Source organism: Allobosea vaviloviae, assembly GCF_001298265.1.
GTDB lineage: Bacteria > Pseudomonadota > Alphaproteobacteria > Rhizobiales > Beijerinckiaceae > Allobosea > Allobosea vaviloviae_B.
The window spans coordinates 54,415-109,357 of the sequence record NZ_LGSZ01000032.1 but is presented as its reverse complement, the minus strand read 5'-3'; the positions used below and the strand labels follow the sequence as shown (position 1 = coordinate 109,357).

The following is a 54,943-nucleotide window of genomic DNA, read 5'->3' as shown; positions in this document are numbered from 1 at the left end:
GGGATCTGGTCGAAGGACGCGCTGACCGCGCCGACGGCACTGTCGGGCCTGTCGATCCGCACCTATGACGCGACCTCGACGGCCGTGATGAACGCGGCCGGGGCGAAAGCTGCCAATCTCTCCTTCGCTGACGCCATGCCGAAGGTGAAGGACGGCAGCGTGACCGCCGTGCTGTCATCGGGCGATGGCGGGGCCGGGCGCAATCTCTGGGATTTCCTGCCGAACTTCGCCGAAGTGAATTATGCGCTGCCGATCTCGATCGCGACGGTCAACCTCGCGGCCTATGAGGCCCTGCCTCCCGATCTGCGCAAGGTCGTGGACGATGCGGCCGCCGCCACCGAACAGCGGCAATGGACCGCGATCGTGACCCGGCTCGACGAGAACTACGCCCGCATGCGCGCCAACAAGGTCGCGATCCTGACGGATGTGCCCGCCGGCGTATCGCAGGCGCTGGCCGCGGCCGGCAAAAGCGTGGTCGACGAGTGGCGGGCCAAGGCCGGGGCCGAGGGTGCCGCCGTGCTGGACGCCTATCGCAAGCCTTGATCCGTGAGCGCATATCGCCTTGGTTCGAACCATGCGTCATCCTGGACAAGCCGCGCAGCGGCGCAGCTCCGGGATCCATCATAGGGCGCCGACGCGCTCTATGATGGATCCCGGGACGGCCTGCGGCCGCCCAGGATGACGGTTGAGTTTCCGAGCGAGGACAGGATGCGCTAGGCTGCCGCGTCGGCCCGTTTCCGCGCGCCGTTCTCGAGCCCCCTGTCAGGATGAACGATTGAGCGCCATGATCCTCCGCCTTGCCTGTGCCTGGGCGACCGTCGCCGCATTCCTGCTGTTCGGAACGAGCCTGCTCGGCCAGCTCGGCGCGCCGCTGATCTCGGCTGCGATCTTCGTCTGGCTGCTGGGGGTGATCATCTGGGCGGCGTTCGGCGTGGTCCATGAGGCGGAAATCCTGGCCGAGCGGCTCGGCGAGCCCTATGGCACGCTGATCCTGACGCTCTCCATCGTCATCATCGAGGTGGCGCTGATCTCGGCCGTCATGCTCGGCGCTAAGGGCGCGCCGACGCTCGGCCGTGACACGATGTTCGCGGTGCTGATGATCGTGCTCAACGGTGTCGTCGGCATCGGCCTCATCGTTGGCGGGCGGCAGCACTTCGCCCAGAGCTATAATCTCAAGGGCGCCTCGTCCTATCTCGCCGTGATCATTCCGCTGACGGTGATCCCGCTGGTGCTGCCGAACTTCACGACCTCGACCGGCGCAGGCACGCTGACGACGCTGCAATCGGTCTCGTTCTCGGTGTTCACCATCGCGCTCTACGGCGCCTTCCTGGTGCTCCAGACCGGCCGGCACCGGTCGTTCTTCCAGGAGCCGACCCGCGAGCAGGCGCCGCTGCCGCGGACCCCGGCCCGGACCGAGAAGGCGGTCGATCTCGGCCCCCTCGAAGGCGAAGGCCACGCCGGCGGCGCGATCTGGACGCATGTCGCCCTCCTGCTCGCCAACATCCTGCCGATTGTCATCCTCTCGAAGAGCCTGGCGACCGTGCTCGATTTCGGCATCATCCAGCTCGGCGCCCCGGTCGCGCTTGGCGGCATCCTGATCGCGATGGTGGTGTTCACGCCGGAATGCATCGCGGCGCTGCGGGCGATCAGCGCCAACCAGCTCCAGCGCGCGATCAATCTCTGCCTGGGGGCCGCCGCCTCGACGCTGGGGCTGACCGTGCCGGCGGTGCTGGCGATCGGCCTGTTCACTGGCCAGGAGGTCGTGCTCGGGCTCTCGGGCGTCAACATGGTCATCCTGGCGATGACGCTGCTGCTCTCGACGCTGACCTTCACCGGCACGCGCACGACGATGCTGGAGGGCGCCGTGCATCTGAGCGTGTTCTTCGTGTTCGTTGTGCTGGTGTTTAGTCCGTAGCCTGGACGGGAGAGATCTAGTTCCTACCTATTGCCCACATGTCCGCAGCGTCCGAGACTGAGGACATGAACTATCCGAACGGACAGAAGGTGTTGATTGGGGACGAGGTTGCGCTGGCCGGCTCAAATGGTCTGGTGGTGGCCGCGATTGAGGAGGCTGCCTACTCGCATCGATCGAGTTCCGAGACTTCGGTTTGATCCACTACGCCGAGGCCGAGGTTGATTTAATCTTGCTGAAGCGAGCACCCAGCATCTAGGCCCGTCGCTACCATCCGATGAGTGACCATCGTGTTCACCGCCTCATCAACGGCGTCGTGCGAAAAACCGTGTCTCGGGGCCGATGTTTCCAGTTCGCGGTGAAAAGCCTTGGAGAAGTGTGACCAACGCCTGCCAGGCTTCGCCTTTGCGTACGGCACCGTGTTTCTTGACGGCCTGCGCGACGTTGAGAGCGGCCGTTTTTCGCGCTAAGTCACCAACCGTAACGATATCCTCCCATATCCATCGGCCGTACCGGGAGACCATTTTGCTGATCAGCCAACCGAGAAGACAGACAGCGAAAAAGCTGGCGAAGCCGTAACCCACGAATTGGATCAGGCACCAAGCCATGGTCGCAAAGCCGAGGACATAGACGAAGAAGCCACGGAGCACAGGTTGAGGAATGCTCAGGCCTGTCTCGCTGGCAAGATAGGTCCGCCACTCTCGGTGATCGTGCCCCTTGATGAAGCTGACGAGGCGGGTATCGGGTCGAACATCGAGGTCGGGACATCGCGCCAGCAGCGCTCGACGAATAGGTCTGAAGGTAGCTGCGGTGAGGCACGGCAGATGATCGCTGCGGTCTACGGTCGGCAGTTTCGCGCAGACGAGCGCAAACAAGCCTCCGACTGTCTCGCAGGTTTCCGCCTCTAAATCGCTGATCGTGACGCCGAACACCTGCTCAACGGCTTCCACGATGGGAACAGCATCCTCATCGTCGATGTCGAGTGCTCCAAGGAGTGCGACAGTCTCTTGCATGCTCGGAGCTTAACCCACAGAGTTGGACGGCTCAACGCGATCAGCAGCCTGTTGGATATCAGCGTTAAGCTTCGCGTCTCATGCGAAGTGGCTGCTCACGACCGCCCGAGCGTCCCTTGGCCCGAGAACGCCAAACGTCAGCGGGCCTGCCCGTTGGTCGCCAATTCGGCCTCGACAAACGCCGTGACCTCCTCGGCCGCCACACCATGCGCGATGAAGCTCTGGCCGATGCCCCGCGCCAGGATGAAGGTCAGCACGCCGCGTCGGACCTTCTTGTCCTGACCCATCGCCGCGACGATCTCCTGCGCCGTCCCGGCCCCGCCTGGCACCTGCTGGAGCGTACTGGGAAGGCCGACGGCGTCGAGATGGCGCGAGACGCGGGTGGCGTCCTGGCCCGAGCAGAGCCCCAGCCGCTGCGAGAAGCGGAAGGCGAGCGCAAGCCCGATCGCCACCGCCTCGCCATGGACGAGCCGGGCCGAGTCGTAGTGCGTCAGCCGCTCCAGTGCATGGGCGAAGGTGTGGCCGAGATTGAGCAAGGCGCGGTCGCCCTCCTCGCGCTCGTCGCGGGCGACGATGGCAGCCTTCGCCTTGCAGGCGACGGCGACCGCATGGTCGCGCTCGGGGCCGCCTGCGATGATGCGGCTCCAGTTGACCTCGCACCAGTCGAAGAAGGCGGGATCGTCGATCAGCCCGTATTTGACCACCTCGGCATAGCCGGCCTTGAACTCGCGCTCGCTCAGCGTGTCCAGCAGCGCGGTGTCGGCGATGACCAGCGCCGGCTGGTGGAAGGCGCCGATCAGGTTCTTGCCATGGCTCGAATTGATGCCGGTCTTGCCGCCAACGGAGGAATCGACCTGCGCCAGCAGCGTCGTCGGAATCTGGATGAAGCGCACGCCACGCCGCAGCACGGCGGCCGCGAAGCCCGTGAGATCGCCGACGACGCCGCCGCCGAGCGCGATGACGATGTCGTCGCGCTCGATCTTCGCCGCAAGCAGCGCGTCGCAGAGCGCGATGAACTGGGCATAGGACTTCGTCGCCTCGCCCGGTGGCACGGTGATGCGGGTGAAGCCGATGCCCTCCTGCTGCAGGCACGCCTCGAAGGCAGGCGCATGCAGGGCCGCGACGCGCTCGTCGGTGACGACGGCGACCTTGGCACCGGGCGCCATCGCCGCGATCAGCCTCGCCGCCTCGCAGAGCTGGTGGCGGCCGATCTGGATGTCGTAGGCGCGGCCCTCCAGCGCGACCGGGACCACGATCCGGGCGCCGGGCGCGGTGTCGGCGGGAATGGTCATGGCGCAGGCTTTCGGTCGCGGTCGGGAGTGTCGCGCAGATGCCGGTCGAGCGCCGCGATCGCAGCGGTGACGACGACTTCATGGGGCTCGTCGCGGGAGACCAGCGTCAGGTCGGACAGGGCGTAGACCGGCTCGCGCTCGGTCAGCATCGCGCGCAGCGTCGCTTCGGGATCGGCGGTTTGCAGCAGGGGCCGGTTCGAGCGCTTGCGGACGCGGCGCATCAGCACGTCGGGCTCGGCCTTGAGCCAGATGGATATGCCGAGATCGGCGATGCGGGCGCGCGTCTCGGCATTCATGTAGGCGCCGCCGCCGGTCGCCAGGACCAAAGGCGCGCGCGTGACCAGGATGCGGCTGATGACGCGGCGCTCGCCATTGCGGAACTCGGTCTCGCCGCGCTGGGCGAAGATCTCGGGGATGGTCATGCCGGCCGCGGTCTCGATCTCGGTGTCGGCATCGACGAAGGGCAGGCCGAGCCGCGCCGCCAGCCTCTTGCCGACCGAGCTCTTGCCGGACCCCATCATGCCCACGAGCACGATGGCGCGGTTCCCGATCGCGGCGCGCAATGCATCGCGATCCACGCGGGTTTCCTCACTGTTCTGCGGGTCGAGTGTTTCGACGATCGTCATTGCGGCGTTGTCCTCGCCGTCGGTCTAGCATGAGCGATTATGCGCCGTCATGCCCCGCACGGGCAGGATTTGGATGGTGTCCATACCGCCGCCCTTGCATCGGAGGGCTGGCATCGGGAATAAGCGATGGGGCTCCCCCTTCGGGGATGCGAAGCGATTCGAGGGCCGCCGCACCGTGCCGACGCTGTTCAGATTCGTCGCGATCCTCGCTCTGCTGGGCGGACTCGTCTTCGGCGGCATGGTTGCGCTGGTCGTCTTCGTCCAGCCGGTGCCGCGCGAGATCGTCGAGACGGTGCCGCCGTCCAAGCTGCAGCCGAAATGAGCCGGATCGCGCGAGCGCGGCTGAACGGCTTCCTCGACATGCTCGCCGCCGAGCGCGGCGCCGCCCGCAACACGCTCGACGCCTATCAGCGCGACATCGACGACTACATCGAATTCCTCGGGGGTCGCGCGCTCGATGCGGTCGCGGCCGACGACATCCGCGCCTGGCTCGCCGACATCTCGGTGCGGGGCTTGAAAGCCTCGTCGGCGGCGCGCCGCCTTTCGGCCGTGCGCCAGTTCCACCGCTTCCTCTACACCGAGGGCTTCTCCTCGGGCGATCCGTCGGCGGCGATCGAGGGGCCGCGCCAGGGCCGCCCGCTGCCGAAGGTGATCTCGGTTGCCGATGTCGACCGGCTGATCGAGACGGCGCGGCAGGCCTGCGAGCGCGATGGGCTGACGCCGGCAGCGCGGCTGCGGGCGTTGCGGATGCGCGCGCTGATCGAGCTGCTCTATGCCACGGGCCTGCGCGTCTCCGAGCTGATCGCGCTGCCGCTGTCGGCCGCGACGACCCGCGAGCGCTTCCTGGTGGTGCGCGGCAAGGGCGACAAGGACCGGCTCGTGCCGCTCAACGAACCGGCGCGCGAGGCCGCCCGCGCCTGGCTCGCAAGCTTGCGCGAGAGCGGTGCGAGTGACAGCCGCTGGCTGTTTCCGGCCGAGGGCGAGAGCGGCCATCTCACCCGCCAGGCCTTCGGCCGCGATCTCAAGATGCTGGCCGGCGCCGCCGGGTTGTCGGCTGCGAGCCTGAGCCCGCATGTGCTGCGCCATGCCTTCGCCAGCCACCTGCTCCAGAACGGCGCCGATCTGCGCGTCGTGCAAGAGCTTCTGGGGCATGCCGACATCGCCACGACTCAGATCTACACCCATGTCCTCGACGACCGCCTGAAAAGCATGGTGCGCGACCTGCATCCGCTGGCGGACGAGGCCTGAAGAGAGCCGATCCGATGCAGCCTGTCCTCACGCCGCTCCCGCCCGAGAGCTTCCGCAGCAAGCCGTGGAAGAATGGCGGCGGCGTCACGCTCGACATCGCCGATGCCAGCCGCCCCGGCGCCGATCCGGCCGGCTGGGAGGGCATGATCTGGCGGCTCGGGCGCACGGGAATCGTGGCGCCCGGCCCTTTCTCCGATCTCACCGGCTATGAGCGGCTGCAGGCGGTGATCGTCGGCTCCGGTCTCGTGCTGGACGGGCCGGGCGGCGAGATCGACCTGCGCCTGCCTTTCCGGCCGGTCCGCTACGACGGCGGCATTCCCCTGGTCAGCCGGCTGGAGAACGGCCCGGTCGAGGTGGTGAACCTGATCGCGGACCGGGCGCTGTGCGCAATCGATCTGGTGGTTCCCGTCGCAGGCGAGGGCATCGCGCTGGGTGCCGGGACGCATATCCTCTACGCGCCGGGCGAGGCCGTCCGCGGTCGCTGCGGCGAGACGGCTTTCGCGATTCCCGGCGGTCATGCCCTGCGCATCGATGCACAGGCGGAAGGGATGCTGACGGTCGAAGCTGGCCAGGCCCTGCTGGCGATCATCCGGCTGCGTTAGAACAGATCGGCTTCGAACACGCCGTCATCCCGGGCGCAGCGCAGCGGAGACCCGGGAGCCATTCCGGAACCCCACCGATCAGCGTTCCGGAATGGATACCGGATCGGCGCGGCTACGCCGCTTGTCCGGGATGACGGTGGCGATGTCCGAGGCAGGACTGTTCGCCCTAGTCGCAGCGGAGCGGCATCGCCTTGCGCGGCAATTCGCCGATCGCCGGGACGAACTGCCCGCTCTCCGGGTCGAGCAGCATCAGCACTCCGGTCGCGACCGCGAAATAGGCGCCGTGAAGATGCAGCCGGCCTTTACCCTCCAGGATCTGGACGCAAGGGAAGGTGCGCAGATTGGCGAGCGATTGCTGGATCGATGACAGGGCCAGGCGCTCTACATAACCATCCAGCGTCTCGTGGCGGCCGCGCCCGCCGGTGCGCTCGGCGGCAGGGCCGATCAGGGTGATCCATTTGCCGATGAAGTCGCCCGAGGAGAGCGGCCCCTGGGCATCGTCGGCAAAGGCGCGGATGCCGCCGCAGCGGCCATGGCCGAGCACGACGATATGCTCGACGCGAAGCGCCTGCACGGCGTATTCGAGCGCGGCCGACGTGCCGTGGAGCTGGTCGTCGGGCGAGAAGGGCGGCACCAGATTGGCGACGTTGCGCACGACGAACATCTCGCCCGGGCGCGCATCGAAGATCACCTCCGGCGAGACGCGCGAATCGCAGCAGCCGATCAGCATGATCTTAGGCGTCTGGCCGGTTTCGGCGAGCTGCTCGTAGCGGTCCTTCTCGCGGTCGAAGCGATCGTCGAGGAAGGCGCGGTAGCCTTCCGTCAGCCGGTCGGGGAAGGGCGCTGCTGGCGAGGTGGCTGCTGGCGTGTCCATGCTGTCTTCGAACAGGAGCCGCACGGTTTCGTCAAGCACATGCTGCATCGCAGCAGGCCTGATCTCGGATCAACAGGCTGCGAGCCGGGTGCGCAGGCGCGCGGCCAATGCCAGCGGTTCGCCCGTCAACGCCACCGTCTTGAGGCGGGCGGTCGCGCCCGTCGCGAGCGTCACGGTCGAGCGTGGCAGGTCCAGTTCACGCGCCAGCAGCGCCAGCAGGGCGGCATTGGCCTCGCCGTCGCTCGGCGCCACCCGGACCCTGAGCTTCAGCACGGGGCGGCCGTCGGCCAGGGTCTCGACGCCGTCGATCGCGTCGCGGCCGCCGCGCGGCGTGAGCCGCACCGTCAGCCGTAAGCCGTCGCCGGTGGCGGTCCAGGGCTCGGCCATGCCGGCAGACGCCGCTGCTCAGAAAACGGCGGGGTAGAGGTAGAGCACGATCACGCGCTCGATGAAGAAGATGATCAGCAACAGAATGATCGGCGAGATGTCGATGCCGCCCATATTGGGCAGCATGTTGCGGATCGGGCGCAGAACCGGCTCGGTGACCCGGTAGAGCATGTCCCAGACGGTCGAGACGAACTGGTTGCGGGTGTTGAGGACGTTGAAGGCGATGAGCCAACTCAGGACGGCCGAGATGATCAGCAGCCATGTGTAGATCTGCAGGGCAAGCAGCACCACATCGAGAACGGCACGCATCGGCATTCCTCTTGATCGTCGTTGACAGCAGCGCCTCGTCCCCAGGCGCCCGGCGAAACTGATGGCGCAGGCGATTGACAGACACGCGACGCAAGGCCTAGAAGGCCAGCGCCTCGGGGCTGTAGCTCAGATGGGAGAGCGCTGCAATCGCACTGCAGAGGTCAGGGGTTCGATTCCCCTCAGCTCCACCAAGGCCCTTTGCGAGCCGCTGAATTTGGCGGATATGCGGGCCTTGGTGGGATCTTCCCCGACGCGTCGCCATTCGTGATCAGCATGCTGGCTTCCGGTCGCTTCGGCTTGGCCGATGTTCGACCGGATGCCTCCGGCGCCTCTCAGACCTCTTCAAGTTCCGCCAGATAGGCGGCCTCGAGCATCTGGCGGCAGGCGGCGGCCTGCTCGCGCACGGCTTCGAGGGTGACGTGGTTGCCGATGTCGGTCAGGTCGCGCAGCGCGAAATCCACGGCCGAGAGCAGATCAAGGGCGTCCCCGATCGGAGCCTCGGCGCGCGCTGGCGGTAGCCGAAACTGAAGAACCTGTCCCATGTCACTCTCACTGTTAGCGAATCGCTTGGCAGTGTGACGCGAACGGGGTCAGCAATCCGTTAATGGTGGCGAGGCTGGGGCGGGTCAGTTCTGGACGAAATTCGTCGGCAGCGCCCTGACGGCAGGGCCGCTGAACGAGCCAGTCCTGGCGTCGCTCGGCTCGGCATGGCTGAAGCCGAGTGCGGCGGCCGGGCTTGGTCCTGCGATCGGCGCGGCGGCCGGCGCCGTTGCCCTGGCGCGGGCGGTCGCGACCGTCACTGTGCGGCCGGCGGGGGGCAGGCTGCGCGAGACGGCGGCGAACAGGGAATCCAGGCCAGAGCGATCGGCGTCGTATTGCTGCTCGATCGGCGTGGCGACCGGGCGGGCGGGCGCTGCCGATGCGACCACGGTCACGCCGCCGCCATGGGGGCGGCTCGGCGGCAGCGGATGGGTCACGGTGACGAGCTTGCCTTCGGGAGCGGGGGGCGTCGCGGCCGCCACGGTGTCCGTGCCGCGCAGGCCCGCCGCGGGCGCGCTTCCGATCTGGGGCAACAGCAGGCTGGCGAAAGCGGTGGGACGCGCCGGAGGCAGCGGCGCGGTGGTCGGCTTGCCGGCGATGACGGTCTCGCCGATGGCTGCGATCTCGCCGGGTCGACGCGGCGGGAGCGCCGCCAGGATCAGCTTCTGATCGCCAAGGCCCGGCTGCGGCGCGAAGGCCGGCGCGCCGCCGCTGGCGGGAAGGGCCGCGACCTGAACGGCCGCGCTGTCCTCGCCGGGCTGCTGCGGCAGGGTCAGGCCGCGCGGGCGGGCCAGCGGAAGCGGGGCATCGACCAGAGCCGGCCGCTTGTCCTGGGGCGGTGGTGGCGGCGGTGGAGCGGCCGCGGCGTTGATCGGCGCGACGGCCTGGGTTTCGGGGGGCTCGGCGGCGCGCGGCGCGAGGCGCTCGGCCCGTTCGCGGCCCAGCGAGCGCGAAACAGGTTCAGGCGCGACGGACGCCACCGCGAAGCGGCCGCCATCCGAGGCGTTGCTGTCGGCATAGCCGCTATTGGCATAGGCCATGACGGTCGGTTGCGGTTTGGGGGCGGCGCGCCGGCCGCGCGTCGGCCGGGCATCGGCTTCCTCGTCGTCACCGCCGAAGAGAGCGGCCCACAGGCTCTTGCGGCCCGAGGCCATGATCGCGCCCTCGTCGCTCTCGGCCGAGGCATAGCCCATGACCGAGCCGCCGCTTGCGATGACTTCCGCCATGGCGACGTCGTATCCGCCGAGCGGCTTGCCGTCGGCAGGGAGGTGGACGGTCTTCTCGTCCGGGAAGAGACGCACGAGCTGGTCACGCGTCATGCGCGGCCAGGAGCGGACGGAGCCGGCGTCGAGATGGACGAAGGGGGTGTGCGCACCCGGATAGAAGCCGACGCCACCGCGCTGCAGCCGCATGCCCGCCTCGCGGATGCGGGCGGTCGGGGTGTCCGGGAGATAGAAGTCCATCGCCTTGCCGAGCATGTGCTGGCTGTTCTTGGCGACGGCGCGCGAGCGGCGGCGCAGCATCGAATTGGTGCCGGGCGAGCGATAGGCCGAGACGACGTGGAAGGGCTGCTCGGAGCCGACGGAGCGCTGGACTTCCCAGGCGACGTCGAACAGGCGCGGATCCATCCGGATCGGCTCGTCGGTGCGCCAGTCGCGCAGCGCCCAGTTCAGCTTCTCGAGACCTTCGGAGACATAGCGGCCGTCACGCTTGAAGGTGACGGTCGTCTCCTCCTTGGTGTGCATGTGCCGGATCGTGATCGTGCGCGTGTCGCCATTGGCGACGGCGTCCTGCGTGCCGCGCACGCCGAGCAGAAGCGCGCCGGCGGCGACCCCCAGGGCCAGCGCCCGACGAAGAACCGGCTTCGAGCGCGACATCAGCCGTCCCGAAAGCGTGGCGTTTGACCTGCCCAATCTGCCTGACCCGTCTCGATGCGCCGGCTGAGCGGCGCGGATGAACGTGAACGAACAGTTGCGGAGAAGCGTTAACGACTGGTTAGCAGGCCCGCAATCGGCGGGCCATCCATTTCTGCGCCAGGGCTGGCTATCTGTGGATCGTGGCGAAACGGAGCCTTCGATCCGGATCAGCTGCGCTGCTCCAGCGCCTGGCGCACCAGGCGGTGGAAGCCGTAAAGGTCCTCGAAGGTCGTGAGGTGGCCGTCAGCGCCGACGACATGGGTGTTGTAGACGAGGTGGATCGGCAGCGCCTGGGGCAGGTTGATCCGGCGCTCGCCGGAGCCGATCAACCGTTTCAGCCGCTCCTGCGTCCATTCCGGGCCGAGCACCTGGTCGGCGAGCAGGAAGGGATTGTCGACGCGGACGCAGCCATGGCTGAAGGCGCGCCGCTCATTGGCGAAGAGCCGGCGGTTGGGCGTGTCGTGCAGATAGACGGCATGCTCGTTGGGGAACATGAACTTGATCCAGCCGAGCGCGTTGCGCTCGCCCGGCGGCTGACGCACCGAGACGGCGCCACCCTTGGTGCGGGTGACGACATAGCCGCGCCTGGCGGCGTAGTTCGGATCGGCGGCAAGTCCCGGCAGGAATTCCTTCTTCATGATCGAAGGCGGGACGTACCAGGACGGGTTGACGATGACGTGGTCCATCTTGTGCGAGAAGATGGGGGTCGCGGATTCCGGCTTGCCGACGATGGCGCGCGTCTCGTGGACGACATGGCCGTCGCGGACGACGCGGACGCGGAACTCCGGCACGTTGACCATGATGTGGCTCTGGCCGAGATCGGCCGGCAGCCAGCGCCAGCGCTCCATCTGGGCGACGATGTCCTGCTCGCCGCGCGCCGTCGCCGGCGTGCCGAGCGCGGCCAGCGTCTGGGCGCCGAGGATGCCGTTGGCGGGCAGGCCGGCCTGCTTCTGGAACGTCGCCAGCGCCAGCGAGGTCGAGCGGTCGAAGACCGGCTCCTCGGTCGGGCCGAGGCCGAGCCGGGCGCGCACCAGCGGCACGCGCTCGTCGCGCATGCCGAGCTTCAGGGCAGGGCCTGCGGGAATGCGCACCAGCGGCGTGTCGTCGAGATGCTCGCGCAGTTCGGCGAGCTTGGCCTTGAGGCGGCGATAGCCCTCATGGGGCGGGTTGTAGGCGGCGAGCACCGCGCCGGCATCGACCGCTCCAGTCAGTTCCGACAGGACTTCGGTGGCCGAGGGCAGATAGAGTGTCGGCGTCAAAAGCTTCGACAGGCGGCGCGGATCGAGGCGCGCGCCGCGCGCATCGCGGGCGTAGAGCACGGCGAGTGCCGACAAGCGCACATCGGCCTCGGCGAGGCTGCCTTTGTCGCTGGCCTCGAACGCCGGGAGCGGATAGTCGGTCGGCCGCAATCCGTCCTCGCCGGCGCGGCCGAGCCGGGCAGTCAGGCGCAGTCCCGCCTCGCTCCAGCCCTTGCCGTCGATCCAGAGCGGGCGGTTTTCGTTGGCCTGGTAGGCGGCCAGGATCTCGGCGCGCTCGCGCTCCGCCAGGCGCGGCAGGGCCAGCGCCTCGGCAGCGCGGGCGGCGATGTCGGCGACGAATTCGGAACCCGGCGGCAAGGCGACCACGGCCTTTTGCTGCTCGGTCGGCGCGGGCAGCGGCTCAGCCGAACGCAGCGGCTCGGGCGCTCCTTGCGTCTTGAAGGAGGGCGTCAGTGCCGGATCGGACGGGGGCAGCTCGATGGCGGGAATGTCGAGCGTCAGCGGCTCGTCGGCGACGCCAGGCGTCGTGGCGGGGGTGGAGGGCAGCTCCGGCGCGGCGAGGCTGCCATGAGGCTGGGCGGAGGGGGCGACCGTGCCCGTGACCATCCCGGGTTCCGGGATGGCGGCGGTTTCCGATTGTGTATCCGGAGCGGCTTCCAAGCCCGACGGGGCTGTCGCCTGCGCCTTTTCCGTTGCCGGCTTCTCATCGTCGAGGATGACGAGTGCCGGTTGTTCCGGCAGCGCGATACCCAGCGTCGGATCGATCGCGCCGGTGCCTTCCGCGAAGGCCGTCGTGGTTGCGAGTGTTAAGGCGAGAGCCGAGACGCAAGCCAGATTCGCCCATTGGCGACGACGCATGGTCGCTATCCCCAGATTCTGCCGAGAGCCGCATTCTGTGCGTGACTCGGCCTGTTTCGACAAGATGCGGCGGCGCAACAGGCCGCTGCATTCGGTTGGTCGCGGCTCAGGCCGCGTCGGTTTCATCCGCGGCCGATTCGGCCTCGATCAAGCCGTAGTCCTTGAGCTTGCGGTAGAGCGTCGAGCGGCCGATGCCGAGCTTGCGCGAGATCTCGGACATGTGGCCGCGATAATGCGCCAGCGCGAATTTGATGATGTCGCGCTCGAGATCGTCGAGCTTGCGCATGTCGGAGCCTTCGACGAGATCCAGCGCGTTGGGGTCGCGCACCGGCATCTGGATGATGCGCGGCGTGTCGTTTCGCGCCTCGGAATAGGGCAGGGAGGCCGGTGCCGGCGGGATACGGACGTCGTAGCCCTCCATCTGCGCGGCGATCTGCGGGAATTCGGCGACGGTGAGCTCGTCGCCGTCTGCCAGCACCACGGCGCGGAACATCGCGTTCTCGAGCTGGCGGACATTGCCCGGCCAGTCATAGCCCGAGATCAGGGAGAGCGCTTCCGCCGAGATGCCGCGCAGCTTCTTGCCTTCCTCGGCGGCAAAGCGGGCGAGGAAGCCGCGGGCGAGATCGGGGATGTCCTCGCGGCGCTGGCGCAGCGGCGGCAGCGTGATCGGGAAGACGTTGAGGCGGTAATACAGATCCTCGCGGAACTCTCCGGCCTTGACCTGGTCGAGCAGGCTCTTGTTGGTCGCGGAGATGATGCGGATGTCGACGCGGACCGACTTCTTGCCGCCGACCGGATCGACCTCGCCCTCCTGGATGGCGCGCAGCAGCTTGACCTGCGCGTCGAGCGGGAGTTCGCCGACCTCGTCGAGAAACAGCGTGCCGCCATTGGCCTCGACGAACTTGCCGACATGGCGCTCGGTGGCGCCGGTGAAGGCGCCCTTCTCATGGCCGAACAGGATGGATTCGACGAGGTTGTGCGGGATCGCGCCGCAATTCACCGTGACGAAGGCCTTGCCCTTGCGATCGCTGGAGCCCTGGATCGCACGCGCCAGAACCTCCTTGCCGACGCCGGATTCGCCCTCGACCAGGATCGGGATGTTCGACTTGGCGGCGCGCTCGGCCAGGCGCACGACGCGGGCCATGTCGGCGCTCTTGGTGGCAAGGTCTCGGAAGCCGAGCGTGCCGGAATTGCGGCGCTTGATGTGGCGCAGCTCATGTTCCAGCGCGCCGAGCTTGAGCGCGTTCTTGAGCGAGATCTGCAGGCGCTCGGCGCCGACCGGCTTGACCACGAAATCGACCGCGCCGGCGCGCATCGCCTGCACGACCGTCTCGATCGAGCCGTTCGCGGTCTGCACGATCACCGGCGTCTCGATGCTGCGCTCGCGCAGCGCGGCGAGCACGCCCATGCCGTCGAGCTCGGGCATGACGAGATCGAGCACGACGGCGTCGAAGCGCTCGCCATCGGGGCCGCAGATCAGCGCGAGCGCGGCGTTGCCGGTCTCGGCGGTGACGACGTCATAGCCGGAGCGCTTGAGCATGGCGTCGAGCAGGCGGCGCTGGACGGGATCGTCGTCGACGACGAGAACGGTGGCGGTCATGTCACCTCGGTAGCGGGCAGGCATGCTGAAAATCATCGGGAAGGCGGAATCGCTGTTCCGTTCTGGGGCATCCTCGGCCAGAACGGTTAAGCGGTGCTTAAGCGGGGTCGCCCGTGCTGCGACGATGTCAGCCTCGTGCCAGCGTTGATCGTGTCACGTGCCCCGCGCATAGACTCGCCCCGTGCATCAAGTTGAGACGGCTGATCGAGCTTGTGAGGTTTCCAGAGATGACGATTGCGTTTGACGGGGCGATGCGCGCCAGCGCCGCAGAGACGGCCGCCAGCACGGCCAAGGCGCTCGGCAAGCTGCCAGAGTGGGATCTGAGCCATCTTTATCCGGCGATGGATTCGCCCGTCCTCAAGGCCGATCTCGACCGCGCCATGAGCGAATCGCAGAGCTTCGCCTCGCTGTATCGCGGCAAGCTGCTGGCGCTGGCCGAGCGCGAGGATGCCAGCACCGTGTTGGCCGAGGCGGTCGCGGCGTTCGAACGCCTCAGCGATCTGCTCGGCCGAATCGGGGCCTATGCGGGGCTCGTCTATGCCGGCGACACCACCGATCCGCAGCGCGCGAAATTCTATGGCGATACGCAGGACAAGCTGAACGCGGCGGTGACGGAGCTCTTGTTCTTCGAGCTCGAATTCAACCGCATCGAGCCGGCACTGCGCGCGCGGCTGTCGGAGCAGGCGCCGCTGTCGCACTGGAAGCCCTGGCTCGACGATCTCGTCAAGGACAAGCCGCATCAGCTCGAGGACCGGGTCGAGGCGCTGTTCCACGAGAAGTCGATGACCGGGCAGGCCGCCTGGAACCGGCTCTTCGACGAGACCATCGCCTCGCTGCGCTTCAAAATGGGCGGCGAAGAGCTGACGCTCGAACTGACGCTGAACAAGCTGCAGGACGCCGATGGCGCGGTCCGCAAGGCGGCGGCCGAGGCGCTGAGCGCGGTCTTCCGCGCGCACTTACGCACCTTCGCGCTGATCACCAACACGCTGGCCAAGGACAAGGAGATCTCCGACCGCTGGCGCCATTTCGAGGATGTTGCGGATTCGCGCCATCTCGCCAACCGGGTCGAGCGCGAGGTCGTGGACGCCCTCGTTTCGGCGGTGCGCGCCGCCTATCCGCGGCTGTCGCATCGCTACTACAAGCTCAAGGCCAAGTGGTTCGGCCGCGAGGAGCTCGATTTCTGGGATCGCAACGCGCCGCTGCCGCAGGTCGAGGAGCGCACGATTCCGTGGACCGAGGCGCGCGACACTGTGCTCGACGCCTACGGCGCCTTCTCGCCCGCGATGGCCGGGATCGCGAGGCGCTTCTTCGACGAGAACTGGATCGATGCGCCGGCCCGTCCCGGCAAGGCGCCCGGCGCCTTCGCCCACCCGACGGTGCCGTCCGCGCACCCTTATGTCCTGGTCAACTACCAGGGCAAGCCGCGCGACGTCATGACGCTCGCCCATGAGCTCGGCCATGGCGTGCATCAGGTTCTGGCGGCGCCCAATGGCGCGCTGATGGCGCCGACGCCGCTGACCCTTGCGGAAACCGCGAGCGTCTTCGGGGAGATGCTGACCTTTCGCCGCCTGCTCGACGGCACGACGGATCGCAAGCAGCGCAAGGCGATGCTGGCGGCCAAGGTCGAGGACATGATCAACACGGTCGTGCGGCAGATCGCGTTCTATTCCTTCGAGCGCAAGGTCCACGAGGCGCGAAAGTCCGGCGAGCTGACCGCCGAGACCGTCTGCGAGCTGTGGATGAGCGTGCAGGCGGAGAGCCTGGGGCCGGCGATCCGGCTCGGGCCGGGCTACGAGCCGTTCTGGTGCTACATCCCGCACTTCATCCATTCGCCCTTCTACGTCTACGCCTATGCCTTCGGCGATTGCCTGGTGAACTCGCTCTATGGCGTCTACCAGAATGCATCCGAGGGTTTCCAGGAGCGCTATTTCGCGCTGCTCTCGGCGGGCGGCACCAAGCACCATGCCGAACTGCTGGCGCCGTTTGGACTGGACGCGCGCGATCCGGCCTTCTGGCAGATCGGCCTGACGATGATCGAGGGCATGATCATCGAGCTGGAGGGGATGGAGTAGGGGCCTCTGCTGTCATTCCGGGGCTTCGCGTAGCGAAGAGCCCGGAACCCAGAACCGATGCCTGTGGCCGCTGAGGCTCGGATGTCTCGGTCCGTTTGGATGCGTCATCGGTTCTGGGTTCCGGGCTCAGGCCTGCGGCCCGCCCCGGAATGACGGCGTGTGCAATCCACCCGCCGCATCCCTCTAGAACTGCACCCTCAAGCCGACCTGCGCGATATTCGCCGTGTAGTCCGAGCCCTGGGAGGTCGAGTTCAGGCGCTCATGGGTGAAGCTCGCGCGCACCGAGAAGGTGCGGGTCAGCCTGTATTCGATGCGGGCGCCAAAGCTGGTGGCGTCCTCGCGCAGACTCTGCCCGTCATAGTCGGTGCGGCCAAAGCTGGCGAGGCCGGTGACGATCAGGTTGCGGCGCAGCGCGTGGGCGATCTCCAGCGAGACGCGCCGGGCCGTGGTCCCCGAAGAGCCGGCGACGGTGGTGTCGCCGAGTTCGGAGGTGCCGCGCAGCGTCACCGTGGTCAACGGCGTCGGCGACCACAGGATCGCGGCGTCGCCGATGAGGCCCCTCAGGTTGCGCAGGCGGCCGTCATCGTATTTGCGGTTCTGGTAGCCGGCGGAGATCTCGCCGGTGAGCTGGCGGCTGATCTCGAAGGTCGAGCCGACGCGGCCGGTGACGCCGTCGGACGAGCGCCGGTAGCCGCTTGAATCGACGGCTTCGTCGAATTCGCGCGTGTCGACCTCGCCCTGGACGAAGGGCCTGAAGCCCGGCGTGACCTCGTAGGCCGCGCGCAGGCGCAGGCCGTATTGTGTCTGGTTGCGGTCGGCCTGGCTGACGATGCCGCCATTGCTGAGCTTGCCGTCCTCGTAGTCGCTGCGGTCGACCGAGCCGCGCAGCGTCAACTGCAGGCGATTGATGTCATGGGTCACACCTGCCGAGGCGCCATACTGATAGACCAGCGGGCGGCCCGTGACGGCGGCGGTGAGATCGGGCGACCCCGGTCGTTGCGTGTCGAGCCTTGTCCGCGTTTCCAGCAGGATGCGGGTGTCGCGGGAGGCGTCGAGCCGCAGGTCGAGGGTGCCCTCGCCATCGGGGCGCGATGCGTCGCGGTTGCGGAAGAACTCGCTGTAGCCGCCGCGCAGCCTGCCCCTGAGTTCATGGACGTTCCAGTCCGACTGGATTTCGAGTTCGCCCTCGGTGCGGCTGAAGGGCGAGCCCTTGCGTGCGGAGCTTGCGGCGCGTTCCGGATTGCTGTCGTAGCCGAGGCTGCTGGTGAGCGCAGGCCTCAGCACGACGTTGCCGAGCCGCAATCCGAGTGGCGCATAAGGGTCGAGGTCCGCAGCCGGCCGTCGGCGCTGAGGCGGGGGGGGCGGCGGCGGTGCCGGCGGAAGGCTGGAAACCGTCGCCCGCGGAACGCGGACCTGGCGCTGGGTCACGCCGCGGACGGCTGTTGCACGCACGGGAAGGCTGACGTTCGAGGGAGCGCGGCGCGAGACCGTGGGGCGCCGGCCACGAACCGGCGCGCCTGGATCGGACACGGATTCGGGGGCGTTCGGGAGCGTTGAGGCTGGCGGTTGCTCCGGCTGTGGCTGCTGGGCGACATACACTGGAACGGTCGGACGCAATGTCGATCGCGGCGCCTGCTGGGCCAGGACGGCGGTTGCCGCGAGCGCGAGGCTCGCGGCAGCGACACCGGTCAGGAGCAGGGTTGCGCGGCGGGACACGGGGCTTCGTGGCTCCAAAGCATGAGCTCTGGCGCACCCGGACTGGCGCGCATGGTTAACGGAGTTAGAACGAACTCGGTTAACGGGGCGTCAATGAAGCGCCTTGCTCGGGGCCGATGCTGGAAATCCTCGCCGCGACTGTGCTAGAGCGCCCGCCATGACAGCCGATATCCGCGCGTCCGCGCTCCGCACCATCGCCACCGAGCGCGCTGGCCTCGACACGCTCCATGCCGCGCTCGGCAACGGCCTGGGCGAGCCCTTCGCTGAGGCCGTGGCGATGATCCAGGCGGCCGGCGGCCGCGTCGTCGTCTCCGGCATGGGCAAATCCGGCCATGTCGGGCGCAAGATCGCGGCGACGCTCGCCTCGACCGGCACGCCGGCGCATTTCGTCCACCCCGCCGAGGCCAGCCATGGCGATCTCGGCATGGTGCAGCCCAACGATATCGTGATCGCGCTGTCCTGGTCGGGCGAGACGGCGGAACTGGCCGCCATCGTGGCGCATACCAGGCGCTTCCGGGTCGGGCTGATCGCGATCACCGCCAATGCCGAGAGCGCGCTCGGGCGCGAGGCGGATGTGACCCTGCTCCTGCCGAAGGCGGAAGAAGCCTGCCCGAACGGGCTGGCTCCGACGACCTCGACGACGATGCAGATGGCGCTCGGCGATGCGCTTGCGGTGGCGCTGCTGGAGGCGCGCGGCTTCTCGCGGCAGGATTTCTTCGTTTACCACCCCGGCGGCAAGCTCGGCGCGCAGCTCAAGACGGTCGACAGCATCATGCATCGCGATGCGGCGCTGCCGCTGGTCGGGCTCGAGGCGGCTGTGCCGGACGTGATCGCGATGATCTCGGCCAAGGGTTTCGGCTGCGCGATCGTGATCGATCCCCACGGACGCCTCGCCGGTGTGGTCACGGATGGCGATCTGCGTCGCAAGCTGATGGGTGGCGGCTCGGCCCAGCGGGCGCGGGACGTGATGAGCCCCAATCCGCGCCGCATCGCGCCGGATGCGCTCGCGGGCGAGGCGCTGGAGATGGTCAACCGCCTGCGCATCACCGCGCTGATCGTGGCCGATTCAGACGGGCGCCCGGTCGGGCTCGTGCATGTCCACGATCTGCTGTCGCTCGGGGTGGCCTGAGCCAGCACGAGCCGGACGGCATCTCCCGCGCCATCCTTCATTTGCATCACGACGGACCCCGAGGCCGGCGCTAACCTGCATGATCGGTTTTCGATCGGGGGGGTTATGCCGTGCGCCTATGGCTCGTTCCAGTGATGCTCGCAGTAGGGAATTCCCTGTGCGCGGCGCAGGTTACCGACAGCCCTGCCTGCAAGCTGTTCACGCAGAAGGAGGCCTCGGCCTATGTCGGCGCGTCGCTTGGCGCCGGGGAGGGCAGTTTCATCCCGGGCAACAGCGGCTGTGCCTGGTCCGACGACGCTGCGGGCTTCAAGTTGACTATCAGCGTGTTTCCAGCCGGCAATGCCCTCCAGCTCAAGAGCTGGGGATTTGAGAGCTTCGAGGGATTCCGGGCCGTCTTGGATATCGGCGCGAGAGCCTATGTGGCTCGCAGTCCGGTGATGGAGGTCGCGGGACAGAAATATGGTGGCGGGTGGCAGGCCGGGGCCATCGTCGGCAGCGAGTATGTCGCTGTCGGTCTCAAGGGTCCAAAGGCCGATGCCGACACGGCCGTGGCCTTCCTCAGGGACGTGATCAAGCGGCGCCAGCGGTAAAGCGAGACCGGCCGCAACTGGGCGATCAGCTTGTCAGGGGGTCGTTCTCGATCAGGATCGGCTTGCCATGCGGCGTCGCCTCGGCGGCGCGCGCCCAGGACGCGGCGAGGCCGTCGATGCCGTCATGCGAGGTCAGGCCCTTGGCGATGAGCAGGTGTTCCAGCGCTTCGCACCAGCGTTCGTAATAATCCGAGCCGTCGCGGCATCCGCCCTTGGCGACAGCCTCGCGGATTTCGGCGCCGAGCGCCTGCGCCCATTCGTCCGCCGTGAAGACGCCGCGCTCCTGCAACTGCACGACGAGCGCGAAGACCATCGCCTGCCAGGGTTCGGCGAAGACCGGGCCGTCCGCGTCGCGCGGGATCGGCGTGTCGGTGGCGAGTGCGATGGCAGCGTCAGGCCGGCTCAAGATAGCTCTCCCAGGCCTCGATCGAGACCGATGATGTCGGATCGGCGTCACGGCCCCAGAGTTCAGGGCCGGTGAAGACGACGGTGTAGAGCCATTGTGCCGTCTCCGGCAGCCCCTGCGCGCCGGTATCGGGAAAGACATGGCAGCCGGTGACACGCTCGATCACGCCGCGTTTGCCGCGGGCATAGCGCGGCAGGCGGGTGTGATGTGTCGGGTGCATCACGATGCTGCGAACCGCGTCGCCGACAGAGAATTTCGCCGGTGCGGGAGCCTCGCGTTCGAAAGGAAAGCCGCGCCGCAGCACGGTGGGAACATCGGCGCCTTGCAGCACGCGCTTGGGTGGGCGCGGCGGAGTGACGGGTTCACCCAGCGCCAGTTCGTCCGGGGTGACGAAGCCATGGGTCACGAGCAGCTGGCTCAGGCCGGCCAGCCAGATCTGGTAGTAGGAAAATGACAGGTAGTCGGCCGGCGGGATGCTTTCGCGGGCATGCCGGCTTTCGTCGATCGTCCAGGCGCCCATCGCGCCGGCGGCGACATTGATCGCCAGCACGCGCTTTTCCCATTCGGCGTGGAAGATCGGCTCGTTGGGTTCAGGCGCGACGGGGCCGAAGCCCATCTGCCCGCCGAGATCCTGGCCGCCGTTCATGACGCATCCTCTACACGCGGCAGCCCGGTGCCGATCATCGCGTCGCGGTTGACGATTCCGGCGAGCTTGTCCTCCGACCAGCCTTCCGTGCCGGCCGGGCGCATCGGGATGACGATGAAGCGGGTCTCCGCGGTCGAATCCCAGACGCGGATGCGCTGGCCCTCGGGCAGCGTCACCCCAAAATCGGCGAGCGTGCCGCGCGGGTCGATGACAGCCTTGGATCGATAGGGCGGCGATTTGTACCAGACTGGCGGCAGGCCGAGCAGCGGCCAAGGATAACAGGAGCAGAGCGTGCAGACGATGAGGTTGTGCTCTTGCGGCGTGTTGAAGCAGGCGACGGTATGCTCGCCGCCGCGCCCGCCGAAGCCGAGTTCGGCGACGGCTGCCGTGCCGTCCGCCTTCAGCCTCTCCGCGAAGGCGGGATCGACCCAGGCGCGGGCCACGACGCGGGCGCCGTTGCGCGGGCCGATCTTCGTCTCGTATGTGTCGATGATGGCGTCGAGCGCTGCCGGGTCGACATAGCCCTTCGCGACCATCAGCGATTCCAGCGCCTTCACCCGCGCCTCGATCGGCGTGAAGTGGTTGTCGTGATGGTGATCGTGGTCGTGATGGTGACCGCTCATGGTTTTCTCCCGTCCGCCCCTCGCATGCAGCCCGAGGAGCCTATCAAGCAATCCTGATCCGCGCAGCCCGTTCCAGCCTGACCGCGAGCGCGATCAGCGAGGCGTCGGAGCCCTTGGGACCGATCAGCGAGAGGCCGAGCGGAGCGCCCTCGCGGCGTGCGACCGGCACCGAGACCTGCGGAAAGCCCGACAATCCGCCGAGGCAGAGCAGGCGCAGGGCGCGGTTGCGGAAATCGTCGAGTTCGCTTTCGTCGGCGCTGGCGAGCGGGGCGATGTCGGGCACGGTGGGCAGCAGCAGCACGCCGTCGCTGCCCAGCAGCTTGGCGAGCCTGGTCCGGAACCGCTTGCGGACGGATTCGCTCTTCGCGAAATCCGCGTCCGTGATCGCCTTGGCATAGGCGAAGCGGTCGGTGACGCCGGGTCCGAGCGGCACGCCGAAGCGCTCGATCATCGGGCCGTCGTTGAGCCACGCCTCGCGGCCCTGGATGCGGCGCGAGGCCCAGTAGAGGCCGTCGAGATCGCGCGCCACGGTGATCGAAAGCGGCTCGCCGAGCTGGGGTACGATGCGCTGGACGACATTGCGCAGAAGGGTCTCGGCCTCGGGCACCGCCTGGGCGAAGAGTTCGTCGGCCATGAGCAGGCGCGGCGTCTCGGGCAGCGTGACCTTGTCCTTGCCGAGCAGCACATCGCCGACGCGGGCGAAGACCTCGCCGTCCCTTGCGAACCAGCCGGGCGTGTCGAAGCTTTGGGCCAGCGGCCAGACACGCTTGAGGGACAGCCGGCCATGGCTCGGGCGGATGCCGAACAGGCCGCAATAGCTCGACGGCGCGCGCACCGAGCCGCCGGTGTCGGAGCCGAGCGCGATATCGGCCAGCCGGCCCGCAACAGCCGCCGCCGAACCCGAGGAGGAGCCGCCGGTGATGCGCTCGGGCGCAGCCGGATTGATCGGCGCGCCGAAATGCGCGTTCTTGCCGTTGAGCGAGAAGGCGAGCTCGTCGGTGTGGGTCTTGCCGACGAAGCGCGCGCCGGCTTCGAGCAGCGTCTTCACGATCGGCGCCGTCTTGGCCTTGATGCCCGATTGGGCCAGCACGATCGGCGAGCCGGCGCCGGTCGGGTAGCCCTTGACGTCGAACAGGTCCTTGACCGCCAGCGTCAGCCCGGCGAGCGGCCCGGTCGCGGCGCTCTTCACGGGCGCTTCCGGATAGGGGACGAAGCAACGGAACGGATCATCGACAAGCATCGTGGTTATCCTTTCAGCAGCCTTGGGCATCGCCGTCGGAGCGCGGATCATGCGTCGCCTCGACATGGCCCTTGGGGTGCTTCACCAGCATGCCCGCATGGCCGAACTGGTCGGAATAGGCCTCCGAATACTCCTCGACCGGATGGCCCGAGCCGGTGAGCCTGGCCAGCAGCATCGGGTCGAAGCGGCTTTCCAGCTTGAGCGAGATCGAGCCCGCGCCCCAGGTCCGGCCGAAGAGCCAGCGCGGCGCATCGACGGCGGTGGCCGGGTTCTGACCGAAGCGGTAGCGCGACAGGATCTGAGCCTGGAACTGCGGCTGGCCGTCGCCGCCCATGGCGCCATAGGACATGATGCGCCCATCGTTGAAGCGGGCGAAGGCCGGGATCAGGGTGTGGAACGGTTTGCGGCCCGGTTGCAGAGGGTTGACCGCCTTCTTGTCGAGCGAGAACGAGACGCCGCGGTTCTGCCAGTTGATGCCGGTGCGCGGCAGGATGCAGCCCGAGCCGTATTCCCAGTAGATCGACTGGATATAGGAGACGGCCATCCCCGAGCCGTCGATCGCGCCCATCCAGACGGTGTCGCCATCGCCGGTCTTGAAGGGCCAGGCTGCGGCGCGCTTCCTGTCGATCGCCTCGGCCTCGCGGGCGAAGACGGCGTCGGTGAGCACGCTCGCGGGATCGATCGTCGCGAAGGCGGGATCGGTGACGATTTTGTCGCGGATCGCGAAGGCGCGCTTGGTCGCCTCGACCAGCCCATGATGATGCTCGAAGCCCTCGGCGCGGGTGACGCCCAGCTTCTCGAAGATGCCGAGGATCAGGAGCGCCGCGACGCCTTGGGTCGGCGGCGCGAAGTTATAGAGCGTCACGTCGGGGAGCTTGACCGAGAGCGGCTGGACCAGCCGGGCGTGATGCGCCTCCAGGTCGGCACGGGTGACGGGCGCGCCGATCCTGTCGAGATCGGTCGCGATCTCGCGGCCGATGTCGCCGCGGTAGAAATCCGACAGGCCGGCCTCCGCGAGCTGGCGGAAGGTCGCGCCCAGCGCCTCGGGCTTGCGGCGCGCGCCGGCCTTAGGCTGCTCGCCGCCCGGCCAGAAGAACTCGCTGAAGCCGATCGCCTCCTTGGTCGCCTCGATCTGCTGCGGCCAGGTCCGCAATTCGGAGGCCGAAACCTCGTAGCCCTCGTCGCAATGCCGGATGGCATCAGCCAGCAGATCCTTCAGCGGCATGCGGCCGCCGAGCGATCGCGAGAGCGACAGCGCCGCCTCCCAGCCGCTGATCGCGCCCGCGACCGTCAGGGCCGAATCCGGCCCGCGCTGGGGAATGACGTCATGCCCCATTTCGCGATAGCGCTCGATGGTGGCGAGCGAGCCCGCCGCGCCGCAGGCCTCGATCGCGTGGATCTTGCCGCCGGGCTGATGCACCAGCCAGAAGCCGTCGCCGCCGATCGCGTTCATGTGCGGGTAGACCACCGAGATCGTGGCGGCCATCGCGACCATGGCCTCGATGGCATTGCCGCCTTCGGCGAGGACGGCGCGGCCGGCTTGCGAGGCGAGGTGGTGGGGCGCGGCGCAGGCTGCCGAACCGAAGACAGGCGTATCGATCATCAGGGTCTTTTCAAACGCGGCTGCAGTGCCAATTTAGCCGGAGGGCGCGATTTTGTTGCATGCCGAGGCCGGCTTCGCTAGAGCTTCCGCCCGAAAAGCGGCGCCGGATTTTGGCGAGGCTGACAGAATGGCAAGGCTCAGGCGCGCATCGTCGCGTGCCCGCCACAAGGGATCGAGAGCATGGCCGCAAGGCGCACCAACTGGCAGACCCTGATCATGGTGATTTCGCTGGGAATCCTGATCGCGGTGCAGCTCTTCGGGGTTGCGCTGGCCTCGGGCTGGGCGCTGGCCGGCCTGTTCGAACTCGGTCCTATCGTCGGCTACGTGCTGATGGCGCTGTTCTCGGTGTTTGCCGGCTACGGCATGCTCAACCTGATGCGCCGCGTCCTCAAGGTCGAGGGGCTGACAGGGCGCGGCTGAGCTTTAGCCGCAGGCTTTGAGCGTCACCGGGTCGGCCTCCGCCGGCAGATACTCGCTCATCGCCCTGCACTGTCCCGCAACGCAGATTTGCCAGTCGGCCGTCGCGCCCGATCGGCGCATGATGATGTCCCGCTGTGGCGGCAGCTTTGGCGTCCAGCGCCAGAAGCCGTCACTCAACCTGGAACCTTCGGGCGGGTCCATGCCGGCGCCCGAGCCCTCAATGCGGGCCTCCGCCATGACGAGGCCGTCGGGCGTCTCGCGCCAGACCTCCTCCCACAGCGTCTTCTGGACGGAATGACGCCAGCGCAGCGTGACCTCGCCGCTGCCGAGCGCCACCGTAAGCGCGCCGGCCGCCAGGCACAGGCTCATGCCGGGGCGGCGGCAGCGGATTTGGCCCGCCAAAGATGCAGGCCTATCAGCAGGGCCGCCAACGCGAAACCGATCTCGTCCGTGAGCGGCAGGGCGAGCACCAGCGAGCCGGCTGCAGCAGCTGCCAAAAGCCGCTCCCATACCGCCATGTCGCGTTTCATGAACCCGATCGTCGCCGCCCCCCAGAGGCAGATGGCGAGCAGCGCCTTGCCGATGATGTAGGCGGCTCCCATCGCGTACGCGAAGCCGGTGACGCCCTGGACGGGCTGCAGCATCAGGGCCGGATCGTAGACGGCCATGAAGGGGATGACGAAGCCCGCCATCGCGATCTTCACGGCCTGGAAGGCGATCTTGAAGCCCGACTCCTTGGCGATCGGCGCTGCCGCGAAGGCCGCCAGTGCCACCGGCGGCGTCAGATCGGCCATGATGCCGAAATAGAACACGAACATGTGGCTGACGATCAGCGGCACGCCTAGCTTGAGCAGGATCGGTGCTGCGATCGAGGAGGTGATGATGTAGTTGGGGATGGTCGGAATGCCCATGCCGAGGATCAGGCTGACGATCATCGTCAGCACCAGCGCCAGGAACAGCGAGTGCTGGCCGACCGCGACGACGGCATTGCCGAAGATCGTGCCGATGCCGGTCAGCGTCATCGTACCGATGACGATGCCGACGACGGCGCAGGCGATGCCGACGGGAATCGCCTGTCGCGCACCGTCGGCAAGCGCATCGCGGCAGGCCGCCACGGTCTCGGCGCCCCCCTTCGTTGCCAGATTGGCAAGGATGAGCCCGACAACGATGCCGACGATCACCAGGATGCCGTACCAGAAGAAAAAGGCGCAGAGCAGGCCGAGCGCGACCCAGAGGAGCACCCGCAGCGCGACCGCGCCGATGCCGAGAGAGATCGACCCGCCAAGGATCAGGACGACAGTCAGCGCAAGGCCGACCGAGCCTGAAAAGAGCGGCGTGTATCCGGCGAAGAGCAGATAGACCAGAACGGCGAGAGGCAGGATCAGGTGCCATTTTGCGGCCAGTGCCTTGCCGGCGCTCGGCAGTTCCGCGCGTGGCAAACCAACGAGGCCGCGCTTGCCGGCTTCGAGATGCACAGCGAGGAAAGCGGCCGCGTAGTAGAGAATTGCTGGCACGATGGCGGCCTGAACCACGGCCGCATAGGGCACGTCGATGGTCTCAGCCATGATGAAGGCGACGGCACCCATCACCGGTGGCATGATCTGCCCGCCCATCGAGGCTGTCGCCTCGACGCCGCCGGCAAAGGCGGCCCGATAGCCGAAGCGCTTCATCAGGGGGATCGTGAACTGCCCGGTCGAGACGACGTTGGCGACGCCCGATCCCGAGATCGTGCCCATCAGGGCTGAGGAGAACACCGCGACCTTGGCCGGCCCGCCGCGAGCGCCGCCGAACAGCCCCATGGCGATGTCGGTGAAGAGCTGGATCATGCCGGCACGTTCGAGGAACGAGCCGAACAGGATGAACAGGAAGATGAAGGTCGCGGAGACGCCGGTCGGCGTGGCGTAGATGCCCTCGGTACCGAAGGACATGTGCTCGATCACCTGGTCGAGCGAGTAGCCGCGGTGGTTCAGCGGGGCGGGCAGGTAGTTCCCGAGCAGGCAGTAGGCCAGGAACAGGCCCGAGACGATCGGCAGGGCCGGCCCCATGAAGCGCCAGCAGATGACGAAGAGGATCGCGATGGCGGCGATGCCGACGACCAGGTCGGCCTCTGTTACCTCGCCCGCCCGCGCGACCAGATCCTGATAGAAAGCCCAGTGGTACAGGCCGACGAGAAAACCGAGCCCAGCCAGCACCCAAGCGAACGTCCGGGCTGCGGTCGAATGGCTCTTGTGCTGTGCCAGCAGACCACCCGCGACAAGGCAGAGCATGCCGACATGGAGCGCACGCAGGATCTGGTTGGGCACCGAGCCGCCGAAGCGGGCGAGCAGTTCGACGACGACGAAGATCGGCAGCCAAGCCAGCACCATCTCGGCATAAGGCCTGCTGCGGGCGGCCTGCGCGACGATCCAGACGAGCCAGAGCGCCATCGTCACCCGCAGCAGGTCGATGATCGTGACGCCGCTGAAGCGGTGGTCGAGCGGCACGTTGAAAGCGGTCGCGATCTGAAACAGCGAGAAGGCCAGGGCGATCCAGAACAGCAGGCGTCCGGTCCAGCCCTCGCCGAAGCCCGGCGGAAGGCCGTGCTCGGGATCGACCAGAATTTCGGGGCTCTCGGTGGGGATCGCGCCGATATCGGGGACGGCAAGAGGTCTGGTCTCGTCGCGGCTCATGACTTGATGTCCCCGTCGTCATCATTCTCGCCGGTGGATGACCGACGGGCTGCCATCACAGAAAAGGCGAGGCCGCGTCAACGGCCTCGCCCATGCAGGGGAAGGACGGCGGCTCAGGAGCCGACCTTCAGCCCCTTCTCCTTGAAGTAGCGGGCGGCGCCGGGGTGCAGCGGCAAGGGCATGCCCTCGAGCGCGTTCTCGAGCTTGATCGAGCGGGCTGCGGCGTGGGCCGCCGCCAGGTCGGGCAGGCTGTCATAGATAGCCTTGGTCATCTGGTAGACGGTCTCTTCCTTCATGCCCTCATGAGTCACGAGGTAGTTGAGCACGGCGGCAGCCGGCACGGCGGCGGTCTGGCCGGTATAGGTGTTGGCGGGAATCGAGACCTTGACGAAGGGCGGGCCGGCCTTGTCGACGACCGCAGCGGGAACCTCGACGACCACGATCTCGACTGCGGTGGCGAGATCGCGCAGCGAGGCGACGCCGAGACCGGCCGATTGCAGCGTCGCATCGAGCTGGCGGTTCTTCATCAGCTCGACGGATTCCGCGAAGGGCAGATATTCGATCTTGCCGAGGTCCTTATAGGACAGGCCGGCGGCCGCCAGGATCGCGCGGGCGTTCAGCTCGGTGCCGGATTTCGGCGCGCCGACCGAGAGGCGCTTGCCCTTGAGATCGGCCAGGGTCTTGATGCCGCTCTCCTTGGAGGCGACGATCTGGACATAGTTCGGATAGATCGCGGTGATGCCGCGCAGCTTCTTCAGCGGGCTCTTGAAGCCGGCCTCCTCGTTGCCCTTCCAGGCGGCATCGAGCGAGTCGCCGAGCGCAAAGGCGATCTCGCCCTTGCCCTGCTGGAGCAGGACGAGGTTCTCGACCGAGGCCTTGGTCGCCTGGACGGTCGGCCGGGTGCCCGGGATCTTCTCGCCATAGATCTTCGAGAGCGCGACGCCCATCGGGTAATAGACACCCGAAGTGCCGCCGGTCAGCACGTTGATGAAATCCTGCGCGCGGGCCGCGGCTGGCGCCAGCGCGATCAGCGCGGCAGTGGCGATGCCGGCCAGACGCCGGCCGGATACGAGCTGTTTCATGTCACCTCCCGAGTGAATTTATCGGCATTGCGCGCCGGTCTTAGATCGTTTGTAGACCAGACCTGCCTGCAATTGAAAGCATGGGGGCCTGCGCCATTCGGCGAGCGCCCCGGCTGCGTGACGCTTTCGCCATGATTGGCGGCCATCAGCGGTGGTCGGCCTCTCGCTTGCCTTCTCGCCTTGCCTTGCCGGTTGCCCTTGCCGCTGGGACAGGCTAGCCCGATTTCAGCCCTGACGGCGCCGCCGTCGCCAGCACAACGAGCCCCGCCCGCCATGACTCGCAGCGCCCGTGATCCCAGCGCCAGACCGCCCCGTCCCGATCGTCGCATGTTGCTGGCCGGCGCCAGCGCCACCGCGGCCCTGACTGCGCTCGGGTTTTCGCCGGAGGCGCTGGCGCAGCAGGGTCTGCGGCTTGGCGAGGCGGAAGGCTTCAGCTTCGACGCGCTGAAGATCCGGGCCCGGGAGCTTGCGGCCCAGCCCTATCAGCGGCCGGCGAGTTCGCGCGCCGACGTTCTGGAGCGGATCGACTACGACGCCCATGGCAAGATCAAGTTCAAGCCGGAGATGGCCCTGTGGGCGGACGGCCCCTCGCCCTGGCCGGTGACGTTCTTCCATCTCGGGCGCTACTTCCAGAAGCCGGTGCGCATGCATGTGCTCGATGGCGGGAAGGCGCGCGAGATCGTCTATGACGAGAGCTATTTCGAGATGCCCCAGGATTCGCCGGCGCGCGAACTGCCCCGGGGCGCCGGCTTTGCCGGCTTCCGCTTCCAGGAGAGCCGCACCGGTCATCCCGGCCGCAAGGGCGAGGCGCTCGACTGGAAGAAGAACGATTGGGTCGCGTTTCTCGGCGCCTCTTATTTCCGCGCCATCGGCGAGCTCTATCAGTATGGCCTCTCGGCGCGCGGGCTCGCGGTCGATCCGGCCGTCGGCGGCAAGGCGGAAGAGTTTCCCGACTTCACCCATGTCTGGCTCGAGACGCCGCAGCCGGGCGCCGAATTCGTCGTGGTCTACGCGCTGCTGTCGGGCCCGAGCGTGGCCGGCGCCTATCGCTTCCGCATGCATCGCGGCAAGGGCGTCACGATGGAGATCGAGACCGCGCTTTATCTGCGCGCGGATGTCCAACGCCTCGGCATCGCGCCGCTGACCTCGATGTATTGGTACTCCGAGACCGCCAAGGCGACCGCCGTCGACTGGCGTCCGGAGGTGCATGATTCCGATGGTCTCGCGCTCTGGACCGGCACCGGCGAGCGTGCCTTCCGGCCGCTGAACAATCCCTCCCGCACGACCGCATCGGCCTTCGTGGATGCGAACCCGCGCGGTTTCGGCCTGATGCAGCGCGACCGCGAGGTCGGGCATTATCTCGATGGCGTGTTCTACGAGCGCCGGCCGAGCCTCTGGGTCGAGACGCAAGGCGACTGGGGCAAAGGCGCGGTCCAGCTCATTGAAATCCCCACCGACGACGAGATCCATGACAACATCGTCGCGATGTGGGTGCCGGACGGCCCGGCCAAGGCCGGCGCCTCCTATGCCTTCCGCTACAAGCTGCACTGGCTCGCCGACGAGCCCTTCCCGACCCAGCTCGGCCGCGTTGTCGCGACGCGGCTCGGCAATGGCGGCCAGCCCGGCACGGTGCGTCCCAAGGGCGTGCGCAAGTTCATGATCGAGTTCCTCGGGCCGGCGCTCGAGAAGATCCCCTTCGGCGTCAAGCCCGAGGTCGTGCTCTCGGCCTCGCGCGGCACCTTCTCCTACATCTTCGCGGAAGCCGTGCCCGACGACGTGCCCGGCCATTGGCGGGCGCAGTTCGATCTCACCGTCGAGGGCACCGAGCCGGTCGAGATGCGCTGCTTCATGAAGGCGGGCGAGACAGTGCTGACCGAGACCTGGCTGTATCAGTACCTGCCGTTCTGAGCGTGGTGCTGCTTCAAGTGATCTCGACTGCGGCCAGTCTTTCGGCGAGTGCTTCGAGCTTGTGCTCGTAGACCGTTTCGAAATGAGCTCGTGAGCCGAGAAGCTCGCTTTTCAGCATCAGCTCCAGGTCGTCGCGGAGATCGCCCAGCCGGGTTTCCAGCGCCAGCATCCGCTTGTCGCTGCGCGTTTCGAGGCGACGCAGGCTTTCCACCACCCCAAGAAGCAGAGTGCGATGATCGGCCTGCTCCTTACGGATGTCCCGAAGGATCGTCAGCACGAGATTTTCGGTAGTGTCCGCCATAAGCAATCATCCTCCGAAGCTCTCAGGCTGTCCAGCGAGCCGATTGCCAACGATGCGCTCCTGCCGCCGACCCTCCGCAGACTCCGCTTGCCGGCCGCTCTTCGTAACATTATATCATCGCGTATGGCTCATGCGCATGTTCATCACGTTTCCCACGCCGTCTCGGAGAATCCGGGCTGGTCGCTGCTGCGCCTGTCGGCGTGGGCCCGCATCGGGCTTGCCGCGGGCATCGCGGCGCTGCTGTGGGTCGCGACCTTTGCGGTGATCCTGTGAGCAAGACCGCTTCGGCCATCCGTCTCACCGACCTGACGCTCGGCTATGACCGCCATCCCGCGGTGCATCACCTCTCTGGCGAGATCGCCTCGGGCAGCCTGACCGCGATCGTCGGTCCCAACGGCGCCGGCAAATCGACCTTGCTCAAGGGCATCGCCGGCGCGCTGTCGCCGCTCGACGGCAGCGTCGCCCTGGCTGCGGGGCGTCGCCTGGCCTATCTGCCGCAGCAGGCCGAGCTCGACCGCTCCTTCCCGATCCATGTCTACGACCTCGTCGCGATGGGGCTGTGGAACAGCGCCGGCATCTTCGGGCGCATCGGGCGCGGCTCGGCGGCCAAGATCGAGGCCGCGATCGCCGCCGTCGGCCTCGCCGGCTTCGAGCGCCGGCCGATCGGGGCCTTGTCCGGCGGGCAGATGCAGCGCGCGCTGTTCGCGCGGCTCCTGCTGCAGGACGCCGACATCATCCTGCTCGACGAGCCCTTCACCGCCATCGACGCGCGCACCACGGCCGATCTTCTGGCGCTGGTCCAGCGCTGGCATGGCGAGAGCCGCACGGTCGTCGCCGTGCTGCACGACATCGAGACGGTGCGCCGCGCCTTCCCGCAGACGCTGCTGCTGGCGCGCGAGACGGTGGCCTGGGGCGAGACGGCAGAGGTTCTGACCCCGGCCAACCTGCTGAAGGCACGCCGCATGGTTGAGGCCTTCGACAGCCACGCGGCGCCGTGCGAGCGCAACGCGGCGTGATGCCGTCTTCGTCATTGCGAGCGCAGCGAAGCAACCCAGCCTCTCGCGCCGACCTCTGGATTGCTTCGCTGCGCTCGCAATGACGGGTTTGCCGATGCTCTACGACCTCTTCATCGGCCCTTTCGCCGAATTCGACTTCATGCGCCGGGCGCTGGTCGGCATCGTCGCGCTGTCGGTATCGGGCGCGCCGATCGGCGTCTTCCTGATGCTGCGGCGGATGAGCCTGACCGGCGACGCGATGGCCCACGCCATCCTGCCCGGCGCTGCGATCGGCTATCTCGTGGCCGGGTTCTCCCTGCCGGCGATGACCTTGGGCGGGCTCGCCGCGGGCTTCGCGGTGGCGCTGGCGGCCGGCGCGGTGGCGCGGATCACGGTGATCAAGGAGGATGCGTCGCTGGCGGCCTTCTACCTGATCTCGCTGGCGCTCGGCGTCACCATCGTCTCGCTGCGCGGTTCGGCTGTGGACCTCTTCCATGTCCTGTTCGGCAATGTGCTGGCGCTCGACGACGATGTGCTGGTGCTGCTGTCGGGCGTGGCGACGCTGTCGCTGCTGACGTTGGCTGCGCTGTATCGGCCGCTGGTGATGGAATGCGTCGATCCCGGCTTCCTGCGCTCGGTCAGCCGCTCGGGCGGTGTCGTGCACCTGACCTTCCTCGCGCTTGTCGTGCTCAACCTCGTTGCCGGCTTCCATGCGCTCGGCACATTGCTGGCGGTCGGGCTGATGATGCTGCCGGCGGCGGCGGCGCGCTTCTGGACGGCCGACATCACCCGGCTGATCCTGCTCGCCAGCGGCTTGGGCATGGTCGCGGGCTATGCGGGGCTCGTGGTCTCCTACTCTGCCGGCAGTAATCTCCCAGCCGGGCCGGCGATCATCCTGGCGGCCGGCGCGCTCTATCTCGGTTCGCTCCTGATCGGCTCCCAGGGCGGATTGCTCAGACGCCTCTTGCCTCGACCCCATCTTCAGCGGTAGTAATGTTATAGTGTTTCATTATTCGCTGGAGATCACCATGCCGAACCGTCGCGCCCTCATCGGAGCCATCGCTGCCGGGCTGCTCGTCACCGCCCTGCCGCTGGCGGCCCGCGCGCAGGAGAAGCTGCCGGTCGTCGCCAGCTTCTCGATCCTCGGCGACTTCGTCCGGGAAGTCGGCGGCGATCGCGTCAGCGTCACCACGCTGGTCGGCGCCAATGGCGACGCGCATGTCTACTCGCCGACGCCGGCCGATGCGAAGGCGATGGCGGCGGCGAAGCTGATCGTCGTCAACGGGCTGAAGTTCGAGGGCTGGATGACCCGGCTGATCAAGTCGTCCGGCGCCAAGGCAGCGGTCGCGACAGCGACGACCGGGATCACGCCGCTGAAGGGCGAGGCCGATCACGACGCCAAGGCCGGCCATGGCCACGACCATGATGTCGATCCGCATGCCTGGCAGAACGCAGCCAATGCCAAGGTCTATGTCGCCAATATCCGCGACGCCCTGGTGAAGGCCGACCCGGCCGGGCAGGCGACCTACGAGGCCAATGCGACGCGCTATCTGGCTGATCTCGACGCGGTGGATGGCGAGATCAAGGCGGCCGTCGCACGCATCCCGGCCGACCGGCGCAAGGCGATCACCTCGCACGATGCCTTCGGCTATTTCGTCAAGGCCTATGGCATCCAGTTCATTGCGCCGCAGGGCGTCTCGACCGAGGCCGAGGCCTCCGCAAAGGATGTGGCCCGCATCATCCGGCAGGTGAAGGCCGAGAAGGTGCCGGCCGTCTTCCTCGAAAACGTCACCAATCCGCGCCTCGTCGAGCAGATCGCCAAGGAGAGCGGCGCGAAGATCGGCGGACGGATCTATTCCGATGCGCTTTCCGACGCCGCCGGCCCGGCCGGGACTTACATCGCGATGATGAAACACAATATAAGCGAAATCGAAAAGGCGCTCGCCGCCGGCCCGGCCTGAGGATTATCCCAAAGCAACATCGTCATCCCGGACAAGCTGCGAAGCAGCGCCGATCCAGGATCCTTGGAAGGCGTCATGGTCGGGCTTGACCCGACCATCTCGAAAACCAGCTCGCTGGTCATGAGATTCTCGGGTCAAGCCCGAGAATGACGCTCTACGATGGATCCCGTCTCTTCGCTGCGCTCCGGCCGGATTGACGGCGAGGGATAACTGGGTTGCCGGACCGTGCGGACCGCCTCCGAAAAAGCAGGATCGACCATGTCCGAGAAAATCCCCGTCACGGTGCTCACAGGCTATCTGGGCGCCGGCAAGACCACGCTCCTGAACCGCATCCTCACCGAGGATCACGGCAAGAAATTCGCCGTCATCGTCAACGAGTTCGGCGAGGCCGGCATCGATGGCGACCTCGTCGTGGGTGCCGACGAAGAAATCTTCGAGATGAACAATGGCTGCATCTGCTGCACCGTGCGCGGCGACCTGATCCGCATTCTCGACGGGCTGATGAAGCGCAAGGGCAAGTTCGACGCGATCATCGTCGAGACGACCGGGCTCGCCGATCCGGCGCCGGTCGCCCAGACCTTCTTCGTCGACCAGGATGTCGGGGATGCCACCAAGCTCGACGCCGTCATCACGGTGACCGACGCCAAGTGGCTGAAGGATCGGCTCAAGGACGCCCCCGAGGCCAAGAACCAGATCGCCTTCGCCGACGTCATCGTTCTGAACAAGGTCGATCTCGTCAGCGCCGACGAACTGGCCGAGGTCGAGGCCGCGATCCGCGCCATCAACCCCTATGCCAAGCTGCACAGGACGACGCGCTGCGACGTGCCGATCGCCGAGTTGCTCGACCGAAACGCCTTCGACCTCGATCGCATCCTCGACATCGAGCCGGACTTCCTCGAATCCGGGCATCACCACCATCATTCCGACGAGGTGCGCTCGATGTCGTTCACGATCCCCGGCGATGTGGACCCTGAGAAGTTCATGCCCTGGATCAACGATGTCAGCCAGGCGCAGGGCCCCAACATCCTGCGCTCGAAGGGCATCCTCGCCTTCAAGGACGAGCCCCGCCGCTTCGTCTTCCAGGGCGTGCACATGATCCTCGACGGCGATCTCCAGCGCGACTGGAAGACCGACGAGGCCCGCTCGTCGCGCCTCGTCTTCATCGGGCGCGACCTCAACGAGAACGAGTTGCGCAAGGGTTTCGAAGCCTGCGCGGCGTGAGCCTTTCTTGTCATTCCGGGGCGCGGCGCAGCCGCGAACCCGGAACCCACGACCGGGTGAGCCCGTCCGGCGGCTGGTGATGTTTCACCCAGCCGTGGGTTCCGGGTTCATCGCTCCGCGATGCCCCGGAATGACAATGGGTTGCGAAACATGCAGCCAAAGCTAAAGCATTGCCCATGAACACGACCACCACCCCCATCTCGCTGCGCGAGCATGTCGTCCCCGTCGAGGCCGGCGCTCATGTCGTCGGCGCCCATTGGCTGAAAGCCACGCTGGCGCTGGCGCTCGCCGACGGGCGGGTGCTGCGCTGGAGCGATGGCGTTCTCGACAGCATCGAGGCACATGCCGGGGGCATCCTCTCGGCCTGCGGCGATGGCGAGCGGCTGGTCACCGGCGGCGATGACGGGAGCGTCGTTTCGACCGCGGCCACCGGCGAGCCGACCGAGATCGCGCGGGATCCCAAGCGGCGCTGGATCGATGCGGTGACGCTGTCGCCGTCCGGCAGCATCGCCTGGAACACCGGCAAGACCGTCCATGCCCGCGACGACAAGGGCAAGGTCCGTTCGCTCGATGTCGGTACGACGCCGCAGGGCCTGGTCTTCGCGCCCAAGGGCTATCGCCTCGCGATCGGCCAGATGAACGGCGTCTCGCTCTGGTACCCCAACACCGAGGCCAAGCCCGACTTCCTGGAATGGAAGGGCGCTCATCTCGACGTGATGTGGTCGCCGGATGGTCGCTTCGTCGTCTCCTCGATGCCCGAGAACGCGCTGCATGGCTGGAAGCTCGGCGACAAGCCGACGCATATGCGGATGACCGGCTATCCGGCCAAGCCGCGCTCGCTGTCCTGGTCGCATGACGGGCTCTGGCTCGCCTCCAGCGGGGCCGATGCCGCGATCGTCTGGCCCTTCCAGGGCGAGGGGCCGCAGGGCAAGGCGCCGCGGGAATGCGGCGCCCGCCATGCCAAGGTGACGCGCGTCGCGTTTCACCCCAAAGCGCTGGTGCTGGCGGTCGGCTATGACGATGGCTGCATCCTGATGATCCGCCTGACCGATGCCTCCGAATTGCTGGTGCGCCCGGCCCTGCGCGGCAGCGGCATCACCGCCTTCGCCTGGGACAACGGCGGCAAGCGGTTGGCCTTCGGCACGGAGGACGGCGCGGCCGGCGTGCTCACCTTGCCGGCTGCCTAGGGCGAAGCCGATGCGACTGGGCCTGTTCGGCAAAGGCGGGGCTGGCAAGGCGCAGGCCCAGGAACAGGCCGGGCGGATCAAGGCGCTGATGCGCGAGATCCTCGGCCTGTCCGACGCCGCCGCGATCGCGGTCAACGAGATCATCTGCGCCGACCCGGCCTGTCCGGGGAGCGAGACCGTGATCCTGGTGATGAACCCCGGCGAGAAGACGAAGGCCTTCAAGCTGCAGATGGCGATGGCCGAGGTGACGCCTGCGGCGGTGCAGGACATGCTGGCGGCGGAGGGTCTGTGAAGGGCTGCCTCCTCTCAGCCGATCCGCGCGCGCCAGGCCCGCTCGATCGCGCTCTTGCGCAGATTCACCGGCCGCGTCGCCTTGAAGCGAAGCGCGCGCTTGGGGCCGGTCTGCTCGCCAAGGACATGCCGCGCGCTGGCGGCGTCGCGCTGGCTGGGCGCATCCAGCGGGACCTTGGCCAGGACCGTGCCGGCCGACATCAGGACGATCAGCGCCGTGATGAGGCTCTTGCGGAACATGGCGGCATCCCCGGTGGAGCGGCGAAACCGTTTCGCCGATGGATGCAAGCTGTAGGGAGGCGGCGTGGCACGTGCTGTTCCCGCCGGAACAGGCGCCGGCGAAGACCGGGCGCGGCTGCTGACATATCCCTGGACGCCGCTGCCTAGACTCCGGCAGCATTTCCTTCCGTTTCCCCGATACAGGCCCGCCATGCCGCCCCGGATCCCCAGAACGCTCACGCTTGCGCCCGATGAGGCGCGCCGCATCTGGCTGAACGCCCAGCGGCTGGATGGGGCCGAGCCGTTCGGCGCCGGGACTGGGGCGACCAGGGCCGCCGTCGAGCATCTCGGCTATGTCCAGATCGACACGATCAACGTGATCGAACGCTGCCACCACCACATCCTGTTCAGCCGCATCCCGACCTATGAGCGGGCGCATCTGGCGCAGGCGCAGTCGGTCGACAAAAGCGTGTTCGAGTACTGGACGCATGCGCTGGCCTATGTGCCGACGCGCGATATCCGCTGTTTTCTCGGAGCGATGAAGGCGCATCGGGAGGACCCCAGGCGCTGGTCGGCCGTGGGCGGGCGTGACGAAAGCCGCAAGCTGCTTTCCCGCATCCGAAGGGAGGGCGCGCTGACCATCCGCGACTTCGACAGCGACGTTCTGGTCGAGAAGACGCATCTCTGGGCCAGCAAGAAGCCGTCCAAGGGTCTGCTGGAGCGGGCCTTCTACGATGGCGAGCTGGTGATTTCGGCACGCGCGGGGATGCTCAAGACCTATGAGCTGATGGACCGGCATTTCGGCTGGGAGAAGCGGCCGACACCGGCAAGCGAGCGGCAGGTGACGGCCTATCTGCTCGACCGGGCGCTACGCGCCCAAGGCGTCGTCAGCCTGGATTCGATCTGCCATCTCGACGCGCCCAGCAAGACGGCCGTGGCTGAGCTGATCGCGGCGCGGGTCAAGCGGCGCGAGCTGATGCCGGTCAAGGTCGCCGAGTCGGTCGTGCCGCACTGGATGCCGCGCGACGGCGCCATGCCGGGGCCGGTGCCCGAGCAGGGGCTCGTCCACATCCTCTCGCCCTTCGATCCGCTGATCATCCAGCGCAAGCGGCTGAAGCTGTTCTTCGGCTATGCCCATGCTTTTGAAGCCTATCTGCCGAAGGAGAAGCGCGTCTTCGGCTATTTCGGCCTGCCGGTGCTGATCGACGACGCGGTCGTCGCGGTGCTCGACCTCAAGACCGATCGCCAGGCCGGCAAGCTCCTGATCCAGCAATGGACATGGCGCGATGGGCAGGAGAGCGCGGACCGGAAGGTTCGGATCGAGGCGGCGCTGGAGCGGTTCGAGCGGTTTCAGCTGGCGAGGGACGTGGCCGTTCCGGTCGTGTCCGACGATGCCTGAACGTCATTGCGAGCGTAAGCGACGCAATCCAGATGGGCTCGCTCGACGGCCTTTGGATTGCTTCGCTGCGCTCGCAATGACGAATGGCCTCAAGCCCCCAGCAGATCGACCAGATGCGGGATCAGCGGCTCGTCGGCGGGCGGCATGGCAAGATCGCGAAGTCTGCCCGGCCGGACCCATTTCAGCGCCTGCGCCTCGCGCGAGGCGACCGTGCCCTCCCAGCGCCGGCAGATATAGAGCGGCATCAGCAGATGAAACTCGGGATAGGCGAAGCTGGCGAAGGTCAGCGGCGCCAGACACTCCTCCTTGACGGTGATGCCGAGTTCCTCGGCGAGTTCGCGGATCAGCGCAGGTTCCGGCCGTTCGCCCGGCTCGAGCTTGCCGCCGGGAAACTCCCAGAGCCCCGCCAGCGACTTGCCCTCCGGGCGCTGCGCGACGAGGACGCGGTTGTCGGAATCGATCAGCGCGCAGGCGACGACGAGGAGCAGCTTCACGGGGCTTAACGGCTCACGATCCGGAGAGGATGACGTGGAGGGCTTCCGTTTCCTTGCCGGTCACGGTGACGCTGTCATAGACCGAACCGCCCTCGCGAAACAGGGCGTCCTCGTCACCCCAGATGATTTGTGTCGTCAGGAAATAGGTGCCCGGCGCGACGTTCTGGAAGATGAATCGGCCATTCGATTCCGCCTTGGTGGTGCGGGTGTATTCGCCATAGGCCGGGTCGGGGTTGTCGTCGCGCGGATACTCGCGATGGGGAATGTATTTGCGCTTGCCGTAGAGGTTCTCGAAGCGCTCGCGGGCGTAAGCCGTGGCGGGGATCAGGCGGATCACCTCGCCCGCCGCATTCACCACGACGCCGCTCGGCTTGGTGCGGAAGGCGTGGCCCGTGATCGTGGTGGTGCCGCTCTTCTTGATGAAGGCGGCCTCCTCGACGGAGAAGGCGACCGTCGCGGGCTTACGCTCGACGCAGGCCGAGAGCGCCAGTGCGGCGCAAATGATGACCCAGACCTTCATGCCGCCCCCGCCGCACGCCGCGACGTCGTCACCAGGAAGACGCCGACGAGGATGATGCAGCCTCCGACGACCTGCCGCAACTCCAGGGTTTCGCCGAGCACGACGATGCCGAGGATCGTCGCGACGCTCGGCACCAGATAGCCGGTCATCGCAGCCCGCGTCGGCCCGGCGGCGCGGATCAGCCGCATGAAGACCGCCATCGGGATGGCGGTGGCGAGCAGGCCGAGCGCCAGCATGGCGGGCACATGTTCGGTCATCGGCGCGAAGGCAACGGGGCCGGCGAAGACCAGCGTCAAGGCGAGCGCAACGAGGCCGGAGACGACCTGCTGGCCGAGCGCGAGCCTGGCGGGGTCGCCTGCAGAGGCTGGGACGGCGCGGGCATAGAGATTGCCGCCGCTATAGCCCAGCATGACCCCGACCATGGCGAGCACGCCGAGCGCCGTGCCGCCGCCTTCGATCAGGCGCGGGCCGATCAGCAGTGCGACGCCGGCCATGCCGAGCAGGATCCCCGCGAGCCGCTTGGCTCCCATCCGTTCCTCGGCGAACAGGAAATGCGCGAAGACCGCCGTCACCAGCGGTCCGCCGGCCTGGATCATCGCGGCCGGGCCGCTCGCCAGTTGCACCAGCGCATAGGCGACGAGCACATTGGGCACCCAGCCATTGGTGGTGCCGAGCACGAGCCAGTGCCTGATCTCGTCGCGGCGCGGGATCGGGCTCTGGCCCAGCCACCCGACATAGGCCGCCAGCGCCGCCGCGCCGATCAGCCCGCGCCCGGCGGCGAGCGCCAGCGGCGAGATCGCGCCGCCCGTCAGCTTGATGAACAGGAAGCTCGAGCCCCAGAAGAACGAGCAGACCAGCGGGTGGCCGACGACGAAGGCACGGCTGGGAGCGGTAGGTGCATACGCCGTCATTGCGAGCGCAGCGAAGCAATCCAGGGGGATCGCGCAAACGTCTGGATTGCTTCGCTGCGCTCGCAATGACGGGATGGGCGCATTCTAGGAGCGATAGTCGCCGTTGATCTCGACATAGGCCTTGGTCAGGTCGCAGGTCCAGACGACCGAGTTGCCGCGCCCGATGCCGAGATCGGCGGTGATGACGATGTGCTCGCCCTTCATGTAGGCGGAGACGGCAGCCTCGTCATAGGACGGCGCGCGGGCGCCCTGCTGGGCGACCATGATCTCGCCGAAGGAGATGTCGAGGGTGTCGCGGTCGGCCGGCTCGCCGGCCTTGCCGACCGCCATGACGACGCGGCCCCAATTGGCGTCCTCGCCGGCGATGGCGGTCTTGACCAGCGGGGAATTGGCGATCGACAGCGCGACGCGCTTGGCCGAGCGCGACGAGGCTGCGCCTGCGACCCTGATCTCGACGAACTTGCGGGCGCCCTCGCCATCCTTGCAGACGAGATGGGCGAGTTCGAGCAGCAGCGAATTTAGCGCGCGCTTGAAGCCCGAGAGCCGGGCATCGCCGATTTCGGTGATCGCGGGCACGCCGCGCGCGGCGGCCTTGCCCGTGGCGAACAGCATCAGCGTATCGGAGGTCGAGGTGTCGCTGTCCACGGTTACGGCGTTGAACGAGCCCTTGACGCCCTTCGAGAGCAACGCCTGCAGCACGGGCGCGGCGATCGGCGCGTCGGTGAAGACGAAGGAGAGCATCGTCGCCATGTCGGGCGCGATCATCCCGGCGCCCTTGGCGATGCCGGCGAGCACGACCTCGTGGCCGTCGATCTTGGCCTTGCGGGTCAGGGCCTTGGGGAAGGTGTCGGTGGTCATGATCGCCTTGGCGGCGTCGATCCAGGGGCCCTCAGTGGCGCGCTTGGCGCAATCCTGCAGCACGCCCTCGAACTTGGTCGCGTCGAGCGGCTCGCCGATCACGCCGGTCGAGGCGATGAAGACCTCCTCAGGCTTGCAGCCGGCTGCCTTGGCCGCGATTTTCGCGGTCAACGCGACGGACTCGCGGCCCTTCAGGCCGGTGAAGGCGTTGGCGTTGCCGGAATTGACGACGACGGCCCGTGCCGAGCCCTGCTTCAAATTCTCGCGGCACCAGTCGACCGGCGCGGAGGGGCATTTCGAGCGGGTGAAGACGCCCGCGACCTGCGTGCCCTCGTCGAGCAGCGCCAGCCAGACATCGGTGCGACCCTTGTACTTGATGCCGGCCTCGGCGGTGGCGAAGCGCACGCCCGGAACCGGGGGCACCTTGGGCTGGCGCTTGGGCGCGAGCGGGGAAACGGGAACATCCTTGCCGGCCATCGGGGCATCTCCTGTGCGGGAGGCCGGTTTGCCGCAGGGAGACGACGAAGACAAGAAGGTCGTTGGCTCGCTAGCGCCGGTGAAGGTGTTGAGCACTTCATAGCGTTATGCTATAGGTCTCCCGTGAAGATTATTCGCTACAGTCGCGAAGCTGCTAAAGCGTTGTCGCGGATGCCGCGCAACATCGTTGCGACGATACGAGCGAAGATGGAGCAGTACGCTGCCGACCCGGGGTCCTTGGCCAACAATGTCAAGGCGCTGAGCGGGCAGCCAGGGTTTCTGCGGCTGCGGGTCGGCGACTGGCGAGTCATCTTTCGCGAGGACGGATCAGTGATCGCTGTGGTGCGTGTCGCTCCGCGTGGTTCCGCTTACGATTGAGGTTCAGGGCCGATGAAGGATCAGATCGATTTGACGATCGACGGTCAAGCTTACGTTGCGCTCACGCGGGGACGTTATGAGCAACTCGTCGAACTCGTCGAGGATGCGGCCGACGCGGCTGCCGTGGAACGTTTCAAAGAGCGTCTGGCGTCTGGCGAAGAGGAGCTGTTGCCGTCCGAAATGGTCGACCGCATGCTCGCTGGCGAAAACCTCGTGCGCGTCTGGCGCGAGCATCGCGGCCTGACGGTCAGCGCTCTGGCCGAGAAGGCCGGGATCGCCCAGCCCTATCTGTCGCAGATCGAGACGGGCAAGCGCGAGGGCACGCTGCAGACCATGAAGAAGATCGCCGATGCGCTGTGGGTAACGCTCGACGACCTCGTCTGAAACGAACAAGGCCCGCGCCGGGGCGCGGGCCTTGGAAAAATCGACAGCCTGCTGCCGAGATCAGGGCTTCTTCGGCTCGGCCGGAACGGGGGCCGGCGCTGCGGGCGCGGCCGGCTGGTCGAGGCGCTCGACCTTGGCCTTCTCGCGCAGCGAAACGATCATGTCCTGCTGTGCCTTGCGCTCGAGATACTGGTCGATCTGCGGCTTGACCGAGGCGAAATCCGGCAGCGGCTTGTTGCGCTTGTCCTCGAGCTTGATGACGTGCCAGCCGAACTGGCTCTTCACGGGGTCGGAGACCTGACCCTTGGCGAGCTTGAAGGCAACCTCGGCGAATTCCGGCACCATGCGGTCCTTGGTGAACCAGCCGAGCGAGCCGCCCTCCTTGCCCGAGCCCGGATCCTTGGAGAGTTCGGCTGCGACCTTGGCGAAGTCCTCGCCCTTCTTCAGCCGCTCGACGATCGCCTTGGCCTGGGCCTCGTCCTCGACCAGGATGTGGCGGGCGTTGACCTCTTCCTCGGGCGCCAGCGCCTTGGTGGTCTCGTCGTACAGCTTCTTCGCGGCTTCCGGCGTCGCGGCCTTCTTGGCCTCGGCGGTCAGATACTGGTCGAGCATGATCTTCTCGCGGAAATAGGCGAGGCGGGCAGCGAAATCCGGGGTGTCGGCGATCTTGGCGGCGGCGGCCGCCTTGGCACCGAGCTTGAGGTCGACGAGATAGTTGACCACCTCGTCGCGCTTGCGTTCGTCGGGAAGCTGGGCGAGCCTCTCGCCGAGATCTTCCGTGGCCAGCGCGATCTCGCGCTCGGTGATGTTCATGCCATCGACCTTGGCGATGACTTTGTCTGCCTGTGCGAAGGCCGGGGCCGCGATGAGCGCGAGCCCGAGGGACAGCATGCCGAGACGTGACGACTTCATGGGGGACGCCCTTTTGCGAAATAGAGCCGAATTCTGTTCGCGGCTGCACTGCCAGTTGAACGCGGCAAAGGCAAGGCGCGCGGAGCGCGTCATCGGCGGCATCACGAAGCTTTGCTGATCGGCTGGCAACGGGACGCCGGCGCGGTCGCGTCTCTTGTCCGGGACGTCTTGGAAGCGTCGCCGGGAAACCTTACATCCCGGCCAATCCCGTCGTCTTGGTGCAGGGGCCCCGCCGCGAGGCGCAAAACCGTCGCAAGGCAGCGCTGGACCCCGCACCCGCACGCGTCTAAACACGCGGTCGCATTGAGAATTCAGGCTTCGGGCCACGCGCGGACAACGCTGCGCGGCCGAAGGCCATACCACCGAAAGGCCCAACATGCTTGGCGCGCTCGCAAAGAAACTCTTCGGCTCGTCGAACGATCGGCGCGTCAAGGGCTATGGCCCCCGGGTCGCCGCGATCAACGCGCTGGAAAAGGAGGTCTCCGCGCTCAGCGACGAGGCTCTGCAGGCGCGCACCGTGGAGTTCCGGCAGCAGATCGCCAATGGCACGAAGCTCGACGACCTGCTGGTTCCGGCCTTCGCCACGGTTCGCGAAGCGGCCAAGCGCGTGCTCGGCCAGCGCCCCTACGATGTCCAGCTGATCGGCGGCATGGTGCTGCATGAGGGCGCCATCGCCGAGATGAAGACGGGCGAGGGCAAGACGCTCGTCGGCACCCTGCCGACTTATCTCAACGCGCTCGCCGGCAAGGGCGTGCATGTCGTCACCGTCAACGACTACCTCGCCCGCCGCGACGCCGAATGGATGGCCCGCCTCTACAACTTCCTCGGCCTGAGCGTCGGCATCATCGTCCATGGCATCGACGACGAGGAACGCCAGCGCGCCTATGCCAGCGACATCACCTACGGCACCAACAACGAATTCGGCTTCGATTATCTGCGCGACAACATGAAGTACGAGGTCGCGCAGATGAGCCAGCGCGGCCACCATTTCGCGATCGTCGACGAGGTCGATTCGATCCTGATCGACGAGGCCCGCACGCCGCTGATCATATCGGGCCCGCTCGACGACAAGTCCGATCTCTATGTCACCATCGACAAGGTCCTGCCGGGCCTGGTGGCGGGCGACTTCGAGGTCGACGAGAAGCAGCGCACGGTCTCGCTGACCGAGACCGGCAACGACCATATCGAGGAGCTGCTGCGCGAGGCCGGCCTGCTCAAGGAGGGCGACCTCTACGACGCGCAGAACGTCACGCTCGTCCATCACGTCAACCAGGCGCTGCGGGCGCACTCGCTGTTCACCCGCGACAAGGACTATATCGTCAGGGGCGACGAGGTCGTCATCATCGACGAGTTCACCGGCCGCATGATGCCGGGCCGGCGCTATTCGGAAGGGCTGCATCAGGCGCTGGAAGCCAAGGAGCACGTCACCGTCCAGCCCGAGAACGCGACGCTGGCCTCGATCACCTTCCAGAACTATTTCCGGCTCTATTCCAAGCTCGCGGGCATGACCGGCACGGCCTCGACCGAGGCCGACGAGTTCTTCGAGATCTACAAGCTCGAGGTCGTCGAGATCCCGACCAACCTTCCGGTCGCGCGCAAGGACGAGGACGACGAGGTCTACCGCACCTTCGAGGAGAAGGTTCGCGGCGTCATCCGCGAGATCAAGGAAGCCCAGAAGCTCGGCCAGCCGATGCTGGTCGGCACCACCTCGATCGAGCGCTCGGAACTCGTCGCCGAGATGCTGCAGAAGGACGGCTTCCAGCAGATTGACTTCACGGCACCCAACGCGCTGGAGCCGATCTACGCCGCTGCCCGCCAAGGCAAGCCGTCGAACTATTTCGCCGTGCTGAACGCCCGCTTCCACGAGCAGGAGGCCTATATCGTGGCGCAGGCCGGCGCGCCCGGCGTCATCACCATCGCCACCAACATGGCCGGCCGCGGCACCGACATCCAGCTCGGCGGCAATGCCGAGATGCGCATCAAGCACGATCTCGGCGATATGCCCGAGGGCGAGGAGCGCACCCGGCGCGAGGCCGAGATCCGCGCCGAAGTCGTCGATTTCAAGCAGCGCGTGATCAAGGCCGGCGGGCTCTACATCGTCGGCACCGAGCGCCACGAGAGCCGCCGCATCGACAACCAGCTGCGCGGCCGCGCCGGCCGCCAGGGCGATCCCGGCCGCTCCAAGTTCTTCCTGTCGCTGCAGGACGATCTGATGCGGATCTTCGGTTCGGACCGCATGGACGGCATGCTGACCAAGCTCGGCCTCAAGGAGGACGAGGCGATCGTCCATCCCTGGATCAACAAGGCGGTCGAGAAGGCTCAAGGGAAGGTCGAGGCGCGCAACTTCGACGTCCGCAAGAACATCCTGAAATACGACGACGTGATGAACTCCCAGCGCAAGGTGGTGTTCGAGCAGCGCCGCGACTTCATGCGCCAGGCGAGCGTGCGCGAGACGATCGACGACATGCGCCAGGGCGTCGCCGAGGATCTCGTCGCCCGTCACATTCCCGAGGAGGCCTATCCCGAGCAGTGGGATACCGCTGCCCTCAAGGAAGGCGTGATGCAGTTCCTCAATCTCGACCTGCCGATCGAGGAATGGGCGAAGGAAGAGGGCATTGCGGACGCCGAACTGCGCGAGCGCATCCGCAAGCTCGCCGACGAGGACTATGCCGCACGCATCGAGCGCAACACCGACGAGGTGATGACCTATGTCGAGAAGCAGGTGCTGCTGCAGACGCTCGACACGCTCTGGCGCGAGCATCTCGTCACGCTCGACCATCTCCGTCAGGTCATCGGCTGGCGCGGCTATGCCCAGCGCGATCCGCTGCAGGAATACAAGCAGGAGGCCTTCGAGCTCTATGATTCGCTGACCGACCGGCTGCGCGAGCAGGTCACCGGCAATCTGATGCGCATCGAGGTCCGCTTCGAGCAACCGGAGGAGGCCGCTCCGCCGCAGGACACGCTGCCGGCGCCCTTCGGCGATTACGGCTCGGGCGGCATGCAGTTCGCCGCGATCGAGGAGGATGTCGCCGTGCTCGACCGCAACCCCGACGATCCGTCGAGCTGGGGCAAGGTCGGCCGCAACGAGCCCTGCCCCTGCGGCTCCGGCAAGAAGTTCAAGCACTGCCACGGGCAGTACATCTGAGGCCCGGCGCCTGTCGCGGGCGACGGGCGTCAGCGCCACGGAAAAGCTGTGGAAGCGCGATGCTGAGGGCGTGGCCGCACTGGCCAAAGAAAGCGAGCGCGATCTATCCCTGAGCTTCACTCTTGGGATTTGGTCATGATCAGCCGCCTCGCATCGCTCTGCTTCCTCGCTGCAGTCCTCGCTGGGTGCAACACCGTTCAGAATCCGCTTGCCCAGCAACAGATCGAATCTCTTCGCCTCGCCACAGTGAATGTCGCTATCAGCGACACGACGACATTATGGTGGGGCGATGGCGACCGCGCCTTCGCTCGCAGCAAGGGTCGTTCGGAAAGCGACGCGGAGGAACTCTCCAAGACCCCTGAGGCACGCGCCTTCATCGCGAATGCCGTCACGGCGAAGATCAGTGCGGCACTGGAGCAGCAGCTCAAGCCGGTCCTGGCGGGGCAACGTCCGGTGAAGGTCGTCGTCCATCTCCGCCGGCTTTATATGGCCTCGGTCATCCAGCGTCTTGTGGTCGGCGGTCATCATGAGCTGGTCGCGGATGTGATGCTGGTTGATGCCAAGACCGGCTCGACGATCCTGGCCTATCCGGATTTCCGGACGATCGCGCTGGCAGGTCAGGGCATTGGCGGCACCTTGGTCGACGCGGCTGTCTTGGCGGACCCTATCGACAGGCTGACCCAGAATTTCGCGACCACCTATCGCGATTGGCTGCTGCCGCAACAGCCTAACTGATCCGCGGGCTGATCGGTCGTCCGCCTACTCGGTCCTTCGTCGCATCCCGCCGGGGCTGGACGCTGGCGCCCGCTGCGGCGCACAATCGCTCGCAGCCCATTGCGAGCGGACCCATGCCTGGATCGACCCATCAGACCCTGCCGAAGACCAGCGCCGGGCGCTTCTTCGAGGACTTCCATCTCGGCGACATGATCGTCCATGCGACGCCGCGCACGGTCACCTCGGGCGATGTCTCGCTCTATACGGCGCTCTACGGGCCGCGTTTCGCGGTGCAGTCCTCGGATGCTTTCGCCCGGGGGATCGGCTATCCCGCCGCGCCCGTCGACGACATGCTGGTGTTCCACATCGTCTTCGGCAAGACGGTGCCCGACGTCTCGATCAATGCGGTCGCCAATCTCGGCTATGCCGATGGGCGCTTCCTCGCGCCGGTGTTTCCGGGCGATACGCTGTCGGCGACGTCGGAGGTGATCGGCCTGAAGCAGACCTCGTCGGGCGATGCGGGCATCGTCTATGTACGCTCGGTCGGCCGCAACCAGAGGGCTGAGATCGTGCTGAGCTATGTGCGCTGGGTGCTGGTGCGCAAACGCCAGCCGGGCACGCCTGCCCATGCCGAACTTGTGCCGGATCTGCCCAAGGCGGTGCCGCCGGAGGAGCTCGGCCAGGGTTGCCCGCTGCTCGACCTCTCCGCCTATGACGACGCGCTGGCCGGCAGCCCCTTCCGCTGGGGCGATTATGCGGCGGGCGAGCGCATCGACCATGTCGACGGCATGACGGTAGAAGAGGCCGAGCACCAGATCGCCACCAGGCTCTACCAGAACACAGCCAAGGTGCATTTCGATGCGCATAGTGCGCGCGAGACCCGCTTCGGCAAGCGGCTGATCTATGGCGGCCATGTCATCAGCCTGGCGCGGGCCTTGTCCTTCAACGGTCTCGGCAATGCCTTCCACATCGCCGCGATCAATGGCGGGCGCCATGTCGCGCCGCTGTTTGCAGGCGATACGGTCTTCGCCTGGAGCGAGGTGCTGGAGGTGGCGGCGCTTCCCGGCCGCAGGGATGTCGGGGCGCTGCGGCTGCGGCTCGTCGCGGCCAAGAACCGCACTTGTGCCGACCACCCGCTGAAATCGGGCGACCAGTATGCCACGGATGTCATCCTCGATCTCGACTACTGGGCGCTGCTGCCGCGGTAGGGCAGGGCTCGAGGCAGGGTCGGGGCCGATCGCGCGCGCAACGTCTGTCGCCATTTTTCGCGCTCCCTGCGGTTTTCGGTAACGAATGACAGATTATGGTGTCTGTCACTTCGCTGTGAGCATGCCGCATTGCAGCAGGGTTCCGGTTTCGTTACAGAGCCAGACACTCTAGAACGATCCCAAATGGATAAGGCCTGCCGCAGGGCCATCTGAGTCGGAGAACGATCTTGGCCGAGGTCAAACAGGCGGCGCGCCCGCTTTCGCCGCATCTGCAGATCTATCGCTGGTCCTGGACCATGGCGATGTCGATCGCGCATCGGGCCACGGGTTGTGCGCTCTATGGCGGCACCGTGCTCATCGCGGCCTGGCTGGTCGCTGCCGCATCCGGTCCGGCCGCCTTCGAGACCGCGCAGTGGATCGCCGGATCGATCCTCGGGCGGCTGGTGCTGTTTTTGTATTCCTTCGCGCTGCTGCACCACATGGTCGGTGGTCTCAGGCATTTCGTCTGGGACATGGGCTATGGCTACGAGCCGCAGACCCGGATGAACATGGCCAAGTACAGCGTCTTCGTTTCAGGCGGGCTGACATTGCTCGTCTGGATCGTCGCCTACGTCGTTCGTTGAGGAGGCAGACGATGCATTCCAACTCCTCCATGCGCACGCCCCTGTCGCGGGTTCGCGGCCTCGGTTCCGCCAAATCCGGCACCGGACATTTCTGGCTCCAGCGCGTCACGGCGGTGGCCAACGTCGTCCTGACGCTGATCTTCCTGTGCGTGGTGATCCGCCTCTTCGGAAAGCCCTATCCGGCGGCCCTTGCCATTCTGTCGCACCCGCTGGTGGCGATCCTGATGCTGCTCTTCGTCGTATCGGGAACGGTCCATATGCGGATCGGCATGCAGGTCGTGATCGAGGACTACGTCCATGGCGAGGGCGCCAAGATCGCGGCCGTGATGGCCAATACCTTCTTTGCGATCGCGGTCGGCGCAGCTTGCGTCTTCGCGGTGCTGAAGCTCTCGTTTGGAGGCTGATCCGATGGCGATCACCAAGTCCCGTCCGGTCCCGGCCTATGCCGGCCAGGCCTATGCGATCACCGACCACACCTTCGACGTCGTCGTCGTCGGCGCGGGCGGTGCCGGCCTTCGCGCCACCGTCGGCTGTTCGCAGGCCGGCCTGCGCACCGCCTGCATCTCCAAGGTGTTCCCGACGCGCTCGCATACGGTCGCAGCCCAGGGCGGCGTCGCCGCCTCGCTCGGCAATATGGGCAAGGACACCTGGCAGTGGCACATGTTCGACACCGTCAAGGGGTCGGATTGGCTCGGCGACCAGGACGCGATCGAATATCTCGTCCGCAATGCGCCCGCCGCCGTCTACGAGCTCGAGCATTGGGGCGTGCCGTTCTCGCGCACCGAGGACGGCAAGATCTACCAGCGCCCCTTCGGCGGCATGACCACCGAATTCGGCGAGGGTCCGCCGGCCCAGCGCACCTGCGCGGCGGCCGACCGCACCGGCCACGCCATGCTGCACACGCTCTATGGCCAGGCGCTGCGCTACAACACCGAGTTCTTCATCGAATACTTCGCCATCGACCTGATCATGGACGAGGACGGGCATTGCCGCGGCGTGATCGCGCTCAAGCTCGATGACGGCACGCTGCACCGCTTCCGCTCGCAGCAGACGATCCTGGCGACGGGCGGCTATGGCCGCTCCTATTTCTCCGCGACCTCGGCCCATACCTGCACCGGCGACGGTGGCGGCATGGTGCTGCGCGCCGGCCTGCCGATGCAGGACATGGAGTTCGTGCAGTTCCACCCGACCGGCATCTACGGCTCGGGCTGCCTGATCACCGAGGGCGCGCGCGGCGAAGGCGGCTACCTGACCAATTCCGAGGGCGAGCGCTTCATGGAGCGCTATGCCCCCTCAGCCAAGGACCTGGCCTCGCGCGACGTCGTCTCGCGCTCGATGACCATGGAAATCCGTGGCGGGCGCGGCGTCGGCAAGAACAAGGACCACATCTACCTGCATCTCGACCATCTGGATCCGAAGATCCTGCATGAGCGCCTGCCGGGCATCTCCGAGAGCGCCAAGATCTTCGCCGGCGTCGACGTGACACGCGAGCCGATCCCGGTCATCCCGACGGTGCATTACAACATGGGCGGCATCCCCACGAACTTTCACGGCGAGGTCCTGACCAAGGTCGACGGCAACCCCGACACCGTGGTGCCGGGCCTGATGGCGATCGGCGAGGCGGCCTGCGTCTCCGTGCATGGCGCCAACCGGCTGGGCTCGAACTCGCTGATCGACCTCGTGGTCTTCGGCCGCGCGGCCGGCCTGCGCTGCGCCGATACGGTCACCGCCGGCGAAAAGCAGCCGGAACTGCCGAAGAACTCGGCCGATCTGGCGCTGACCCGTCTCGACAAGTACCGTAACGCCTCGGGTGGCACCCCGACGGCGGAACTGCGCGGGCGCATGCAGCGGATCATGCAGGACAATTGCGCGGTCTACCGCACCGGCGAGACGCTGGAAGAGGGCCACAAGCTGATCCACGAGGTCTGGGACGGGCTGCCCGATATCGGCACCACCGACCGCTCGCTGATCTGGAACTCGGACCTGATCGAGACGCTGGAATTCGACAACCTGATCACCCAGGCGGTCGTCACCATGGACTCCGCCCTGCAGCGTCCGGAAAGCCGTGGCGCCCATGCTCGCGAGGACTATCCGAACCGCGACGACAAGGACTGGATGAAGCACACGCTCGCCTGGATCGACGACGAGCAGCGCACGGTCTCTGTCGATGACCGCCCGGTCCACACCTACACGCTCTCGAACGACATCGAGTACATCAAGCCCAAGGCGCGGGTGTATTGAGGACGATCTGACAGATGGCCGAATTCAATCTCCCGCAGAACTCCCGCCTTGTCGCGGGCAAGACCTGGCCGAAGCCGGCCGGCGCCAGCAAGCTGACCGAGTTCAAGGTCTATCGATGGAGCCCCGACGACACCGAGAATCCGCGCACCGACACTTACTTTGTCGACCGCGAGGATTGCGGGCCGATGGTCCTGGACGCGCTGATCTGGATCAAGTCCAAGATCGACCCGACGCTGACCTTCCGCCGCTCCTGCCGCGAGGGCATCTGCGGCTCCTGCGCCATGAACATGGACGGGAAGAACGGCCTCGCCTGCACCACCGGCATCGACGAATGCGGCGGCAAGGGCAACAAGGTCGCGATCTACCCGCTGCCGCACATGCCCGTCATCAAGGACCTCGTGCCGGACCTGACGCGCTTCTACGCCCAGCACGCCTCGATCGAGCCCTGGCTGAAGACGACGACGCCGGCGCCCGAGAAGGAATGGGCGCAGGGCAAGGAGGACCGCGAGAAGCTCGACGGGCTCTATGAGTGCATTCTCTGCGCCTGCTGCTCGACCTCCTGCCCGAGCTATTGGTGGAACGGCGACCGCTATCTCGGCCCCGCCGCCCTGCTGCAGGCCTATCGCTGGCTGATCGATAGCCGCGACGAGGCGACCGGCGAGCGGCTCGACGATCTGGAAGACCCCTTCCGGCTCTATCGCTGCCACACCATCATGAACTGCGCGAATGCCTGCCCGAAGGGTCTGAACCCGGCGAAGGCGATCGCGGAAGTGAAAAAGATGATGGTCACCCGCCAGGTCTGAGGGCGAAAATCCGCGAGCGCGGCCGTCTAACGCGGCCGGCTGCGCTTCCGGTGCTCACGGACATAAGTCCGCTCCGCTCCGGTTCTCGCCGAACACGCCAACCGACACACGCTGGCGAATTTTCAGGCGCCCGGCGCACAGCGTCATTCTCGGGCGTAGCCCTCGGGTCCGATCTTCGATCGGCCCAAGGATAAACTCCGCGAAGACCCGAGAATCTCAGGACAAGAGGGCACTGGTTTCCGGGATGGTCGGGTCAAGCCCGACCATGACGCCAGGGGCCGCGACCATGACGCCAAGGGCAGGCTGTCAGCCGATGAACCGCCCCGGCGAAAACGGCATCGGGTCGATCGGCGGCGTCTCGCCGCAGACCATGGCCGCGATGATCTCGCCGGTGATCGGGCCGGTCGAGAAGCCGATATGCTGGTGGCCGAAGGCGAGCCAGAGGCCGGGGTTGCGTGGCGCCTCGCCGATCATCGGCAGTGAATCCGGCAGGGTCGGACGGGCGCCGCGCCAGGTTTCGCCGACGACCTCGCCGAGCGGAAAGGCCTCGTGGGCAGCGGCCGTGGCGGCCTCGATCTGGCGGTGCTCGTCGGGCGCGTCGCGGAACGACAGGTCGACGCCGCTGGTGATGCGGAAACCCTGCTCCATCGGCGCCATGTAATAGGCGCCATCGACATCATAGACCGGCCGCGACAGGCTTGTGCCGGCCTGCGGTTGGAGATGGCGGTGGTAGCCCCGCTCGACATCGAGCCCGGGATCGAGCCCGAGCGGCTTCAGCAGATCGCCGGTCCAGGGGCCGAGCGCGACCACAGCGACCTCAGCCTCGAAGCGTCCCGTCGTCGTGCTGGCGCGCCAGCCGGCAGCGTCATGGCGGGCGAGCCCGCTGACGGCGGCCTGCTCGATGCGCCCGCCGCGTTCCGCGAAGAGTGCGGCATAGGCCGCCGTGACCGCGCCGGGGGAATCGACCGAACCGACGCAGGGAATCAGGAGCCCGGCCGGAAAGATCGGGTTGAGGCTCGGCTCGATGCCGGAGATGCCCTGCCGGTCCAGGACCTGCGCCTCAATGCCATGTGCCTGCAGGAAGTCGTGCTCCGCCTGCGCGGCGGCATGGCCGGCCTCGGTGCGCCAGAGCTTGAGCGTCCCGGTCTCGCGGAGGCGGTGCGAGACGCCGGCTTCGGCCATCAGGGCGCGGTGGCGCGCGACCGTGCTTTCGGTCAGGGACTGCAGGGCCGCGATGCGGGCCTTCGCCTGCGAAGGGCGGGCCTCCCAGAGAAAGCGCAGCAGCCAGCCCGGCCGGCCGAGCGCCCGCCGCCAGCTGAGATTGAGCGCAGGATGGCGGTTGCCGAGATAGTCGGCGATCTTCGCATAGAGCGAGGGGTTGTTCAGCGGGACGAAGGAGGAGGCGGCGAGCACGCCTGCGTTGCCGTAGGAGGTCTCGCGGCCGGGTTCGCGCCGGTCGATCAGCGTCACGGCAAAACCGCGCTTCTGGAGCGACAGCGCGCAGGAGACGCCGACCATGCCGGCGCCGAGAACGATGGCTGTACGGGTCAAACGCTTGCTGCCTCTGCGGGGGCCTTGAGCCAGTGGTCGAGGAAGCCGTCCAGCCAGAGCCGGATGGCCGGATCGTATTGATACCAGCCGTCGAGATGCATGTGGCGCAGCTGCGCGCCCGGCATCAGCGTGCGCTCATGGCCGCGGATCGACCAGCGGCACATCATCGCCGGGGTCACCTCGGGGTGGAACTGGATGCCGTAGCAGCGGGACTCCGCGCGGATCGCCTGCACCGGGAAATCGCCGCCGGTCGCCAGGCATTCCGCTCCTGTCGGGCAGTCGAAGCCGTCGCGATGCCATTGATAGACGGTGTCGGGCCAGGCGAAGCCGGCCTCGGTGGCGTGGAGCCTGCCATGGTCGGTCTGGTCGAGCTTGTAGTAGCCGACCTCGGCGCGACCCTCGCCATGGGTGTAGACGCGGGCGCCGAGATGCTTGGCCATCATCTGCGCGCCCAGGCAGATGCCGAGGAAGGGCGCGTCCTCCCTGAGGCAGGTGCCGATCCAGTCGATCTCGGTCTTGATGAAATCATCGGGATCATTGGCGCCCATCGGTCCGCCGAAGATCACGGCGCCGGCATGGTCTGCCATCGTCTGCGGCAGCGGGTCGCCATAGCGCGGCTTGCGGATGTCGAGCGCATGGCCGCGCGCCTGGAGCAGGCGGCCGACGCGTCCCGACGTCGAATGCTCCTGATGCAGCACGATCAGGACAGGCTTGAGCGGGGGAAGCTGCGAGGCTGGCCGGCGCCGACGATGCGTCGCGCGCAGCTTGCTGATCGGAAGGGTCAAAAGCGCGTGGTCGTTCATCGCGAGATCAGGTCGCCGGGAAGCAGTCTTGAAAGGGGCACTGGCAGCACGCGATGAGCATCGCCCGAGAATGCGGTCGCAATACAGGTGAGGCAAGCAATTTATGGGCCGAAGCCGCATGGCGAGGCCGCCTGGGACGCATGCCGGATCGGGGCAGGAATGGGGCGGGCAACGGTCCGAAACCAGTCTTTCACGACGTTCGGCTTGACTTGCCCGTAAAATCAAGCGATGAGAATGAACGTTCATTCTCATCGCTTGAGGTCTTTTGTGCCGTCGTTTGTCGCCCTTGATACGCCCGAGCGCATGCCGGCCGCCGGGCCCGCGGAGCGCGGCCCGTCGGAGCGCCAGATCCGCATCCTGGACGCGGCCGAGAGCGTGTTCGCGCGGGCCGGCTTCCATGCCGCGACGATGCAGGATGTCGCCGCCGAGGCCGGCATGAGCCCGGGTAATCTCTACCGGTACTTCGCTTCGAAGGACGCGATCATCGCCGGCATGGCCGAGCGCGACCGCACGCTGATCGCGGCCGATTTCGCCGGGCTCGATCCGGCCAGGGGCAGCGTGCTCGATCAGCTCGAGGCACTGGGACGTCGCCACCTTGTCGATGAGCCGCGCGAAAAATCGATCATCGCGCTGCTGATCTGGGCGGAAGCCGCCCGCAATCCGGCGATGGCGCAGATGTGCGCCTCGATCGACGGGACAGTCGTCGGTGGTCTGGCGCAGGCCATCGCCGGCGCCAAGGCCAATGGTGAACTGCCGTCCAATCTCGACGATGCGCGGTTCCTGCAGGCCATCTTCATGATGGCGGAC

The 54,943-nt window shown here is 67.2% G+C and carries 57 protein-coding genes and 1 tRNA gene (2 of these 58 running past the window's edge); 30 read left to right on the top strand and 28 right to left on the bottom strand.

Annotated features, from left to right (window positions below; translation table 11 throughout):
* The 3 genes from AE618_RS10425 to AE618_RS29045 form a co-directional block, all read left to right on the top strand.
* On the top strand, positions 1-543 hold the 3' portion of the coding sequence (locus AE618_RS10425; RefSeq protein ID WP_054208993.1) for a TRAP transporter substrate-binding protein. Its footprint begins 441 nt before the window's first position; the window shows 543 of its 984 coding nt (coding positions 442-984); its start codon lies off the left edge, out of view; it ends in the stop codon at positions 541-543.
* Positions 544-784: 241 nt separating this feature from the next.
* Entirely contained in the window at positions 785-1,915 is a 1,131-nt protein-coding gene (locus tag AE618_RS10420) for a calcium:proton antiporter (RefSeq protein ID WP_054208992.1), read from the top strand.
* 65 nt (positions 1,916-1,980) lie between these two features.
* Positions 1,981-2,112 carry a hypothetical protein gene (locus AE618_RS29045; RefSeq protein ID WP_282568504.1) on the top strand — a complete coding sequence of 44 codons (132 nt, stop codon included), beginning with the start codon at positions 1,981-1,983 and terminating at the stop codon, positions 2,110-2,112.
* Between the two features lie 105 nt (positions 2,113-2,217).
* Here AE618_RS29045 and AE618_RS10415 read toward each other — a convergent pair whose 3' ends face one another.
* The 3 genes from AE618_RS10415 to AE618_RS10405 form a co-directional block, all read right to left on the bottom strand.
* On the bottom strand, positions 2,218-2,925 hold the full coding sequence (locus AE618_RS10415; protein ID WP_054208991.1) for an acyl carrier protein: 708 nt from the start codon (positions 2,923-2,925) through the stop codon (positions 2,218-2,220).
* Between the two features lie 137 nt (positions 2,926-3,062).
* Entirely contained in the window at positions 3,063-4,217 is a 1,155-nt protein-coding gene (gene aroB / locus AE618_RS10410) for a 3-dehydroquinate synthase (RefSeq protein ID WP_054208990.1), read from the bottom strand.
* Positions 4,214-4,843, bottom strand: a complete 630-nt coding sequence (locus AE618_RS10405) for a shikimate kinase (RefSeq protein WP_054208989.1) — start codon at positions 4,841-4,843, stop codon at positions 4,214-4,216. Before AE618_RS10405 ends, aroB begins: the two co-directional genes overlap by 4 nt.
* A 175-nt stretch (positions 4,844-5,018) precedes the next feature.
* Here AE618_RS10405 and AE618_RS10400 point away from each other — a divergent pair, with 175 nt between their 5' ends.
* The 3 genes from AE618_RS10400 to AE618_RS10390 are packed head-to-tail and all read left to right on the top strand — an operon-like array spanning position 5,019 to position 6,693.
* Entirely contained in the window at positions 5,019-5,165 is a 147-nt protein-coding gene (locus AE618_RS10400; RefSeq protein ID WP_054208988.1) for a hypothetical protein, read from the top strand.
* Positions 5,162-6,091, top strand: coding sequence for a site-specific tyrosine recombinase XerD (locus AE618_RS10395; protein WP_054208987.1), 930 nt, complete (start codon positions 5,162-5,164; stop codon positions 6,089-6,091). The genes AE618_RS10400 and AE618_RS10395 overlap by 4 nt, the downstream gene beginning before the upstream one ends.
* A gap of 14 nt (positions 6,092-6,105) precedes the next feature.
* Positions 6,106-6,693: a HutD/Ves family protein gene (locus tag AE618_RS10390; RefSeq protein ID WP_054208986.1), complete on the top strand. Its 588-nt coding sequence runs from the start codon at positions 6,106-6,108 to the stop codon at positions 6,691-6,693.
* Between the two features lie 166 nt (positions 6,694-6,859).
* Here the strand turns inward: AE618_RS10390 and AE618_RS10385 are convergent, their stop codons facing one another.
* From AE618_RS10385 to AE618_RS10375, 3 genes are all read right to left on the bottom strand, one after another.
* Positions 6,860-7,567: a carbonic anhydrase gene (locus AE618_RS10385; protein ID WP_054209072.1), complete on the bottom strand. Its 708-nt coding sequence runs from the start codon at positions 7,565-7,567 to the stop codon at positions 6,860-6,862.
* A gap of 69 nt (positions 7,568-7,636) precedes the next feature.
* On the bottom strand, positions 7,637-7,954 hold the full coding sequence (locus tag AE618_RS10380; protein ID WP_054208985.1) for a DUF167 family protein: 318 nt from the start codon (positions 7,952-7,954) through the stop codon (positions 7,637-7,639).
* An 18-nt stretch (positions 7,955-7,972) separates the two neighbouring features.
* Complete coding sequence (locus AE618_RS10375) at positions 7,973-8,263, bottom strand: YggT family protein (RefSeq protein ID WP_054209071.1); 291 nt, start codon at positions 8,261-8,263, stop codon at positions 7,973-7,975.
* Between the two features lie 115 nt (positions 8,264-8,378).
* Between AE618_RS10375 and AE618_RS10370 the strand changes: the two genes are divergently transcribed.
* Positions 8,379-8,454, top strand: a tRNA-Ala gene (locus tag AE618_RS10370).
* Positions 8,455-8,595: 141 nt separating this feature from the next.
* Here AE618_RS10370 and AE618_RS10365 read toward each other — a convergent pair.
* From AE618_RS10365 to AE618_RS10350, 4 genes are all read right to left on the bottom strand, one after another.
* Positions 8,596-8,805, bottom strand: a complete 210-nt coding sequence (locus AE618_RS10365) for a hypothetical protein (protein ID WP_054208984.1) — start codon at positions 8,803-8,805, stop codon at positions 8,596-8,598.
* 84 nt (positions 8,806-8,889) lie between these two features.
* Entirely contained in the window at positions 8,890-10,680 is a 1,791-nt protein-coding gene (locus tag AE618_RS10360) for a DUF882 domain-containing protein (RefSeq protein ID WP_054208983.1), read from the bottom strand.
* A gap of 206 nt (positions 10,681-10,886) precedes the next feature.
* Entirely contained in the window at positions 10,887-12,836 is a 1,950-nt protein-coding gene (locus AE618_RS10355; RefSeq protein ID WP_054208982.1) for a L,D-transpeptidase family protein, read from the bottom strand.
* Between the two features lie 106 nt (positions 12,837-12,942).
* A complete protein-coding gene (locus tag AE618_RS10350) occupies positions 12,943-14,436 on the bottom strand; it encodes a sigma-54-dependent transcriptional regulator (RefSeq protein ID WP_054209070.1) in 1,494 nt (497 codons plus the stop codon).
* Between the two features lie 227 nt (positions 14,437-14,663).
* Between AE618_RS10350 and AE618_RS10345 the strand changes: the two genes are divergently transcribed.
* Positions 14,664-16,508: a M3 family oligoendopeptidase gene (locus tag AE618_RS10345; RefSeq protein WP_082365167.1), complete on the top strand. Its 1,845-nt coding sequence runs from the start codon at positions 14,664-14,666 to the stop codon at positions 16,506-16,508.
* A gap of 183 nt (positions 16,509-16,691) precedes the next feature.
* Here AE618_RS10345 and AE618_RS10340 read toward each other — a convergent pair whose 3' ends face one another.
* A complete protein-coding gene (locus tag AE618_RS10340) occupies positions 16,692-17,936 on the bottom strand; it encodes an outer membrane beta-barrel protein (RefSeq protein ID WP_282568503.1) in 1,245 nt (414 codons plus the stop codon).
* 445 nt (positions 17,937-18,381) lie between these two features.
* Between AE618_RS10340 and AE618_RS10335 the strand changes: the two genes are divergently transcribed.
* Both AE618_RS10335 and AE618_RS10330 read left to right on the top strand, forming a co-directional pair.
* Complete coding sequence (locus AE618_RS10335; RefSeq protein WP_054208980.1) at positions 18,382-19,353, top strand: KpsF/GutQ family sugar-phosphate isomerase; 972 nt, start codon at positions 18,382-18,384, stop codon at positions 19,351-19,353.
* A gap of 134 nt (positions 19,354-19,487) precedes the next feature.
* Positions 19,488-19,943: a hypothetical protein gene (locus AE618_RS10330; RefSeq protein WP_156330205.1), complete on the top strand. Its 456-nt coding sequence runs from the start codon at positions 19,488-19,490 to the stop codon at positions 19,941-19,943.
* Positions 19,944-19,968: 25 nt separating this feature from the next.
* Here AE618_RS10330 and AE618_RS10325 read toward each other — a convergent pair whose 3' ends face one another.
* The 5 genes from AE618_RS10325 to AE618_RS10305 are packed head-to-tail and all read right to left on the bottom strand — an operon-like array spanning position 19,969 to position 24,461.
* Positions 19,969-20,349, bottom strand: a complete 381-nt coding sequence (locus tag AE618_RS10325; RefSeq protein WP_054208978.1) for a nitrile hydratase accessory protein — start codon at positions 20,347-20,349, stop codon at positions 19,969-19,971.
* Positions 20,336-20,995 (bottom strand): nitrile hydratase subunit beta, encoded by a 660-nt coding sequence (gene nthB / locus AE618_RS10320; protein WP_054208977.1) that lies wholly within the window; start codon positions 20,993-20,995, stop codon positions 20,336-20,338. The genes AE618_RS10325 and nthB overlap by 14 nt, the downstream gene beginning before the upstream one ends.
* A complete protein-coding gene (gene nthA / locus AE618_RS10315) occupies positions 20,992-21,618 on the bottom strand; it encodes a nitrile hydratase subunit alpha (RefSeq protein ID WP_054208976.1) in 627 nt (208 codons plus the stop codon). The genes nthB and nthA overlap by 4 nt, the downstream gene beginning before the upstream one ends.
* A gap of 43 nt (positions 21,619-21,661) precedes the next feature.
* Positions 21,662-22,858: an amidase gene (locus AE618_RS10310; RefSeq protein ID WP_054209068.1), complete on the bottom strand. Its 1,197-nt coding sequence runs from the start codon at positions 22,856-22,858 to the stop codon at positions 21,662-21,664.
* 13 nt (positions 22,859-22,871) lie between these two features.
* Entirely contained in the window at positions 22,872-24,461 is a 1,590-nt protein-coding gene (locus AE618_RS10305) for a gamma-glutamyltransferase family protein (protein WP_054208975.1), read from the bottom strand.
* Positions 24,462-24,641: 180 nt separating this feature from the next.
* Between AE618_RS10305 and AE618_RS10300 the strand changes: the two genes are divergently transcribed.
* A complete protein-coding gene (locus tag AE618_RS10300) occupies positions 24,642-24,881 on the top strand; it encodes a hypothetical protein (protein ID WP_054208974.1) in 240 nt (79 codons plus the stop codon).
* 3 nt (positions 24,882-24,884) lie between these two features.
* Here the strand turns inward: AE618_RS10300 and AE618_RS10295 are convergent, their stop codons facing one another.
* From AE618_RS10295 to AE618_RS10285, 3 genes are all read right to left on the bottom strand, one after another.
* A complete protein-coding gene (locus AE618_RS10295; RefSeq protein WP_054209067.1) occupies positions 24,885-25,250 on the bottom strand; it encodes a DUF1850 domain-containing protein in 366 nt (121 codons plus the stop codon).
* On the bottom strand, positions 25,247-27,550 hold the full coding sequence (locus tag AE618_RS10290; RefSeq protein ID WP_082365165.1) for a TRAP transporter permease: 2,304 nt from the start codon (positions 27,548-27,550) through the stop codon (positions 25,247-25,249). The genes AE618_RS10295 and AE618_RS10290 overlap by 4 nt, the downstream gene beginning before the upstream one ends.
* A gap of 113 nt (positions 27,551-27,663) precedes the next feature.
* Positions 27,664-28,632 carry a TAXI family TRAP transporter solute-binding subunit gene (locus tag AE618_RS10285; protein ID WP_054208973.1) on the bottom strand — a complete coding sequence of 323 codons (969 nt, stop codon included), beginning with the start codon at positions 28,630-28,632 and terminating at the stop codon, positions 27,664-27,666.
* 327 nt (positions 28,633-28,959) lie between these two features.
* On the opposite strand from AE618_RS10285, the gene AE618_RS10280 reads away from it, so the two are divergent.
* Complete coding sequence (locus tag AE618_RS10280) at positions 28,960-30,540, top strand: glucan biosynthesis protein (protein ID WP_248310821.1); 1,581 nt, start codon at positions 28,960-28,962, stop codon at positions 30,538-30,540.
* A 13-nt stretch (positions 30,541-30,553) separates the two neighbouring features.
* On the opposite strand, the gene AE618_RS10275 is transcribed toward AE618_RS10280, so the two are convergent.
* Entirely contained in the window at positions 30,554-30,841 is a 288-nt protein-coding gene (locus AE618_RS10275) for a hypothetical protein (protein ID WP_054208971.1), read from the bottom strand.
* Between the two features lie 123 nt (positions 30,842-30,964).
* Here AE618_RS10275 and AE618_RS27930 point away from each other — a divergent pair, with 123 nt between their 5' ends.
* From AE618_RS27930 to AE618_RS10245, 7 genes are all read left to right on the top strand, one after another.
* Positions 30,965-31,114: a hypothetical protein gene (locus tag AE618_RS27930; RefSeq protein ID WP_156330204.1), complete on the top strand. Its 150-nt coding sequence runs from the start codon at positions 30,965-30,967 to the stop codon at positions 31,112-31,114.
* On the top strand, positions 31,111-31,857 hold the full coding sequence (aztA, locus tag AE618_RS10270; protein WP_054208970.1) for a zinc ABC transporter ATP-binding protein AztA: 747 nt from the start codon (positions 31,111-31,113) through the stop codon (positions 31,855-31,857). The genes AE618_RS27930 and aztA overlap by 4 nt, the downstream gene beginning before the upstream one ends.
* Positions 31,858-31,936: 79 nt before the next feature.
* On the top strand, positions 31,937-32,827 hold the full coding sequence (locus AE618_RS10265) for a metal ABC transporter permease (protein ID WP_054208969.1): 891 nt from the start codon (positions 31,937-31,939) through the stop codon (positions 32,825-32,827).
* Positions 32,828-32,864: 37 nt separating this feature from the next.
* Positions 32,865-33,797, top strand: a complete 933-nt coding sequence (locus AE618_RS10260; protein ID WP_054209065.1) for a metal ABC transporter substrate-binding protein — start codon at positions 32,865-32,867, stop codon at positions 33,795-33,797.
* A 258-nt stretch (positions 33,798-34,055) separates the two neighbouring features.
* Positions 34,056-35,018 (top strand): CobW family GTP-binding protein, encoded by a 963-nt coding sequence (locus AE618_RS10255; protein ID WP_054208968.1) that lies wholly within the window; start codon positions 34,056-34,058, stop codon positions 35,016-35,018.
* Positions 35,019-35,194: 176 nt separating this feature from the next.
* On the top strand, positions 35,195-36,205 hold the full coding sequence (locus AE618_RS10250) for a WD40 repeat domain-containing protein (protein ID WP_054208967.1): 1,011 nt from the start codon (positions 35,195-35,197) through the stop codon (positions 36,203-36,205).
* Positions 36,206-36,215: 10 nt separating this feature from the next.
* Complete coding sequence (locus AE618_RS10245; protein ID WP_054208966.1) at positions 36,216-36,497, top strand: hypothetical protein; 282 nt, start codon at positions 36,216-36,218, stop codon at positions 36,495-36,497.
* Between the two features lie 14 nt (positions 36,498-36,511).
* Here the strand turns inward: AE618_RS10245 and AE618_RS10240 are convergent, their stop codons facing one another.
* Positions 36,512-36,736: a hypothetical protein gene (locus AE618_RS10240; RefSeq protein WP_054208965.1), complete on the bottom strand. Its 225-nt coding sequence runs from the start codon at positions 36,734-36,736 to the stop codon at positions 36,512-36,514.
* 190 nt (positions 36,737-36,926) lie between these two features.
* Here AE618_RS10240 and AE618_RS10235 point away from each other — a divergent pair, with 190 nt between their 5' ends.
* On the top strand, positions 36,927-38,114 hold the full coding sequence (locus AE618_RS10235; protein WP_054208964.1) for a winged helix-turn-helix domain-containing protein: 1,188 nt from the start codon (positions 36,927-36,929) through the stop codon (positions 38,112-38,114).
* Between the two features lie 89 nt (positions 38,115-38,203).
* Here the strand turns inward: AE618_RS10235 and AE618_RS10230 are convergent, their stop codons facing one another.
* The 4 genes from AE618_RS10230 to argJ all read right to left on the bottom strand — a co-directional run bounded on the left by AE618_RS10230 (position 38,204) and on the right by argJ (position 41,374).
* Entirely contained in the window at positions 38,204-38,608 is a 405-nt protein-coding gene (locus tag AE618_RS10230; RefSeq protein ID WP_054208963.1) for a (deoxy)nucleoside triphosphate pyrophosphohydrolase, read from the bottom strand.
* A gap of 13 nt (positions 38,609-38,621) precedes the next feature.
* Complete coding sequence (locus AE618_RS10225; RefSeq protein WP_054208962.1) at positions 38,622-39,128, bottom strand: hypothetical protein; 507 nt, start codon at positions 39,126-39,128, stop codon at positions 38,622-38,624.
* Entirely contained in the window at positions 39,125-40,039 is a 915-nt protein-coding gene (locus AE618_RS10220) for a DMT family transporter (RefSeq protein ID WP_054208961.1), read from the bottom strand. The genes AE618_RS10225 and AE618_RS10220 overlap by 4 nt, the downstream gene beginning before the upstream one ends.
* An 84-nt stretch (positions 40,040-40,123) precedes the next feature.
* On the bottom strand, positions 40,124-41,374 hold the full coding sequence (gene argJ, locus AE618_RS10215; RefSeq protein WP_054208960.1) for a bifunctional glutamate N-acetyltransferase/amino-acid acetyltransferase ArgJ: 1,251 nt from the start codon (positions 41,372-41,374) through the stop codon (positions 40,124-40,126).
* A gap of 123 nt (positions 41,375-41,497) precedes the next feature.
* Here argJ and AE618_RS10210 point away from each other — a divergent pair, with 123 nt between their 5' ends.
* Together AE618_RS10210 and AE618_RS10205 are read left to right on the top strand one after the other, a co-directional pair.
* A complete protein-coding gene (locus AE618_RS10210; RefSeq protein ID WP_082365164.1) occupies positions 41,498-41,752 on the top strand; it encodes a type II toxin-antitoxin system RelE family toxin in 255 nt (84 codons plus the stop codon).
* A gap of 12 nt (positions 41,753-41,764) precedes the next feature.
* Positions 41,765-42,136, top strand: a complete 372-nt coding sequence (locus AE618_RS10205) for a helix-turn-helix domain-containing protein (RefSeq protein WP_054208958.1) — start codon at positions 41,765-41,767, stop codon at positions 42,134-42,136.
* 60 nt (positions 42,137-42,196) lie between these two features.
* Here AE618_RS10205 and AE618_RS10200 read toward each other — a convergent pair whose 3' ends face one another.
* Positions 42,197-43,048 (bottom strand): peptidylprolyl isomerase, encoded by an 852-nt coding sequence (locus AE618_RS10200; protein ID WP_054209064.1) that lies wholly within the window; start codon positions 43,046-43,048, stop codon positions 42,197-42,199.
* 376 nt (positions 43,049-43,424) lie between these two features.
* Here AE618_RS10200 and secA point away from each other — a divergent pair, with 376 nt between their 5' ends.
* The 7 genes from secA to AE618_RS10165 all read left to right on the top strand — a co-directional run bounded on the left by secA (position 43,425) and on the right by AE618_RS10165 (position 51,782).
* Positions 43,425-46,193, top strand: a complete 2,769-nt coding sequence (gene secA / locus AE618_RS10195; protein ID WP_054208957.1) for a preprotein translocase subunit SecA — start codon at positions 43,425-43,427, stop codon at positions 46,191-46,193.
* 135 nt (positions 46,194-46,328) lie between these two features.
* On the top strand, positions 46,329-46,928 hold the full coding sequence (locus AE618_RS10190) for a hypothetical protein (RefSeq protein WP_054208956.1): 600 nt from the start codon (positions 46,329-46,331) through the stop codon (positions 46,926-46,928).
* Positions 46,929-47,041: 113 nt separating this feature from the next.
* The gene (locus AE618_RS10185; RefSeq protein ID WP_054208955.1) at positions 47,042-48,115 is read left to right on the top strand and encodes a MaoC family dehydratase; all 1,074 of its coding nucleotides are present in this window, start codon (positions 47,042-47,044) and stop codon (positions 48,113-48,115) included.
* Between the two features lie 227 nt (positions 48,116-48,342).
* Positions 48,343-48,738 (top strand): succinate dehydrogenase, cytochrome b556 subunit, encoded by a 396-nt coding sequence (sdhC, locus tag AE618_RS10180; protein ID WP_054208954.1) that lies wholly within the window; start codon positions 48,343-48,345, stop codon positions 48,736-48,738.
* Between the two features lie 11 nt (positions 48,739-48,749).
* Positions 48,750-49,142, top strand: coding sequence for a succinate dehydrogenase, hydrophobic membrane anchor protein (gene sdhD, locus AE618_RS10175; protein WP_054208953.1), 393 nt, complete (start codon positions 48,750-48,752; stop codon positions 49,140-49,142).
* Between the two features lie 4 nt (positions 49,143-49,146).
* Positions 49,147-50,979: a succinate dehydrogenase flavoprotein subunit gene (sdhA, locus tag AE618_RS10170; protein ID WP_054208952.1), complete on the top strand. Its 1,833-nt coding sequence runs from the start codon at positions 49,147-49,149 to the stop codon at positions 50,977-50,979.
* Positions 50,980-50,993: 14 nt separating this feature from the next.
* A complete protein-coding gene (locus tag AE618_RS10165) occupies positions 50,994-51,782 on the top strand; it encodes a succinate dehydrogenase iron-sulfur subunit (protein ID WP_054208951.1) in 789 nt (262 codons plus the stop codon).
* 306 nt (positions 51,783-52,088) lie between these two features.
* Here the strand turns inward: AE618_RS10165 and AE618_RS10160 are convergent, their stop codons facing one another.
* Together AE618_RS10160 and AE618_RS10155 are read right to left on the bottom strand one after the other, a co-directional pair.
* Positions 52,089-53,333, bottom strand: a complete 1,245-nt coding sequence (locus tag AE618_RS10160) for an NAD(P)/FAD-dependent oxidoreductase (RefSeq protein WP_248310820.1) — start codon at positions 53,331-53,333, stop codon at positions 52,089-52,091.
* Positions 53,330-54,136, bottom strand: coding sequence for a glutamine amidotransferase (locus tag AE618_RS10155; protein ID WP_082365163.1), 807 nt, complete (start codon positions 54,134-54,136; stop codon positions 53,330-53,332). Before AE618_RS10155 ends, AE618_RS10160 begins: the two co-directional genes overlap by 4 nt.
* A 267-nt stretch (positions 54,137-54,403) precedes the next feature.
* Here AE618_RS10155 and AE618_RS10150 point away from each other — a divergent pair, with 267 nt between their 5' ends.
* On the top strand, positions 54,404-54,943 hold the 5' portion of the coding sequence (locus AE618_RS10150; protein ID WP_210166453.1) for a TetR/AcrR family transcriptional regulator. 129 nt of this gene lie beyond the right edge of the window; the window shows 540 of its 669 coding nt (coding positions 1-540); it begins with the start codon at positions 54,404-54,406; its stop codon lies off the right edge, out of view.

Excerpts from the sequence above, each read along its gene's own strand:
- AE618_RS10420 (WP_054208992.1), top strand. The coding sequence starts at position 785 with ATGATCCTCCGCCTTGCCTGTGCCTGGGCGACCGTCGCCGCATTCCTG.
- AE618_RS29045 (WP_282568504.1), top strand. The coding sequence starts at position 1,981 with ATGAACTATCCGAACGGACAGAAGGTGTTGATTGGGGACGAGGTTGCG.
- AE618_RS10415 (WP_054208991.1), bottom strand. The coding sequence starts at position 2,925 with ATGCAAGAGACTGTCGCACTCCTTGGAGCACTCGACATCGACGATGAG.
- aroB (WP_054208990.1), bottom strand. The coding sequence starts at position 4,217 with ATGACCATTCCCGCCGACACCGCGCCCGGCGCCCGGATCGTGGTCCCG.
- AE618_RS10405 (WP_054208989.1), bottom strand. The coding sequence starts at position 4,843 with ATGACGATCGTCGAAACACTCGACCCGCAGAACAGTGAGGAAACCCGC.
- AE618_RS10395 (WP_054208987.1), top strand. The coding sequence starts at position 5,162 with ATGAGCCGGATCGCGCGAGCGCGGCTGAACGGCTTCCTCGACATGCTC.
- AE618_RS10390 (WP_054208986.1), top strand. The coding sequence starts at position 6,106 with ATGCAGCCTGTCCTCACGCCGCTCCCGCCCGAGAGCTTCCGCAGCAAG.
- AE618_RS10385 (WP_054209072.1), bottom strand. The coding sequence starts at position 7,567 with ATGGACACGCCAGCAGCCACCTCGCCAGCAGCGCCCTTCCCCGACCGG.
- AE618_RS10380 (WP_054208985.1), bottom strand. The coding sequence starts at position 7,954 with ATGGCCGAGCCCTGGACCGCCACCGGCGACGGCTTACGGCTGACGGTG.
- AE618_RS10375 (WP_054209071.1), bottom strand. The coding sequence starts at position 8,263 with ATGCGTGCCGTTCTCGATGTGGTGCTGCTTGCCCTGCAGATCTACACA.
- AE618_RS10365 (WP_054208984.1), bottom strand. The coding sequence starts at position 8,805 with ATGGGACAGGTTCTTCAGTTTCGGCTACCGCCAGCGCGCGCCGAGGCT.
- AE618_RS10360 (WP_054208983.1), bottom strand. The coding sequence starts at position 10,680 with ATGTCGCGCTCGAAGCCGGTTCTTCGTCGGGCGCTGGCCCTGGGGGTC.
- AE618_RS10355 (WP_054208982.1), bottom strand. The coding sequence starts at position 12,836 with ATGCGTCGTCGCCAATGGGCGAATCTGGCTTGCGTCTCGGCTCTCGCC.
- AE618_RS10350 (WP_054209070.1), bottom strand. The coding sequence starts at position 14,436 with ATGACCGCCACCGTTCTCGTCGTCGACGACGATCCCGTCCAGCGCCGC.
- AE618_RS10345 (WP_082365167.1), top strand. The coding sequence starts at position 14,664 with ATGACGATTGCGTTTGACGGGGCGATGCGCGCCAGCGCCGCAGAGACG.
- AE618_RS10335 (WP_054208980.1), top strand. The coding sequence starts at position 18,382 with ATGACAGCCGATATCCGCGCGTCCGCGCTCCGCACCATCGCCACCGAG.
- AE618_RS10330 (WP_156330205.1), top strand. The coding sequence starts at position 19,488 with ATGCTCGCAGTAGGGAATTCCCTGTGCGCGGCGCAGGTTACCGACAGC.
- nthB (WP_054208977.1), bottom strand. The coding sequence starts at position 20,995 with ATGAACGGCGGCCAGGATCTCGGCGGGCAGATGGGCTTCGGCCCCGTC.
- nthA (WP_054208976.1), bottom strand. The coding sequence starts at position 21,618 with ATGAGCGGTCACCATCACGACCACGATCACCATCACGACAACCACTTC.
- AE618_RS10310 (WP_054209068.1), bottom strand. The coding sequence starts at position 22,858 with ATGCTTGTCGATGATCCGTTCCGTTGCTTCGTCCCCTATCCGGAAGCG.
- AE618_RS10305 (WP_054208975.1), bottom strand. The coding sequence starts at position 24,461 with ATGATCGATACGCCTGTCTTCGGTTCGGCAGCCTGCGCCGCGCCCCAC.
- AE618_RS10300 (WP_054208974.1), top strand. The coding sequence starts at position 24,642 with ATGGCCGCAAGGCGCACCAACTGGCAGACCCTGATCATGGTGATTTCG.
- AE618_RS10295 (WP_054209067.1), bottom strand. The coding sequence starts at position 25,250 with ATGAGCCTGTGCCTGGCGGCCGGCGCGCTTACGGTGGCGCTCGGCAGC.
- AE618_RS10290 (WP_082365165.1), bottom strand. The coding sequence starts at position 27,550 with ATGAGCCGCGACGAGACCAGACCTCTTGCCGTCCCCGATATCGGCGCG.
- AE618_RS10285 (WP_054208973.1), bottom strand. The coding sequence starts at position 28,632 with ATGAAACAGCTCGTATCCGGCCGGCGTCTGGCCGGCATCGCCACTGCC.
- AE618_RS10280 (WP_248310821.1), top strand. The coding sequence starts at position 28,960 with ATGTTGCTGGCCGGCGCCAGCGCCACCGCGGCCCTGACTGCGCTCGGG.
- AE618_RS10275 (WP_054208971.1), bottom strand. The coding sequence starts at position 30,841 with ATGGCGGACACTACCGAAAATCTCGTGCTGACGATCCTTCGGGACATC.
- AE618_RS27930 (WP_156330204.1), top strand. The coding sequence starts at position 30,965 with ATGGCTCATGCGCATGTTCATCACGTTTCCCACGCCGTCTCGGAGAAT.
- AE618_RS10265 (WP_054208969.1), top strand. The coding sequence starts at position 31,937 with ATGACGGGTTTGCCGATGCTCTACGACCTCTTCATCGGCCCTTTCGCC.
- AE618_RS10260 (WP_054209065.1), top strand. The coding sequence starts at position 32,865 with ATGCCGAACCGTCGCGCCCTCATCGGAGCCATCGCTGCCGGGCTGCTC.
- AE618_RS10255 (WP_054208968.1), top strand. The coding sequence starts at position 34,056 with ATGTCCGAGAAAATCCCCGTCACGGTGCTCACAGGCTATCTGGGCGCC.
- AE618_RS10250 (WP_054208967.1), top strand. The coding sequence starts at position 35,195 with ATGAACACGACCACCACCCCCATCTCGCTGCGCGAGCATGTCGTCCCC.
- AE618_RS10245 (WP_054208966.1), top strand. The coding sequence starts at position 36,216 with ATGCGACTGGGCCTGTTCGGCAAAGGCGGGGCTGGCAAGGCGCAGGCC.
- AE618_RS10240 (WP_054208965.1), bottom strand. The coding sequence starts at position 36,736 with ATGTTCCGCAAGAGCCTCATCACGGCGCTGATCGTCCTGATGTCGGCC.
- AE618_RS10235 (WP_054208964.1), top strand. The coding sequence starts at position 36,927 with ATGCCGCCCCGGATCCCCAGAACGCTCACGCTTGCGCCCGATGAGGCG.
- AE618_RS10225 (WP_054208962.1), bottom strand. The coding sequence starts at position 39,128 with ATGAAGGTCTGGGTCATCATTTGCGCCGCACTGGCGCTCTCGGCCTGC.
- AE618_RS10220 (WP_054208961.1), bottom strand. The coding sequence starts at position 40,039 with ATGACGGCGTATGCACCTACCGCTCCCAGCCGTGCCTTCGTCGTCGGC.
- argJ (WP_054208960.1), bottom strand. The coding sequence starts at position 41,374 with ATGGCCGGCAAGGATGTTCCCGTTTCCCCGCTCGCGCCCAAGCGCCAG.
- AE618_RS10205 (WP_054208958.1), top strand. The coding sequence starts at position 41,765 with ATGAAGGATCAGATCGATTTGACGATCGACGGTCAAGCTTACGTTGCG.
- AE618_RS10200 (WP_054209064.1), bottom strand. The coding sequence starts at position 43,048 with ATGAAGTCGTCACGTCTCGGCATGCTGTCCCTCGGGCTCGCGCTCATC.
- secA (WP_054208957.1), top strand. The coding sequence starts at position 43,425 with ATGCTTGGCGCGCTCGCAAAGAAACTCTTCGGCTCGTCGAACGATCGG.
- AE618_RS10190 (WP_054208956.1), top strand. The coding sequence starts at position 46,329 with ATGATCAGCCGCCTCGCATCGCTCTGCTTCCTCGCTGCAGTCCTCGCT.
- AE618_RS10185 (WP_054208955.1), top strand. The coding sequence starts at position 47,042 with ATGCCTGGATCGACCCATCAGACCCTGCCGAAGACCAGCGCCGGGCGC.
- sdhD (WP_054208953.1), top strand. The coding sequence starts at position 48,750 with ATGCATTCCAACTCCTCCATGCGCACGCCCCTGTCGCGGGTTCGCGGC.
- sdhA (WP_054208952.1), top strand. The coding sequence starts at position 49,147 with ATGGCGATCACCAAGTCCCGTCCGGTCCCGGCCTATGCCGGCCAGGCC.
- AE618_RS10165 (WP_054208951.1), top strand. The coding sequence starts at position 50,994 with ATGGCCGAATTCAATCTCCCGCAGAACTCCCGCCTTGTCGCGGGCAAG.
- AE618_RS10155 (WP_082365163.1), bottom strand. The coding sequence starts at position 54,136 with ATGAACGACCACGCGCTTTTGACCCTTCCGATCAGCAAGCTGCGCGCG.